Genomic DNA, 56,420 nt, shown 5'->3' on the forward strand with positions numbered 1-56,420 from the left:
AACCAGCCGGAAACAAACGCGGCTTTTTCGCCGAAGAACTCCCGGGCGTAGGAAACGAAGGAACCGGACGAGGGCCGGTGCAGCACGAGTTCGCCGAGGGCCCGGAGGATCAGGAACGCGAAGAAACCACACACCGCGTACGCGATCACCAGCGACGGGCCGGCCTCGGCCAAGCGGCCACCGGCGCCCAGGAACAGGCCGGTACCGATCGCACCGCCAATGGCGATCATCTGGATCTGCCGCGGCTTCAGGTTCTTGTGGTAACCCGTGTCCTCAGCGTGCAGGGACGACTCGGTCGCATGGGCATGGCCACCATCAATCAGGTGGTCGGGGACAGCGCTGCGCTCCTGAACAACCTCGTCTTTGGGGTTGATAGGCATGGGTGATCCTTTCGATGGGGTGATGGTGAAGCGTTGTGGGGGAAAAGTAGTTGCGGGGCTGCGCAGCCCGGCGTTTAGAACACAGACCAGCCGGTTCGGTCCGAAAGGTCGGCCAGGGCGGCGGTGCCGGCCAGCGAATTGCCCTTGGCGTCCAGCCGGGGGCTCCAGACGCAGATGGCACATTCGCCCGGCACGATCACCAGGATCCCGCCACCCACGCCGCTTTTTCCGGGCAGGCCAACCCGGTAGGCAAACTCCCCGGCGGCGTCATACATGCCGCACGTGAGCATGATGGAGCCGATGCGTTTCGCTTCGCTGGGAGACACCACGGGTCCGTGTGCACCGTGGCCGTCGCGGGCCAGGAAAAGCCCCGCTTTGGCGAGTTCCACGCAGCTCATCATGATGGAGCATTGCCGGACATAGTTCTCCACCACTGATTCCGCCGGCCGCGCCAGGTTGCCAAAATCCTTGAGGAAATGCGCCAGGGCCAGGTTGCGGCTGCTGCTGGAAAGCTCGCTGGCCGCAGCATCCTCATCGATGAACGGCCTCTCGCTGCCCGCCTCTGCGGTGAGGAACCGCAACAGCCGGGTGGCGGCGTCGGGCGTTTCCTTCATCAGGTGGTCCGTCACCACCAGGGCGCCGGCGTTGATAAAAGGATTCCGCGGGATGCCATGCTCAACTTCCAGCTGGACCAGGGAGTTGAACGGGGTACCGGACGGCTCCCGGAGCACGCGGGACCACAAGGTTCCCGGGCCGTCCCCCCGGAGGGCCATGGCCAGGGTAAACACCTTGGAGATGCTTTGGATGGAGAACGGAACGCGGGCATCGCCGGAACTGAACAGCTCACCGGAGGTGGTGGCAACCGCGATCCCGAACCTGTTGAACGGCACCGCTGCCAGGTGCGGGATGCTGGCCGGCACTGAACCGCTCTCCCGCTGCGGCGTGTGGCTGCGGACAATGTCATCCAGTAACGGGCCCAACGGAGGTGCCTCGAGTGCGGTGGTCATTTCCTGCCTAAAAGTTCTTTGTGTGTACCGGCCCAATCCTGGATGTGGAGCAGGGCCACCAACGCATCCCGGGGGTTGCCAAAATCCAGGCCGGTCAGGCGGGATGCCTTGCTGATCCGGTAATAGACGGTGTTTTTATGGAGCTTCATCCTGGCGGCGCACGCTGCCACGTCAAGGGCTGCCTCAAAATATGCGTGCAGGGTTTCGGCAAGTTCGCCGCCTTCACGCAGCAACGCGGAAAGGCTGCGGTGCCGGAACGTTGAGGACGTGAAATTGTGGACTGCTTCGCGGAAGAGGATTTCGGCTTCAAAGTCGTCCACGCTGGCAACATGCGCGTCCCGGGACGTGCCGACGCAGCCAAGCAGGGCCTCGGTGATACGGGTGGTTGAGTGCAGCGACAGCAGGTCCGGGACCACCGGACCCACGGCGGCGAACGGCCGGAGGCCAAGGTGCTTGCCCGCATCCCGGACGATCGACTCAGCCAGGCTGCGCAGCCCCGGTTCCGCGGCGGCGGACTGCAGGCCAGGGACAATCACCGCGGTGTCGCCCTTGAACTGGCCCACGATCGCGGAGGCTTTGTACGCGGCGGCATGAATGGATGCCAGGTTGGCCAGCTCGCCGTGCTTCAGCGCCGCGTCGTCGGCCTGCGCCTCGGCATCCGAGATCCCCAACAGGATCAAGGCCGCCGGACGGTCAGCGGGGATCTTCTCGCTGTGGGCGCTGGCCGCGGCTTCCGCCGGGCCGGACAGGATCCGCGCCACCCGGTCTTCGCGCATGTGCACGGACTGCTGGTTGCGGTAGCGGATCAGCTCGGCCGACGCCCTGGCCGCGGATCCGTTGAGGACATAGTCAACGTCCGCGCCGAACCCCGCCCCGGTTTCCTGGAGCCAGATGTACCCCATGATCCGGTCCCCGGCGAACAGCGTGATGGCCACGCGTTCCCGCAGCCCGTCCTGCGGCCGGGCCGGCACCCGCACCGGCAGCCGGGTCCGGTGCAGTTCCCGGTACGCGCCCAGGTCCTTGAGCAGCAGTTCATATTTCCGCGGACCGCGCCGGGTAAGGATGGAAGCCTTGCGCAGCTCATCGATGTCGTTGGAAACAGTGGAGTAGGCCAGCACCTTGTTGGCGGCGTCTTCGATGAGCACGTGGCTGGAGGTGAGCCGGGCCGTGGTCTGGGCGATTGCAAACAGATCCTCTTCCAGCAGGGTCAGCACTTCGCTCTGGTAGCTGCGGGGCTGGATCCGGTCCTTGGCGATGGACAGCAGGCGGTCCCAGTCAGCCGACGGATCCACCAGGAGCAGGCCGGTGCCCGCATCGCGGAGCAGCTCTTCGGCTTCGATCAGCTCGTCCCGGTTGCCCTTAACGGCAATCACCGGCGGAGGATTCTTCACCAGCCGCCGCAGCGCGGGCAGGGCCGACCGGCCGCGGACACCGATCAGCAGCACAAAGGCCGCGCCGCCGTCGGACGTCTCATCATCGGCGTCCACAATCAGGAACCGTTCAATGGCGGAGCCGGCCGGGACAGGCCTGAGGACCAGGGTGGCGAAACCCACGGGGAGATCCGAGAGGATGTCGTCCACCGTCACCGCTGCCATGGGTTTCCTTCTGCGTCGAACTGGCCGGACGGCTCTGTCCGGACACCTCATGCTACCGAGGCGAGGGCCCCCAAAATATGGGCGGGAGCCCAAAGGCGGTGGCAGCTTTTCGGTCTACGGACCAAGTTCGCGGGGTTCCCTGGGCGTCGGGTGCCTTGCGCCGGGCCACAGCCAGCCAGGATCCGCCGATGCCGGACATCGGCGCCGGGCTCAGACCGCCTCCTCCGCCGAGAGCTGGGAGGAAACAATCTCCCGGTACGTCTCCGAGGTCGCCAGCAGCTCACTGTGCGTTCCGCGCCCCACGATCGTGCCGTCGTCGAGCACTAGAATCTGGTCCGCGTCCACAATGCTGGAGACCCGCTGGGCGATGATTACCAGCGTGGCGCCGGCGGTGTTCCGGTGCAGCGCCTGCCGCAGCCGGGCGTCCGTGCCGGTGTCCAGCGAGGAAAACGAGTCATCAAAAATGAACAGCTCGGGCCGTTTCACCAGCGCCCGCGCAATGGCCAGCCGCTGCCGCTGCCCGCCGGAAACGTTGGTGCCGCCCTGGCTGATGGGCGCATCCAGCCCGCCCTCCATCCGTTCCACAAAGTCCCGCGCCTGCGCCGTTTCCAGCGCTGCCCAGCACTCCTCCTCGCTGGCGTCCGGCTTGCCGTACTGCAGGTTGCTGCGCACCGTGCCGCTGAACAGGTAGGGCCGCTGCGGCACCAGGCCGATGTGCCCCCACAACTGGTCCGGATGCAGTTCACGCACATCCACGCCGTCCATCCGCACGGACCCGGACGTGGCGTCAAAGAGCCGGGGCATCAGGTTCACCAGCGTGGTCTTCCCGGCCCCGGTGCTGCCGATGATCGCCGTGGTCTGCCCCGCCCGCGCGGTGAAGCTGATCCCGGACAGGACCGGCTGCTCGGCACCCGGGTAGGAGAAGCCGACGTCGGCCATTTCCAGTTCCGCGCCCCGCACACCATCCTGCCGTTCCCCGCGGTCCATGGGCCGGGCGGGCGGCCGGACGCTGGACGCGGTGCCCAGCACCTCGCCGATCCGGTCCGCGGACACCGCCGCCCGCGGAATCATCACGGCCATAAACGTGGCCATCATGACGGACATCAGGATCTGCATCAGGTAGCTCAGGAAGGCGATGAGGGTGCCCACCTGCATGGACCCGTCCTGGATCCGGAAGGACCCGAACCAGATCACCGCCACACTCGAGACGTTCAGCACCAGCATCACCACCGGGAATGCGAGCGCCATCAGCCGGCCGGCCCGCAACGCCGTGTCCGTCACGTCCTCGTTGGCGCGGGCAAACCGGGCCGTCTCGATGTCCTCCCGGACAAAGGAACGCACCACCCGGATACCTGTGAGCTGCTCGCGGAGCACCCGGTTCACGGTGTCGATCCGCTTCTGCATCTGCCGGAACAGCGGCACCATCCGCACGGTGATCAGGCCCACGGCGATCAGCAGCACCGGGACACTGACTGCAATCAGCCAGGACAGCTGGACGTCCTGCCGGACCGCCATGACCACCCCGCCGATACTCAGCATGGGCGCCGTCACCAGCATGGTGGCGCTCATCAGCACCAGCTGCTGGACCTGCTGGACGTCGTTGGTGGACCGGGTGATCAGGCTGGCAGCCCCGAATCTGGTGACTTCCTGCTCGGAGAATTCACCTACCCTGGTGAAGATGGCGCCGCGGAGGTCACGGCCCACACCCATGGCCGCTTTGGCCGCGAAGTACACGGCGACTATAGAGCAGGCAATCTGCGCCAGCGTGATCACCAGCATGACCGCGCCCAGTCCCAGGATGAACCCGGTATCGCCCTTCGCCACGCCTTCATCGATGATGTCCGCGTTCAGGGTGGGCAGGTACAGCGACGCGATGGACTGCGCCAGCTGGAAAACGACGACGGCGGCCAGCAGCCTGCGGTGCGGGCGCAGGTATTCAACAAGCAGTTTCCACAGCATCCAACGGTCCTCAAAAAGACTCAGGCTCGCAATGAACCGAAGGTCAGTTTACGACCGCAGGCCGGGTGTTGAGGCGGGGTGCGGCAGGAAAATTGGACCTGGTTCTTTCGCATGGTCCTGGCTGATGGACGTATCCACCGACCGGGTGGCGGCCAGCAGGCCGTGCAGAGCCGCAGCATCCGCGATGACGTTCTCCGGCGCATCCCCCGCCACAAACTCCAGCATGATCTCCAGGTCCCTGTTGGCTGACCTGAGGATGTCCACCGCGCCCTGCCACAGGTTGCTTCGCGCAACCAGCGAAAGCCGCTCGGTGGCGGGCCACCAGGAGAAAGCGTGAACCCCAACCACGTGGTCCAGGACCAGCCGGAGGGATGCCAGGGCCGCCTGGTCCGTCAGGCCGACCGCGGGCTGCCAGTAGGTACCCACGCCGGGCCGGTCCACGCGGTGGAGAAGGTCCAAGGTGGTTTCCGGGGAATCCGTCAGGGTGCCGCCGTGGTATTCGAAGGCCAGGCTGACGCCCCGCGCCGCAGCGAGCGCGGCGACCCGACGGGTATCCTCGACGACGCCGTCCCACTGTGCAGCTGAGGCATCAGCAGAGCCTGCGTCCCCGGCCCAGATCCGGATCCTGGGTGCGCCGAGTTCCGTGGCGAGGGCCAGAACGTCCGCAAAATTGCCGAACGACCCGGCCCGGTAGTAGGACCCCAGGGACATAACGCGCAGCCCTGCGGCCAGCGTTGCGCTGCGCGCACCGGCTGCCGAGCCGGCGTCGTGGACGTGGACATCCGATCCCCATTCAATCCCGGCCAGCCCGGCAGCGGCGGCGGTACGGGCCACGGCATCAATATCCACCGCGCGGAGGGTCACGGAACAGAGTCCCGGGCGCAGTAACGCCTCTGCCATGGTTCGTTCCTCCTGTTGAGCGGGCTGCTTGACTCCCCACCGTATGTTGGGTGTAGTTCATTGTGAACAATACGCACAGAAATAAACACAGAGGGGTGTGCACGTGCTGACTGATGACAGGCAGAACCAGATCCTGCGTGAGCTGGCGCTCCGGGGGTCAATCAACGCGGCCGAGTTTGCGCGGCGGATGGGGATCTCCGGGATGACAGTGCGGCGGGATCTGGCGTTACTCGACGCCCAGGGCCTGCTGCAGCGGGTCCACGGCGGGGCTGTTGCCTTGGCCGGACCGGCCCGGAGCCCTGCCGGCCAGGGTCAGGGAAACAACGCCCCCTCAAACCGCGAGGGAAGAACCATGGCTCCGGCCGGCCGCAACGCGCCGATCCCGGCGAAGCAGCGCCCGCTGGCCACCATCGGCATGATCGTACCCACCGCCCGGTATTACTTTCCGGGGATCATCAGGGGCGCCGAGGCCGCCGCCCAGGAGCTGGGCGTCCGGCTGGTTCTGGGCGTCTCGAACTACTCTGCCGCCGAGGAGCAGCGCCAAATCCAGCGGCTGCTCAAGAGCGGCGTGGACGGGCTCCTGGTGACCCCCAGCGGCGAGTCGCTGGCGGGCACCCCCACCCTGGACCTCCTGGCCTCAGCCGAAGTGCCCGTGGTGATCATCGAACGCTCCATTGACGGGGTGCTGGATGAGGGCCGGCTGGAGTCGGTCCGCAGCGACCACGCCCGCGGGGCCGAACTCGCCGTCAACCACCTGGTGTCGCTGGGGCACCGGAAAATAGCGCTCTGCGTCCGCGAAAGCAGCCCCACGTCCTCACCGGTCAGCGACGGGTATCGCAAGGCGATGCAGGCTGCGGGCCTGCCGCACGATCCTGCCATGACCCGCGCCATCACCCTCTCGGCCACCGATCCTGAGACGCTCCGCCACGAGCTGGACAGCATTGTTGGCAGTTTCACCGACGCCGGCGCCACGGCCGCGATCGTCCACAACGACGAGGACGCGCTGATGTTTGCTGACCTGTGCGAGGCGCGGGGGCTCCACGTTCCGGGGGACCTGGCGCTGGTGGCGTACGACGACGAGATCGCCTCTTTCGGCAGCGTCCCCATGAGCGCGGTGGCCCCGCCAAAATTCGACGTCGGGTACCACGGGGTGCAGATGTGCCTGAACCGGCTGGGCCCGAGGCGGGTTTCGAGCCTGGCCCTGCAGCGCGTCATTCTCTCCCCCACCCTGGTGGTCAGGGACTCCACGGCCAGCTGATCAGGACGCAGGATCCTGGTCGGCAAAGAAGCGAACATCCACCGATGTTCACTACTGTTCAGTTCGTTGGCTTTGTTCAACTTTGCGTGTTTCATTGAAATACACCATGTGGCACCGGCCACATCCCACCTTCGCATCGTGGATTTCAAAGGAGAACAATGAAGCGTCGCAATCTTCTCGTCGGGGCCGCCAGCCTGGCCAGCAGCGCACTGCTGCTGGCAGCCTGCGGAACCGGGCCCGGCACATCCACTGCCCCCACACCCGCTGCAGACCCGTCAGGCAGCATCACCTTCTGGTCATCACTGGCCGGCATGGACAAGGTGGCTGCAGCGTTCAACGCGAGCCAAAGCAAGATCAAAGTCACGTTTGAAACGATCCCCAACGCCGACAGCGGCGGCTATGCCAAGCTGTCCACCGCCATCACGGCAGGGAACGGCCCCGATGTCTCCACCATCGAATACCCCCAGCTGCCGCAGTTCGTCAGCAACGGGCAGGTGCAGCCCCTGGACGGCCTGATCGACAAGTCAGCCACCGTGGACAAGCTCGCCGGCGAGATCCGGAGCATGGTCCAGTTCGGCGACAAGACCTACGGTCTGCCGTATGACGCGGCTCCGATGGTGATGTACTACCGCCAGGACATGCTGGCTAAGGCCGGGGTGGAGGTTCCCAGGACCTGGCAGGAATTCGAGGATGCGGCAAAGAAGCTGAAAGCCGTTGCCCCGGACTCCTACCTGGCAAGCTTCAACCCCAACCAGGTCCCGGCAACAGCCGGTCTGGCCTGGCAGGCAGGTGCGAAGTGGTTCGGCACCTCTGACGACAGCTGGGAGGTGGGGGTGAACGACGAGGCCACCCGGAAGGTGGCCGGCTACTGGCAGAAGCTCATTGACAACAAACTGGTCAAGGTCAGCCAGGCCTTCAGCGACGAGTGGAGCCTGGACCTGGCCAACAGCACGGTTGTGGGCGTCATCGGTGCCAACTGGAGCGCCACCGGGATCCAGAAACGGACAGAGGCCAGCGGCCAAAAGGGGCAGTGGATCGCCGCCGAAATGCCCAACTGGGGCACCCCGGCAGGCGCCTTCTTTGGTGGATCCAGTTTCAATGTCACCAAAAGCAGCAAGAACCCGGCAGCTGCAGCCAAGTTCGTCGAGTTCCTCACCACCAACCGGGAAGCCATCAAGGCCCGGGGGAACACGGGTTCCGCTTTCCTGGCCTATCCCGGCCTGACACCGGTTGCGCAGCAGGCCTACGACGCCAGCTACTTCGGTAACGACATCTACGACGTGTTCGAAAAGGCCTACGCCACCGTCAGCCCGGGCTGGCAGTGGGGCCCCAGCTGGGACCTCACCAACACCGCGCTTAAAGACGCCTACGGCAACCTCGGCACCGGCGGCACGGTCCCCACAGCGCTTGATACCGCCCAGAAGGCCACCGTGGCCGGGCTGGAACAGGCCGGACTTTCCGTCAAACAGTAGCTTCGCCCCTGGGCTGCCTCTCCGGAGGCAGCCCAGCCAGTTTAGGAGATCATCATGGCCACACAGGCCCCTACTGCTGTTCCGCAGCCTGCTGCACCGCAGCGCAGGCGCAGTACCGCCTCCGGCACGGGCGGGCGGACAGCAGCCCTCTTCCTCGTCCCGTTTTTTGCCGTCTTTGCAATCGCCATGGTGGCCCCGGTCATCTACGCCATCGTGCTCAGTTTCTACGCACAGCAGAAGTCCGGACTTGGCTTCGGGGAATCCAAAACCTCTTTCGTTGGCTTCGAGAACTACCTGCAGGTCCTTGAATCCGAGTCCTTCGTCACCGGCATTGCCCGGCTTGGCCTGTACTGCGCGATCTACATTCCCTGCATGGTGGGCGGCGCCGTTGTGTTCGCGCTCCTCCTTGACGCCACCGTGGCGCGGGCACGGAAGCTGTTCCAGCTGCTCGTCTTCCTGCCCCACGCCGTACCCGGCGTAATCGCCGCCCTCATCTGGGCCTACCTGTACACGCCGGGCATCAGCCCTGTGGTCCAGGCGCTCCAGGGCGGCGGGATCCAGGTCAACTTCCTCGATGCCCACATGGTCCTGCCGGCGATCGTCAATATCGGTGTCTGGGAGTGGACGGGCTACAACGTCATCATCCTCTTCACCGCACTGCAGGCCGTCCCACGGGAAATCCTGGAAGCCGCCCGGGTGGACGGGGCAGGGGAAATCCGGGCCGCCGTGAGCATCAAGTTCCCGCTCATCCTGCCCGCGCTGAGCGTCATTATGCTCTTCACCATCATCGGCACCCTGCAGCTCTTCACCGAACCCTCCATCATCGCCAAGGCCACCCCGTCCATCACCAGCACCTGGGTGCCCAACATGTGGGCCTACGACGCGGCCTTCATCCGGCACAACCTCAACCAGGCTGCGGCTGCCTCGATCATCATCGCCGCACTCGCTGCGTTCCTTTCCCTGGTGGTCACCCGCTTCAGTTCCAGGATGAACAAATCATGAGCACAAAGACCCTTCCCGCCCTCCGGACCAAGACGCCCAGGACCATGCCAAGGAAACCCGCCCAGCGTCAGGACACCGTGGCAGGCCACGGAGGTTTTGCCAGCAAGCTGACGGTCAACGGGCTGCTGGTGGTGGGCTCCCTCTATATGGTGGTCCCGGTCCTCTGGCTCCTGTTCGCCTCCACCAAAAACGCTGCGGACCTGTACGGCACCAGCGCCTACGCCCTGGGCAACTTTGCCCTGTTCGAGAACATCGCCGCCGTGGCGGCCCAGGACGGCGGAGTGTTCTTCCGCTGGATGGCCAACTCCATCCTTTACGCCGGCGTCGGCGCCGTGCTGGGCAGCCTCATCTCCGTGATGGCCGGCTACGCGTTCGACAAGTTCAACTTCCGCTGGAAGGACTCGCTGTTCGGGTTTGTGCTGGTGGGTGTGCTGATCCCCAATACGGCGACAGTGCTCCCCATGTATCTGCTCGCCTCGGTGGTGGGCATGACCAACACCATCTGGGCGGTCCTGATCCCGGTCCTCTGCAACCCCTTCGGCGTGTACCTGGCCCGCGTCTACGCCGCATCCTATGTTCCGTCGGAAACGCTGGAGGCAGCGCGGGTGGACGGCGCCGGTCCCATCAGGTCCTTCTTCGCCCTTGGCCTGCCCATGATGATGCCGGGCTACATCACCATCGCCCTGTTCCAGTTCGTGGGTGTGTGGAACAACTTCATGCTTCCCCTGGTGATGCTGCAGGACCAGCAACTCCTCCCGGTCAGCGTGGGCATCTCCATCTGGCAGGGCTACGCCGTCCCCCAGCCCGAGTTTGTTCCCCTGGTGATCACCGGATCATTGCTCTCCATCATTCCGTTGCTGGTGGCTTTCATCATGCTGCAGCGTTTCTGGAAGTCCGGACTAACCACAGGAGCCGTCAAATGAGCAGGGAAACCCTGAACGTCGCCCTGGCCATGGGACCCGGCGTCGCGTCCCGGATCTTCTCGGCCGGGCACCTGGAATCCCTGCCGGCAGGCCTGCGGCTCCTGAACCATGAACCCATGGAGGAATTCAGCTCCCGGCGTTCGCTGGCGTTATTGGCCGAGACGGACATCCTCCTCACCGGCTGGAACTGCGCAAGGGTGGATGCAACCGTTTTGGATGCCGCACCGCGCCTGCGCCACATCCTGCATGCCGGCGGCACGGTCAAAAACCATGTTGACGGTGCCTGTTGGGCCCGCGGTGTCCAGGTCAGCACGGCAGCTGAAGCCAACGCCATCCCCGTAGCGGAATACACGCTGGCCATGATCCTGCTCGCCAATAAGCGGGTCCTGCAGATCGCCGGCACCTTGCACCGCGAGAAGGCACCGGTGGAACCGGATGGCCTGTTTCCGGACATGGGCAACTACGGCAAACGGGTGGGCATCATTGGCGCATCAAAAATCGGCAGGCATGTCATCCGTCTGCTCCAGCCGTTCGAACTGGACATTGTGGTGGCCGATCCGTTCCTGTCCGCTGATGAGGCCAAGGTCCTGGGCGTGAGGGCGGTAGGGCTCGAGGAACTGATGGAGACCAGCAACGTGGTGTCGCTGCATGCTCCCTCGCTGCCGTCCACGCTGGACCTGGTCAACGCCGGACTCATTGCGCGAATGCGCACCGGAACCACGTTCATTAACACCGCCCGCGGAGAGCTGGTGGACCAGGAAGCCCTTTTGGCCCGGTTGGAACGGCACGAACTTTTTGCCGTCCTGGACGTCACCACACCCTGGGTCCTGCCCCCGGACTCGCGTTTCTACGCCAACCCCAACGTCCTGCTCACCCCGCACCTCGCCGGGTCCCTCGGCACCGAGTTGGAACGGCTGGCGGCCACGGCCCTTGCCGAGGCCCAGCGCATTTCCCGGGGTGAGCCGCTGCGCTTCCCCGTCCAGGACGAAGACCTGGCCTTCACCGCCTGACCCACCCCGCCGCCGTCGTCCGCATCATGGCCGGTACCACCGGCCCTGTTTCCGGCGCGCAAAAAAGTACGACGGCGGCCCCCGCCTCTGCCCTTCACCTCCCCTTCAAAACAAAGGAAGTTCAATGCAGATCTCCCATCCCAGCAGGCGTTCCGTCCTCCAGGCGGGCGGCGCAGCCGGCCTGGCCGCAGCGTTGGGCCTGACCGCATCCGGGCCCGCCACCGCAGCACCGGCGAAGGCCGGCAGCACCGAAATCACCGACCTCGGACCGGCAGTGGTCCAGTTCTCGCTGATGAGTTCCCTCCTGGTGGGCGACATCGCCTACATCGGATCCCGCAATCTCGATCCCGTCCGGATCGTCGCCTTCCACGTGCCTACGGGCAAAGTAGTGGGTGAGACCGTGGTGGCCACGGGCTACAGCATCCAGACCCTGGCCGCCGATCCGGCCGGCCGCTACTTGTACGCCGGTGTCCTGCAGAAGTCCGGCGGCCCACAGCCGAACCTCTACCGCTGGGACCTGGCCACCCTGTCCGCGCCGGCAACACCGATCGGCCAGATCGGCGACCGCGACGTGCGCGACCTCAGCGTGTCACCCGACGGACGGCTCTACGCAGTGGGCGGTGGCAACCCGGGCGCGCCGGCGCTGTGGGAGTACAACCCCGCCACCGGCCAGGTCAGCAACCTGGGCATTCCCGACGCCGGCGCCACCCTGGCCCGCGCGGTTGCGGCAACGGACGCCACCGTGTTCTTCGGCGCCGGCAGTACCCTCAATGGCGGCGGCAGTGCGGGCCGCGCGTGCCTCTACGCCTACAGCCGCGCCACCCAAACCTTCGCGCAGGTCACCCCTGCGGAGATGCTGGCCGATCCCAGCATCCGTGAACTGGCCATCCTTGGAGACAAGCTCCTGGTCGGTTCCGCCGCGTCCACGCAGCAGTCCAAAATCGCGTTGCTGGACTTGGCCAACCCCTCCTCCTATGCCGTTGCGACGTCCATCGGCAAGACCGCCAAGAACTTCACGAACATCGGCGACCAGGTGTACTTCGCCAACGAAACCGGCCTGTGCACCTTTTCACCCGCCACGAATTCGATCGCCCAGCTGACACTCAACGGCCCGTCCCTCGGCGAGATCTGGGGTGTGGACGCACGGAACAACCGGATCCTGGCCACCTCGGGTTACGGCTTCGTGGCCGAGATCGATCCCGGCACGGGAACCATGGTCGTCACCGACCTTGGCGAAGCCGGGGCCTCCGCCACTCCCCAGACGGTCATGGGCATTGCCGCAGGCGCGGGTTACGCCTACGTCGGGGGGAACGGAGTGATCGCCCGTCACTCGCTCGCCACCGGCGGGGTGGCCAACCTGAACGCCCCGGGTGAGGCCAAGGACGCCGTCATTGTGGGCGGTGTCCTCTACACGGGCCAGTACAGCTCGCAGGGCATCTGGACGTACGATCCGCTCAGTGGCCAGCCGATCCACCAGGCCGCCGATTTCCCGGGCGCGCAGAACCGGCCGCTTGACGTCTGCTGGGACGAGGTCAACCGGCTTGTGCTGGTGGCGGCGCAGTCCGATACGGAGGGCGGGGGGTCCTTCTGGACGTACAACCCCGCCACCGGGGCAAAGCAGTGCTTCATCAACCCGATCGACAACCGCCAGCTCCTGCGCGCCGTGGCCACCAGGGACGGTGTCGCGTTCCTGGGTGGCGGGCTGCCAACCCTGGACGGAGCCGGCACCGTTGTCGCCTTCGACCCGGCGGCCGGCCGCGAACTGTGGCGCCTCGATGCCGGGTCCGGCGCGGGGCTGGCAGCCCTCGCCGTGCAGGGCCGCAACCTGTATGGGCTCACGCGCAAGGGCGGCCTCTTTGTCCTGGACATCCCCACCCGGAAGGTGGTGCACCGGGCAGACATCAGCTCCCTGTCCTACGGTTTTGGGGCCCTGGTGGCCAACAGGGGCGTCATCTATGGGGTCTCGGATACCAACGTGTTCCGCTTCGACCCCAAGTCCTTCGAGGTGTCCACCGTCCTCGCCGATACCGACGGCGGGTGGTACAGCGGGTCCCACATCACCAACGATGAAAACGGGTACCTGTACACGATGCGTGGCCGCAACCTGGTCCGCATTGACGACCACCCCCGGAAGCCGTGATGCCCCGGGGAACCGGGGCGGTGCAGCCGGCTGCGGGGTCCATGCGGATCGGGGTGGACATCGGCGGGACCAAAACCGAAGCGGTGGCACTCGACGAACACAACACCGTCCTTTGCTCGCTGCGGCGGCCAACCGACCAAGGCAACAGCGGTGTGCTTCGAACGCTCTTTGACGTGGTTGCGGAGCTGCGCGAAGCCCACGTCCTAGCCGGTTACCAGCTGGCTGCCGTGGGAATCGGGGTCCCGGGGGCCGTGGATCCGGCAACGGGGAAGGTATCAAACGCAGTGAACATCGGCGTGGCGGAACTGGAGCTGGGTGCATTGGCGGAAGCCGGGCTCGGGTTAAAGGTCCACGTGGAAAACGATGTGAATGCCGCTGCTCTGGGCGCCCACCACCTGCTCTCCGACCGGACCTGTGCGGACCAGGGGTCCAGCGCCTACCTGAACCTGGGGACTGGCCTTGCTGCAGGGTTGATCAGCAACGGTGGCCTGGTCCGGGGGGCGGCCGGGGCGGCCGGCGAGATTGGCCACCTCCCCCTGGGCACCACGCAGGAACCCTGCCCCTGCGGCCAGACCGGTTGCCTGGAACTGATCGCTTCCGGCTCGGGCATCGCCCGCCAGTGGACCGGTGCCGGCGAATTCCCCGCAGTGTCGCTCTTTGAGCACGCATTGCTTGGTGATCCGCTGGCGGTTGCGGTCCAGGACAGGTTTTTCCGGGGTTCAGCTGCTGCAATCCGTGTCCTGGGCCTCTCCGTCGATCCTGCCGTGATCTACATCGGCGGTGGTTTAAACGCGTTGGGCGAACCCCTGCTCGAGGGCATCCACAGGGAGTTGGCCCGCACTGCCGGCCTGTCCCCCTTTATCGCCGGCCTGGGCCTGGGCCGCCGCGTCCGGCTGGTCCCGCCCGGACTGCCTATCGGCTCGGCCGGAGCAGCGCTGGCAGCCACCGGTTAGGCAATGTCGCGCAGGGAAGTGGCCCTCACCGGCCACTTCCCTGCCGCCGCAGGCCCTGCACGGCTGCGCCGTCATCAATCCGGACGAGGTTGGGGCCGCGGAGCGTGTAGAGCGCCCCTTGCTCGTCGGCTGTGATGTGCGGTCCGCTGTACCAGCCGCCGTTGATCCCCGCCACCACCACGGAGACGGCGAAAGTCGCCGGGTCGATCCGGAACACGGTGGTGTCGGAGACTCCGTAAACCATCCCCCTGCTGACCGTTAGGGCGCCGAAATCGGTGCACACGCTGCGGAGGTCGCCGGTATGGACCAGCGCCCGGGTTTCCAGGTCGATGACAAACAAACCGGCTGCCCGGCGGGACATGCCGTAAAGGTAACGGCCCTGGATCGCCAGGGCTGCCACCCCTGACGTCTGGCCCGGGTCCAGGCGCCACAGCTCCTGGTTGGTGGTTGGGTCCCACGCCACTACTGTGCTGCGGGGACCGGTGCCGTAGATGTTGTCACCGCCGAGGTAGGCAACACCGTCCTTCGTCGCAACAGCGCGCACCATCTGGAGGGTGTCAATGGGATTGACCTTGGTGGTCACCTGGCCAGTGGCAGGGTTGTAGGCGGCGAAGCAGCCGCCGCCGCCGGTATCGTTCTGGGCGCCTGCAAGAACCAAACCGTTCGTGGCGTCCCAGCAGATGTCGAGCGGCCGGTTCTGGCCTGCCGGCAGCGCGGCAACCTGGTGCGGAAGCTGCCCGGTGGCGGGATCGTAGGCGTAGATTCCCCGTGAGTTGTATTGCCCGGTGTAAAGGATGCCACCCACAACAACAGCGTCCTTGGCCTCGCCGGTGGCGCGGAGATAGGACACCGCCGCCGGGCCTGCCTGGTGCCGCGCGATGGTGCCGGTGCCGCCAACGTAGACGTCGCCCGCACCCGCGGCCAGTCCCATGCACAGCTGCGGACCGCCCGGGGCTCCTGCTCCGGCGAGGTCGTATTTCAGCGCGGTGGCTGTGGCCGGGTTGATGCTGATGACGTCGTAGGACGAACCAGCCACCGCTTGGGATCCGAAGACATCCAGTCCCCAGATGGCTCCCACGTCCTCGGTGAGGATCTGGGTGATCTTCTTGGTTCCGGTGTTGTAGGCCCAGACACCGGGCTCCTTGACGAAGAACACCTGGTTTCCGAGTTGCCGGAACATCACTCCGGTTTTGGGTATAACGGTGTAGTCGGTGTGGTCTGACAGATTGATCAGCACGGACTTTCCCGGTCCCTTGACGCCAACGCCGAGCTGTCCATCGAGAACGTTCAAGGAGGTTACGGACACGCCGGTGGCGACGTCCGCCGGCAGGATGTTCGCTGACATCCTTGTGGCCCGGTCAAAAGCGAACAGCCGGGCGGGGCTCGAACCACTTCCACCGCCCAGGGTGCTGCCGGTTCCGAAATAGACGGTGCTTGCCGTGGCAGCGATGGCTTGGGCAATAGTGGCTCCCGGGTCCGGAACACCCCAGCTGGTGGTGGCGCCGGTGCCGGGATCGTACTCCCACAAGGCCGGCGGATTGGTGGTCTGGCCGCCGCCTGCGGCGTAGACCCTGCCATCCGGAGCGACTGCAAGGGCACGGATGTCACGGTCTCCGGTCTCGGCCACGCCTACCGCGGGCAGGTCCGGTGTGCCAAGGTCCCAGCGGTAGATGTTCGGTTTGCCGTCGATCCCATCACGGAGGACGCCCGCGTACAGGTACCGGCCTGTGGCGTCCGCCGCAAGCGCCTGGATGCTGTAACCCGAACCGAGGTCGGTCCGTGCGGTGATGGTCCCGGTGGGAAGGTGGAACCCTACGATCCGTGCCGGATTCAGGTTGCGGGAGCCGATGTAGACCGTGTCGCCTACCAGTAACGAACTCATCAGGGAGAACTGGACCACTGCGGGTCCCAAGTCGGCGACGGCAGGGCTGTCCGCGGCCAGCCGGCCGGGGTCAGCCATGGCAGTGCCGTCGGCCAGCGCGGCGAAGACAGCGGCGAGGCTCCCGGCGCCTGATGCCTGCAGTAGCCGGCGGCGGTTGAACGTGGCGTTGGCCATGGGAATCTCCTCGTTGAGTTACCTGCGCTGGATGGTCCAGATAGGGAACACTAGCTGCGGCCAGGTTCCGGGGACACCGGTCTGCACAGAACTGAACAGAGGTTGTTGTGGGGCCAGCTGCTGCACTGGCCACTTACTGGGACCTGGTTTCACCGTCCGGCCCGGAAAGGTGGTTCCGCAGTTTCCCGGTAATCCTGCCGAGGTCCGCCAGGTCGTCGGGGGTGAGGGCATCGACGAACAGCTGGCGGATCAGGCGCAGATGCGGGGCCGATGAGGCCCGGAAGAGGCGGGCACCCTCATCGGCAAGCTCCACCACGGCGCCGCGGCTGTCATTGCCGGATTTTGTGCGGTGGATGAGGCCGCGGCTTTCCATCCGGCCCAGGTGGTGGGACAGCCTGCTCCGCTCCCAGCCAATGGCCTCCGCCAGGACCGAGGACCGTAGCCTGCCCTCCTCCGCCTCGCTGAGAGCCAGCAGCACTCCGTAGTCGCCCGGGGAGATACCCGAAGTGGCCTGCAGCCCGGCCGCCATCATCTGGCGGACCACCTCACTGGTTTCCACGTACTCACGCCAAACTGCCAGCTCGCCTGCCGTGGGGCCCCGACGCCCCTGTATGCCGTTCTGATCCACGCGCCCTCCTCGTTGCTTGACATGTCAAGCATAGTGGGGTGATGATTGATGCGTCAATTAACTAATTGACGTATCAATTAAAAGGGCGCGTGACGTCATGATTTTTGGTTTGGACACCTTCGGCGACGTTCCCCTGGACGACGCCGGTAAGCCCGTCAGCCATGCCAGGTCCATCCGCCAGCTGGTGGATGAAGCGGTCCTCGCCGACCAGCTGGGCGTGGACGTTTTCACAGTGGGCGAGCACCACCGCCCGGAGTATTCGGTCTCGAGCCCGGAAACGGTCCTGGCCGGAATGGCCACCGTTACCAAGCGGATCCGTCTGGGCTCCGGGGTGACTGTGCTCAGCTCAGATGATCCGGTGCGCGTCTTCCAGCGTTTTGCCACCGTTGATGCGCTCTCCAACGGCCGTGCGGACGTGATTCTGGGCCGGGGTTCCTTCACCGAGTCCTTCCCGCTGTTTGGGTACGACCTGCAGGACTACAACGTCCTGTTTGAGGAGAAGATCGAGCTTTTCGCCCGGCTCCTCAAGGAAGCACCCGTCACCTGGAGCGGGAGCACGCGGGCCCCGCTGGTGGACGCCGATGTGTACCCCAAGACCGAAGGTGGCCTTAAGACCTGGGTGGGGGTGGGCGGCACGCCGGCCTCCGTGGTGCGGACCGCAAAGTACGGCTTCCCGCTGATGCTGGCCATTATTGGCGGCCAGCCGGAGCGGTTCAGCCCGTTCATCGACCTCTACAAGCGGTCGGCGGGAGAGTTCGGCACCACCGCCTGGCCGGTGGGGATGCACTCCCCCGGCTTCATCGCCGATACCGACAATGAAGCGAAGGAGATCTTCTGGCCCCACTACAAAGTGGTCCGGGACCGCATCGGAGCGCTCCGGGGCTGGCCGCCGGTGCGCCGCGAAGAGTTCGACGCAGAGATCGAACACGGCTCCATGTACATCGGTTCCCCGGACACTGTGGCCAGGAAAATCGCCCGGACCTCGGCAGCCATGGATGTGGGCCGGTTTGACCTGATCTTCACAGCCGGGACCCAACCCATCAGCGCCAGGCTGAAAGCCGTGGAGCTTTACGGCAGCAAAGTAGTCCCCCTGGTCCGCGAGATGCTCGCCGAAAACCCCCGCCCAACGGGGTCTTAACTCCCGCTTTTCCCAGCCCCGCTCACTCCCCCGAAGGACAAACCATGAACATCACCCTCTGGATCATCACCGCACTGCTCGCCCTGGCCTTCCTGGCCGCCGGAGCCATGAAAATTGCGCAGCCCCAAGCAAAGCTGGCCGCCGGCGGACAAGGCTGGGTGGAGGGCTTCTCCGCCGGAGCCGTCAAAGGGATTGGCGGCTTGGAGGTCCTCGCGGCGCTGGGGCTGGTCCTGCCTGCGCTGCTCAACGTCGCCCCCGTCCTGGTTCCCCTGGCCGCAACGGGGTTGTTCCTGCTGATGGTGGGGGCGGCCATCACCCACGCCCGCCGCGGCGAAAAGCCCAACGTTATGGTCAACGCAGTCCTAGGTGTCCTGGCGCTCCTGGTGGCCATCTTCCGGTTCGGGCCCTACGCCTTCTAATACTCCAGACGTGCCCCCGGACCTGGCCCCTGCGGTCCCGGCCCCGGGACGACGCGAAAAGCGGTCAGGGAATCAGCTTCGATCCAGGTCGGATTCGCTCAGGTGGTGCCGGCCGGCCAGTTCCCGCCATTGGTCCTCCCGGCCGGGCATTGACTGTTCGAGGAGCCGGGTGAACGAGTCGACCACTGGTGGGCATTGTTATAGTTGCAATATAATAATAGAATGAGCGTATGCTGATCCGTTTGACGCCAGATAACGCGTCGCCCCTCCATGAGCAGATTGCCGGCGCGATCCGTCAAGGAATCCTGGAGGGCTCACTCGTCGATGGGGAACGGCTGCCGGCAGCAAAGGCGCTCGGTGAATCGCTCGGCGTAAGCCTGCATACCGTTCTGCACGCCTACCAGGACCTGCGCGGGCAGGGCTTGATCGAGCTGCGCCGCGGACGGGGTGCTGTTGTGACCGCACCCGAAACGGCATCCCGCGAACACGCCACACGGATTCTCGACGAAGCAGCCCGACAACTCGCAGGCCTGGGTCTCTCGACCGAGACGACTCTTGCGCTGTTCCGGCAACGACTCGACAGGGGAAAAGCTTCATGACGACGGATACAACACACCGCTCGGTGACCGAACCAGATCCACGGTTTTGGCTCGGCGCGTTCCTACCCACAGCGGCAGTGCTTGTCGGCGCCCTCGCCCTTACCTTCAGTTGGAGCGGTCGGCTGCCGTCGCCCGTCGCCCAAAAATGGGACTGGTCCACTCAGGACGTCATTACCGTCGCACCACTCTGGCAAGGAGTGCTCTCCCTCGCTGTTCCGTCCGCGGGGGTGCTGATCTTCCTGGTGTTCTTGAAGTGGACAGGCAAACTCACCGGATGGGGGCGGCGCATCTCCATCGCCGCTCTCGCAGGAATCGCCGTCTTCACTGCCGCGTCGCTTCCGGTCATGCTCAATGGCCAGGTCGGGCTCACGGACCCACAGCTTGCCCCCGACCCACGCACCATCATGGGCGTCACCGCGGCGCTCAGCCTCGCCTACGGAATCCTCACAGCCCTCATCGCCGGCGGACGCCCGCTCGCGACCCCGGCCGCGGGCACCACACCCACTCCGGCCCTCGAGTTGGAACCCAACGAGCTCGCCGTGTGGACTACCACGACCACCGCCTGGGTGTGCCTGCTCGGCGGCGGCTTACCGGGGCTAACCCTGATCATCCTTGGCAGCACCACACCGGTCTGGGGCCTGGCCATCCCTGGTGGGATATTACTGGCGCTGGGGATTACCACCGGCCGATGGACCATCACCGTCGACCACAAGGGCCTGACCTGCACCACACTCCTCGGCTTAGGCCGCTTTGCCGTCCCGGCCAGCCCGGGAGCTGCCGCCGAGGTAGTCAACGTGCACGGATTGTCCGAGTTCCTCGGCTGGGGCATCCGCGTAGGAGGATCCAGCTCCATCGGCCTGATCTTCCGCAACGGGGAAGCTCTCCGCGTCCAGGGACCCAACGGCTACAGCCTCACCGTCACCACCTATGACGCCACAACAGCAGCAGCCCTCTTCAACGCCCAAACAGCCCGTCGCCACACCACTTAAACCGTTCTCCCGACGCAACCGGGAGCCCCCGGCCGGGGGCTGCACCGCCCCTCCCGGCCTGGCTTCCGTCAACAGCCGGCTGACGCCGTCAGGATTTCTCTGTGGCTTCCGGGTCCTCTTCGGGCTCAAAGCTGTTCGGCTCGCTGCCGGCACCCACGCCCACGCCGTCGTCCCCGCCGGGGATCCCGCCGTCGTCCGCGCCCCTGGCATCAGCAGCACGATCCTTGTCATTGTCCTTGTCCGGGTCCTGCGGCGGCAGCGATTCGGGTGAGTTGATGGACATGGCATCTCCTTTAATAGCCCGGGCTTTCACGCTAACAGCCCGGTGCGGCAAAAGAACCTGCTCCGCCGGGGAAATTCTGCCTACTGCGTCATTCGGTAGCCCACGCCGCGGACCGTCTCCAGCCACCGCGGCTGCCGCGAATCGTCACCCAGCCGCTGCCGCAGGGAGGCCACCTGCGCACCGAGGGACCGCTCCTCACCGGCGCTGACAAACGAGCGCGAATCGGCGCGTTCCTGCCGCAACTGCCGCACCAGCTGCGCCTTCGTGAGGACATTCCTGCCGTTTTCCATCAGGATCACCAGCAGGTCGAACTGGTTGGCGGACAGCTCCACCGGCTGTCCGTCCAACGCCGCCTGCCGCCCGGCAGGGTCCACGGTCAGTCCGCGGTGGGCAAGGTCCGCCGGGCCGTCCGCGACGGCGGCAGGCACCCCAGGCGCGGCAGGCACCGATGGAACCGGCGCGGCCCCCTCGCCTGCAGCTTCCGCCGGAACGGCAGCGATGCTCCGGGGCCTGCGCAGCAAGGCCGCAATCCTGGCGCGCAGCTCCCTCGGGCTGAAGGGCTTCACCAGGTAGTCGTCAGCTCCGGTTTCGAAGCCCATCAGGGCGTCGGCCTCGTCCGCCTGCCCGGAGATGATGATGAGGTAGGCGTCGCTGAAGGAACGGATCCGGCGCACGGCCTCAAGCCCGTCAAAGTCGGGCAGCCCCACGTCCATGGTGACCACGTCAGGGTGGAACTCGCGGACGGCCGCCACAGCTTCCTGGCCGGTACCCACGGCATGGACGGTGAACCCGGCCTGCTGGAGCACTTTTTCCAGCAGCCCCCTGGTTTCCTCGTCGTCCTCCACCACTAACGCCATGCCGCGTTGGGCCATGCTTTTCACGTCCTTTTGCCTTGGGTCCGGCCGCGGTAGTCCGGTGGGCCTGCGGTCCGGAATCCGGCCCTGGGCGTCCCGTGACGTGCGGACGGCGGAAATTTCAGCACTTATGTGCCGCGCATTTCCCTCAGCTGTTCGGAGCGCCTCGACAAAAAGATGGCTGTAATTCCCTTCATAACATGCAAATTTACCGCTATAAATCCGGGTGCGGAAACCATAATGGGCGGAAAGCGTACCAGCTGAAAATTGCGCTGAAATTGCGTTTATCCTGAGCGGAATACCGCTGCTTCTTGAAGGACTTCCCCTATTGCAAACTTCCATTGTTGTGCCCCATGATCTAGCTACGCCAAAAAGCGGCGTACTTGCTCGCTGGGAGCAACTGACAAAGGGGCCTGCATGTCTCGTTCTTCTTCTCCGGTCTCATCACGGCTCCGCCGGACCCGGACGGCTGCCATGATCTTCACCGCGGCCCTGGCCATGCTGACCACCATCCCTCCCGCCAATGCTGCAGACACAACCCCCATGGACCCGAATCCGGGTCCGGCCGGGAGTTTCAGCTGGAAGGGTTTTAACTGGGAAAAGCGCTTCTGGGGCGGCTCACCCCAATTCAACGGGCAATTTGCCGCTGCGAATGTTGTTAACCCGGATGCCAACGGCTACATCTCCATGAAATTGACCAACCCCACCGGCACCGCACCCGTGGCCTCGGAATTCCAGTCGACCCGCAAGGGATTCGGCTACGGGACCTACAGCACCACCGTGGAGAAGGACCTCAGCATCCTGCAGAAGGAAGTGGTGTGGGGCTGCCTCTTCACTTACGACCCGGATGCGGAGCCCGGCTACAACGAGATCGACCTGTGCGAGGCCTCGGCGTGGGGCGGCGGCGCAAGCTATGGCGAATCATGGCCGGTGACCCAGGGCCACGGCTACTGGTTTGATGCCACCAAGCCGCCGGGACAGGGCAATAACACTGTCGCGTTCGGCGTCACCTCAAGTTCCATCACCACCCACAGGATGGTGTGGGAACCCGGCAGGATCACCTTTGAGACCTTCGCGGGCACCGGCTACACCGGTGCCCTGTTGAAGCGGACGGTCCTGGAAGGGACCACGGTGCCGGTCCCGGCCCAGGAACAGGTGCACTTCAACCTGTGGGTCACCGGCGGCGGGGGCGGCAATCCGGCCGCTGTTAAGGCGGAGACCGTCAAGATCCGCGATTTTTCGTTTGTGGCAGCCCCGGCCCCTTCCATCAGCCTCCGGGCGGCCACCAGCACGTACACCGGCGGCTACACCACCAACAGCATGAAGTGGACGGGAGCCCAGGGAGACACTGTCACGCTTTGGATGAACAACATCCAGAAGGTGGTGCCCAACACCGGAAGCTTCCCCCACAGGTACAAGGGAACCGCCGACTACGCCTATAAGGTCTGCGACGCCAACGGCTGCTCCAACGTGGTCAACCCTTAGCCCGGCGTGCTGCGGGACTTACCCTGCCGGACAGGGCGAATCCGGTTTCCGGATGCGTGCCCTGCCCGGCAGGAGCTTCGTTAGGACTTCCTGATGCGGACCGGGACGATCCGCTGGATGGCCAGTCCCAGGGCCAGGAGGGCGAAGGCCGCCAGCGCGAACCAGAAGATGTCCCCTGCGCCGGTCATGGCCAGGGTTCCGGAACCGGCGCCTGCGGCAGCGGGAAGTGCGGGGTTGTTGTACATGGTGTTACCAGGCTTTCTTTTTGTTGAATGCTGCGTCGGCATAGGCCTTCGCATGGACCGCCTGCAGGAACAGGTCAATCACGATTTCGTACATGGTGGCGGCGGCAAGCATGTAGCGCCAGCCGCGGAGCCGGACGGTGATCACGCGCTCGAGGATGAACACGCCGGTCACGGCCAGCCAGAAGGGCTGGATGTTCATTCCCGCGCCGCTGATCAGCGCAAACGCGATGGTGCTGAAGTAGGCGATGGTGACAACCACACCCACCATGGCCAGGATCTGGCGGCCCCAGTAGGGCTTGGTGACCCAGGTCCAGCCGTACTGCACGCAGTTCTCCACGGCGCCGCGCTTCCAGCGGAGCCGCTGGGCCCACAGTTCCCGCCACGTGGGCATCACTTCGGTGACCAGCGTGCAGTCTGCCGGCGAAAGGATCCGGTACTTGAGTGTCAGCAGGGCGAAGGAGAGTTCGTTGTCCTCGGTGAGCACCGACGTGTCGTAAACGCCGCCGCTGCCGTTTCCGGGAGGCAGGGCGCCGGAAAGCCGGCCCGCCACCACGTCGCGCAGGGTCCGGACCCGGAACAGTGCCGCGGTGCCGGTCACCACCAGGCATTTGCCGTTCAGCCGGCGGACGTCGCGGGCGTACCGGGCGTATTCGTTGCGCTGCAGGTGGCCCACAAATCCGCCGCCGTGGCCGCCCTTGAAAACGCCGCCGACGGCGCCAAGCCGGGTATCGGAGAGCAGGTGGCCTACGGCGAGCTCAATGAAGTCGTGGGACAGCTGGGAGTCGGCGTCCTGGACCAGGATCATGTCTTCCGGTTTGCCGGTGGGCAGGAGCCCGGACAGGACGTAGTTGAGGGCGCCGGCCTTCTTGTCGGTGTTTCCCACGGTCCGGACCACCTCGGCGCCCGCGGCCACGGCGATGGCTTCGGTGGCGTCGGTGCAGTTGTCGGCCACAACGATGATGCGGTCCGGGACCAGCGTCTGGTTCTGCAGGGAGGTCAGGGTCTCAAGGATCCCGGCTTCTTCATTGTGCGCGGGAACCAGCACGGTGATCCGTGCCGGACCCCCTTGCGTGGTGGGTCCGGGGCGGAGTTCTTCGCCCTGCGGCCCCGTCTGTGTGTCTTCCATGATTCCCGTCGATCCTCCGCAGCAACATTTCCTTGCTGAGAGTGTTCCAACGGAAACGCAAGCATTTGGCACCGATCAGGCAGGAAAACCGCAAGCTTGGGTCAAGATCATGACGGGCCTAAAGGCGGCGGCGGCGTACACTTCTGAACCCCGAAGTCCCCGGGGTTTTACGGGATTCAGCGGCGCGGCACTTGGCTGCAGCGCCGCCGTCGTACGGTCCGTGGAAGCGTGCCGGCCGCCCGGGTCTACGAGCCGCCCAGGTGGTGGACCGTGAAGGCGGTGAGGAAGCCCAAGGAAGCCGTCAGGCCGGTGAGGTTGTGGTGCTCCTCGAACGCCTCGGGGATCATGGTGTCGGCCAGCATGGCCAGGATGCCGCCGGCGGCAACCGAGGTAATGAAGGCCACCAGCTCACCGGAAGCGTTCTCCAGCGCCACGTATCCCAGCAGCGACGCCAGCCCGGACAGCAGCGCGATGCCGCCCCACAGGCCAAAAACGTAGCCGGCGCTGCGGCCGGATTTTTTCATGCCGGCGGTCCCTGACAGCCCCTCGGGGACGTTGGAGATGAAAACGGCAGCCATCATGGCCGGGCTGACGGCGCCGCCCGCCAGCATGCCCACACCCAGGACCACGGACTCGGGCACGCCGTCCAGCAATGCGCCCACCGCGATGGCGGACCCGCTGCCGGGGCTGTCCTGCTCGGACGGCTGCTGGCCGCCGGAACGCTTGCGGTGTTTGGCGCCGGCCCGGGCCAGCAGCATGTTGGCGCCGACGTACACCACCGCGCCCGCCATGAACCCTGCCACCGTGGGCCACAGCCCGCCGCCGGCCACCGCTTCATCGACCAGTTCGAAGGCCAGGGCGGAGATCAGCACGCCCGCGCCGAACGCCATCACGGTGGAGACCACCTTGGGCGGCAGCTTCCAGCGCCAGGACACGGCCGCTCCCAGCACCAGCGCCGCCCCCGCGGCAGTACCCCACGCAAACGCCTGCAGCCACACCGGCATACGATCCCACTCTCCGGTTCCCGCAGGAACCACTCCGGCGGGGCTGTTCCCGTGGCGGGACGCCCCAAGGGCCACAGTAGTTCAGCGCACCCGCCGGGCAGAATTGATGGGATCTTGACCCAAACCTTGCAGGGCCCTGACATTGCGGGTTCACGCTGGTGCCATCAGACCAACCAGCTTATGGGGAGCAGGAAACGGCATGGCACAGAGGGCAGCTCTTGACGACGGCGTCATCGCAGTGGATGGCGTCCTCACGGACCAGCATCCGCTGGACTTCCACGCATTGGGGCTGGCCGGATGCATCGACCGCCTCACCGGGCCCCTGCGCCGGCGCGGCACCACCATCAACTGGGACACTCCGCACTGGGGCATCGAGATCCCGCCGGACTGCGCCACCCTTCTGTACCAGTCCGCCCGCGAAGCCCTCAGCAACGCGTTCAAGTACTCGGATGCGTCCCGGCTCACGGTGCAGCTTTCGGCGGTGCACCACGGTATCCGCCTGGTGGTGGCCGACGACGGCACAGGCTTTGACAGCCACAGCGCCACTTGCGGGCGGCACCACGGCTATGGGTTGCGTCTGATGGCAGTGGCAGTGCATGAGGCAGGCGGTTCCCTGGACATCAACTCAACCCCGGGCGCCGGCACCAGCGTGACCGTGACCCTGCCACTCGACTAGGTCACGGCCTGGCCGGCGCCGCGTGGTTCGTCAGCGGGAGAGTTTGCCCTCGTCAGGCTCTGCATCGCCGATATGGCCGGGCGCGTTGGCCGCCAGGACCCGTTCAACAAAAGCCCCGTATTCCTCCATGTAGTGGCTCAGGAACTTGCGGGTGGCCTCGTCCTTGACCTCGCCGTCGTCGCCGAAGGCACCGGCGTCGTACTTAACGTAGGCCTCCGGGGCGTTGAGCTGCGGTGCGTCCAGGAAGCTGAGCACGCTGCGCATCGAGGACTGCATCACCGCGGTGCCGATGCTGCCCGGTGAAGTGCCGATGATGCCCGTGGGCTTCCGGGCGAACGAGTTGGTGCCCCACGGCCGGGAACCCCAGTCGATGGCGTTCTTCAGGGCACCGGGGATGGACCTGTTGTATTCGGGTGAGACGAACAGGATCCCGTCAGAGGCTTCGATGGCCTCCTTCAGCGCACGGCCAGCGGGTGGAAAGTCCGCGTCGTAGTCGTAGCTGTACAGCGGCAGGTCCTTGATGGGGATTTCCGTGAACTCCAGGTCGTCCGGGGCCACCGAGATCAGGGCCTTGGCCAGGATCCTGTTGATGGAGCCCGCTGCCAGGCTCCCCACGAAATAGCCGATCTTGTACGGTGCCATGCGCGTTCCTTCCGTGGCCGGCTCAGGCCGGCCGTGCTTGGATCCTGCCAACAAGGTCCGCCGCAATTCTTCCGGCGGTGTGCTGCCGCGGTGCTGGTTTCCGGAGTGCTGACTGCCGGACCCTGCCGGTAGCGGGCACCGATTATGGGAGACCGGCCAGATGAGCTGCGACGGTGCTGCTCACTGCATCATCAGCCAAGCACAGTTGCCCCGCTGCGGCCAGAGCGGAAAGCGATCCAGCCCGAAAGAAGACACCTGACTGCGGCGGGCCCTTGCCTTGGCCGTCACGGCGGACTAAATTGAAACGAATCAGAAAGCGCTTTCCCGGACGATAGTGCGGTGTCTGCAGCGCACCACCTCCCTACGGATTTGGATCCCATGACGGTCAATACCCCCATCAGATGGCTCGACGGCGAAGCGCCGGCTGAGATCAGCGGCGGCACCACGTGGGGCATGCCCTTTGCCCGCGGTTCCGTGGCAGGCCCGGAACTCCTCAACGTGACGGACGATCTCGGCGCACCGGTGTCCAGCCAGGCCTGGACCCTCGCCACGTGGCCTGACGGATCCCTGAAATGGGCGGGCTTGGCCCTGCCGGCGAGCAGTACACCGGCGGCGGGGTACCGCGTCGGCGCGGGTGGAAGCGCCGCAGGCGCGGGTGGAAGCGCGGCAGGCACCGGCGGGGGCGCAGCAGGCACCGGCGAAGGTGGGCCAGGCGTCGGCGAGGGCGGGCCAGGCGTCGACCACACGAGCGGCCGTGATGCCGCCGCCGCGACACCCGGACCCGTCCTGCACATCACCGAAGCACCTGACGCCATCACCGTGGATACCGGAAAGCTCCGGATGGTCCTTCCGCGCAGCGGCACCACACTGTTCAACAGCCTCACCCGTGACGGCCGCACCGTGGCACGGGACGCCCGCCTGGTCAGCCTGCTGCAGGACGAAATCCCCGAGGGCGCCGGAACGGCCAGCCGGGAAGCCTTCACCGGCGAGGTCACCGCCGTCGTGCTGGAACAGGACGGCCCGGTCCGGGCGGTGGTCCGCGTTGAAGGCCGGCACCGTCCGGATGCCTCGGACAGCGGACGCAGCCACTGGCTGCCGTTTGTGGTGCGGTTCTACTTTTCAGCCAACGCGCGCAGCGTGCGGGTGGTGCACTCCTTTATCTGGGACGGCGATGCGGACCGGGACTTCCTGGCCGGGCTGGGGATCCGGTTCACGGTGCCGCTGGAGGCGGAACTGCACAACCGCCACATCAGGATCGCCGGAGCTGACGGCGGTTTCCTGGCCGAGGCCGTCCGCGGCCTGACGGGCCTTCGCCGGGATCCCGGCGAAGAAACCAGGGCTGCGCAGATTGCCGGCCGGCCCACCCCGCCCGCGGAGAGCTGGAACCCGGAGGTTTCCGGACGCCTGCACCTGATCCCGGCCTGGAACGACTACACCCTGACCCAGCTCAGCGCTGACGGTTTCGAACTCCGGAAACGCACGGCCGCCGGGCATGCCTGGGTGGGCATCTCCGGGGGAACCCGGTCCGCAGGGTTCTGCTCGCTGACGGACACCCGGGGCGGGCTGGGCGTGGGCATCAAGGATTTCTGGCAGTCCCACCCGGGCCAGCTGGACATCCGGGGCGCGGCAACCGGGGAAGCCTCGCTGACCGCCTGGCTCTACTCCCCCGAAGCCCAGCCCATGGACCTGCGGTTCTATCACGACGGGTTGGGGCAGGACACATTCGCCGAACAGCTCGAAGGCCTTGAAATCACCTACGAGGACTACGAGCCCGGCTTCGGCAACCCCACCGGCATTGCCCGCACCCATGAGTTAACTCTCTTCGCCTACGGTGCCACCCCGGAAACCGAAAGCCTCGCCGCGGACGCCGCGATGGCTGCCGCACCGGCACTGCTGCAGGCCGGCCCGGACTACCTGCATTCGGCGGGGGTGTTCGGCGACTGGGATCCCGTGGACCGCAGCACCGCAGCGCGCGCCAAGCTTGAGGACAGCCTGGACTTCCTGTTCGACTTCTACCAGGGCCAGGTGGAGCAGCGCCGCTGGTACGGCTTCTGGAACTACGGCGACGTGATGCACACCTACGACTTCGACCGGCACGTATGGCGGTACGACGTGGGCGGCTATGCGTGGGACAACTCCGAGCTCTCCCCGGACCTGTGGCTCTGGTATTCGTACCTGCGCTCGGGCCGGGCGGACATCTTCCGGTTCGCCGAAGCCATGACCCGGCACACCGGCGAGGTAGACGTCTACCACCTGGGTCCGTGGCGCGGCCTGGGGTCCCGGCACAACGTCCAGCACTGGGGCTGCAGCGCCAAGCAGCTGCGCATCAGCACCCCTGCCTACCGCCGGTTCTACTACTACCTCACGGCCGACGAACGCACCGGCGATTTGCTCACGGAGCTGGTGGACAGCGACACGAACTTCCTGGGGCTTGATCCCGTCCGCAAGGTCCGGCCCGACGCCGACACCTACCGCCCGGACCGCGCAGCGCTGGGCGTGGGCCTTGGCACGGACTGGGGCTCGTTGGCCGCCACCTGGCTCACCGACTGGGAGCGCACCGGCAACCCGCGGTCCCGCGACCGGCTGCTGGGCACCATGGCGGACATCGGCAAACTCAAGCACGGCTTCCTCACCGGCGAAGCGCTGTACAACCTGGACACCGGCCGGTTCGACACCAGCCGGGACCTGATCCAGGTGTCCCACCTCAGCGCGGTCTTCGGCCTGGTGGAAATCTGCAGCGAACTGGTGGACCTGGTGCAGGACCCGGACTTCGAACGGGCCTGGCTGCAGTACTGCCGGCTCTTCCTCGCCACGCCTGCGGAGCAGGAGGAAGCCGTTGGCCTGCCGCTGCCCGGGATCTACCTCACCCAGGCGCACAGCCGGCTGACTGCCTGGGCCGCCGCCCGGCTGGACGATCCGGACCTGGCCGCCCGCGCATGGGAAAGCTTCGCCGAGGGCGGCGAGCACCTCAACCACGAATCGGCGTTTACGCTGCGGAGCATTGAACCCCCGTACGTCCTGCTGCCGGTGGACGAGGCGCCAACGGTGTCCACCAACGACACCGCCCAGTTCGGCCTCGCCGTCATCCAGAACCTGGCGCTGGTGGGCAAGCACCTGCGCTGAACCACAAAGACGGACGACGCCGGCACTCGGCCGGGCCGGCAACGGAACCCGGGTGCCGCCGTCGTCCGCCCTGCAGAACCGCCGTGCCGAACCGCGGCCACCGGTACGCCCAAAGGGGCCCTTCGGGCGTTGGCGGAAGCGTCCCGAAGCCCATGATCATGGGCTCTGGTCCGGCCTATCCAGCGCCGGTATGGTGTGCCTGGCGGAGGGATGGGCATATCTGAACGCCGCCACGGCGCGCCAGTCATTTCGGGGATTGCATGCGTCGAAACGGGTCCCGTACAACTCTCCATTGTCACGGGTTCCGTGCCGGAGCAAACTTGAATGGACGGCACTATCCCGTGCCGCCCGCGGGGCCACCCGGCTGCGGGGCCTCACAGTTTCCTGTAGCGGCCTGGTGGATCGATGCGCCCCGTGACGCCCCCCGGAAGGACTGCCAGGCGTTTCCGTCATCTCGTGCCCTTGGTGGCAATCGCCCTGGTCGGATGTCTCGGCGCCTGCGAGTATGAGTCCAAGGACGCCTCCCGCCTGCCCTCCCCTGCTCCGGCCACCGAGGCTTGCGCGGTTCCGCCGGGGCCGGACGGCGGCGGCACCGCCACGATCCCGCCACTGCCTGACGGCGGCGAAATTGACGCCGGCGCCTACCTCGTCCTCGCCCCCGGCTACCCGGTGCCTTTTGAGATCACCGTCCCAGCCGGCTGGTCCAGTGAAGACGGCGATGGCCTGCGCAAAGACGACCCGGATCACCCGGATGACATGGCAGTCTTCGTGGGTTGGTGGTCCGCCGGCTATGTGCCGACGGACGCTTGCGCGTGGGAGGGCGCTCTCGTCCGGATCGATCCGTCGGCCAAGGCCTTCGTCGACGCGGTCACGGCGCAGGCGTCAACGGCGAGCACCCCTCCCGTGGAGGTCAAGGTTGGCAACTATTCCGGCTTCGAGTTCGACCACGCCATCGAGGGCAACATGGACGTCACAGCCTGCGACCGCGGCAAGTTCTGCATCCACTCAGAACTCTCCAACGAGTGCACACGCTGGTACTCAACCCGGGAAGAGCATGAAGCGTACCGGGTGGTCGACCTCTACGGGCAGCGCGCCGTGAGCTGGGTGGTCCAATTCCACGAAGCGATCAATCCGGAGCTGACCAATGAGGCGCGCACCGTCTTCGACTCGATCGTGTACAGGTCCGGCCAGTGACCGGCTCTGCCGGAGAAATCAGGCCCCGCCTTCACACCCAACCGGGACTGTCGCCAAACCTGATCCCCTCCGGCCCCTCTGGAATCCGGGTCTTCGACGCTATATGGTAAGCATACTGATGAATGTTCGAATGTTCCTCAGGTTCGTGTAGACAGCAAAGGAGTAGCGATGAGCACCAAGGTGGAAAAACGCATTCTGGTCAACGTTCCGGTCAGCACTGCTTACAACCAGTGGACCCAGTTCGAAGAGTTCCCGCACTTCATGGGCGGAGTCAAGAGTGTCCGGCAGCTCAGCGACGACCGGCTGGAATGGGTGGCCGAGATCGGTGGCATCCGCCGCCAGTGGGAGGCCCGCATCCTGGAGCAGGTGGTGGACCGCAGGGTTGCCTGGGCGGCAACCGAGGGTGCCACCAATGCTGGCGCCGTGGAGTTCGAGGATGTGGGCGGCGGTCAGACGTCCCTGCAGTTGACCCTCGAATACGAACCGGAAGGCCTGATCGAAAAAGTCGGTGACAAACTCAATGTCGTGGACCGCCAGGCCGAGGCCGACCTGCAGCGCTTCAAGGAGTTCATCGAGGACGAAGGCTACGCCAGCGGAGCCTGGCGTGGGACCGTGGACCAGGGCGGGACCGTGGGCACGCCCGGCGTCGAGGACGCCGCCGGTTCGCGTGGGGATTCCGGCAAGGCAGGCATCTCAGGAGCCGTAGCCGCAGGCTTGGGCGTCGCAGCCGCCGCCGGCGCCGTTGCCGCCGTGGGCGCCGCCACTTCAAAGCAGGACGACACAACACGGGGAACCGTTCCTCCCGTCACAGTGGAACCTGTGCCGGCCGCTGGGGCCGGCAGTCCGGCCGCCACCCCCGTGGTGGACGTTCCGGTGGAAAGCACAACGCCGGGCACTGGCTCGGCGGGTTCCGTCGCCGACCTGGGGGATGACAGGATCGGCCACACCTTTGACCAGACGAACGGTTTGGTGGACACGTCCGGAGAATCCGACGGTACGGCTGAGGGAGACCTTGCGAGCAAGGGCGAGCGCGAAGACGGCGGATTGCCGGCGGTCCCGTTGCCGCCCATCAACAACAACCTGCGCCAGCCCTGACCCTGCGCCGCGATCCCGCCTTCGGGTTGCCGGGGGCGGGTCCGGCGTCGGCCGTTCCCTAACAGCGGTTGTCGAACCGCCTCTTCCCTAACCTGCCGTTCCAAAACCGCCCGTACCTAACCGGCCGTCAGTGCCAGGGCTGCGACGGCCGCCAAGACGGTCAGCGGGCCCACCAGCAGGCCGAAGACGGCGAACCCCTTCCAGGAAATCAACACGTTCATTTTTTGCAACCGGTCGTGCCACAACAGCGTGGCCAGCGAGGCCCAGGGCGTGATCAGCGGGCCTGCATTAACGCCGATCAGCAGCGCCGCGAGCCGGAGCGGGGACCCTGCAACTGCTTCAAGGGCCAGGTAGGCCGGCAGGTTGTTCAGCAGGTTGGCGCCCACCATGCCGGTGGCGGCCAAGCGGAGCAGCTCCCCGGCGTCGTCCCCCTGGCCGGACAGGGCGGACAGCAGCGCGGGCGCCCCCAGGTGCTGGGCTGTTTCCATGACCAGGAACAGGCCTGAGGCGAACAACAGCAGCGACCACGGCACCAGCAACGGCGAGAGCACTGCCCGCCTCCGGACCGCGAAGATCACGGCGAGCATGAGGGCCGCGCCCGTCGAGGGAATCCACACCGGCACCCCGGAAACAAGCATGACCAGCAGGACGGCCAAAACGCCCGCACTGCCGTACAGCAGGACCCGGTCCGGCACGTTTTGCGGAGCGGCGTCCAGTGGTGGCTGGTACTTCCGGGCCAGGTCCTTGCGGAAAACAACTGCGATGAACGCCAGCGGAATGATGATGGCCACCAACGCCGGCGCAAGCATGAGCCGGGCAAACTGCAGCGGCGTGATCCCTCCCATCGCGTGCTGGGCCAGGAGGTTGGTCAGATTGGAGATGGGCAGCAGGAGGCTGGCCGTATTGGCCAGCCACACGGTGGTGAGGACAAAGGGCAGCGGCGGGAGCTTTGCCTGGCGTGCCAGGGTCACCACAACGGGTGTCAGCAGGACTGCCGTGGTGTCCAGGGACAGAAAGATGGTGGTCACACAGGCGGCAGCTGACACCAGCAGCCACAGCAGGACGCTGCTTCCCCGGCCCCACTTCCGCAGACGCCGGGCCAGGAGCTGGAACAGGCCGGCCTCGCTGACCAGCTCGGTCACCACCGTCATGGCCGCCACAAACACCAGGATGGGGGCGACGCGCTCAACGAGTGCCCCGAAATCAGCGGCCGGAACCACACCAAAAAGGGCTGCTGCGCCGCCGGCGGCCAGCAGGACGGCACCGATGATCGCCAGACGCATGACGGGAGCATATCCGACGAACCCGGGAATACCGGCGCCGGCCGCCCCTTTGGGGACGACCGGCGCCATGAGGTAAAAGCCGGTGCGGTTGGCCCGCAGGTTTCTGCTTGCTGCTACTCGCCGCTGCCGGAATAGGTCACGGCCGGCATGGCCGGGGTGGCCATGCCCTCGCCCAGGTAGAAGCTGGGGTGCGGGGGCTGGTTGTAGCCCACGGTCTCCCGCGCAACGCCGGTACGGTACATGGGATCGTGCATCAGGGTGCGGAGCCGGATTTCGGTGGGTGAGGTACTGGTGTAGATCCGCAGTTCGGTGCTGTCCGTCGACGGGAAGACCAGTTCCTCCCGCCAGTCGCCCAGGAGGTCAGCCTGGAGCGACGGGTTGCCCTTGGTGTGGTTGTTGGTGCGGGCGCCGGTGGCGGTCAGCAGGTTATCGCTGGTTTCGGTTTCCCAGTTCCATTTGGAGATGGTGGGAACGCCCACGCCCGCTACGGCATCAAAGTTGTGGTCGACAATTTCGCGGAGCAGGTCGCCGTCCCACCAGGCCATGAAGTTGGCGGCCGGAATTTTGTCGGAGATCCGTTCCCCCTTGGCTGACATAAGGAACCCCACGGGTGAGTTCCAGGCGGCGTCGCCACCCACGGCCCAGCTCTCGGAGCCGGCGAATCGCGGGTCGATATCGCCGGTGGCGCCGCGGCCGGTGTCCTTGATGGCGGGGATGCTCCACAGCACCTCACCGGTGGCGGCATCGCGGAAGGTGGCGCCCCGGTTGCCGCTCTGGCTCATGCTTTCGTGGACCGCGAACGTTTCCAGGCCGGGCCGGGCCGGGTCCAGGTCTCCGGTGTGGATGGCGTCGCCGTGGCCCAGCTTGGTGTTGTACAGCGGGGTTCCGTCGTCGTCGATGGTCATGGAGCCAAAGACAAACTCGTCCTTGCCGTCCTGGTCAACGTCGGCCACGGACAAGTTATGGTTGCCCTGGCCCTTGTACTGGTCGCCGGCGACGTCGGAATCGAAAGTCCAGCGCTTCACCAGCTTGCCGTCCACCAGGTCATAGGTGACCAGGACCGCCCGGGTGTAATAGCCGCGGCTGAACATCATGGACGGCTTCTCGCCGTCGAGGTAAGCGACGCCGGCCAGGAACCTGTCCACCCGGTTGCCGTAGTTGTCCCCCCAGGAGGCCACGGATCCGCGCGGCGGATCGTACGGAACGGTGTCCATGATGGTGCCGTCGGCCCCCTTGAAGACCGTGAGGAATTCCGGGCCGGACAGCACGTAGCCGGCGCTGGTTCGGTAATCGGCCGCGGCGTCCCCGATGACGGTGCCTGCCGCGTCCGTGGTACCGTCCGCCGTCTTGAAGGCCACTTCCGCCTTGCCATCGCCGTCAAAATCGTAGGCAAGCATCTGCGTATAGTGTGCCCCGGCCCGGATGTTCCGGCCCAGGTCGATCCGCCACAGCTTGGTGCCGTCCATCTTGTAGGCATCGACAAACACGTTGCCGGTGTACCCGGCCTTGGAATTGTCCTGGGCGTTGGACGGGTTCCAGAGCTGGATGATCTCGTAGCTGCCGTCGCCGTCCAGGTCCGCCACACTGGAGTCGTTGGCGGAGTAGGTGTACGCCTTGCCGTCAGGGGTGATGCCGTCCGCCGGTTTGTCCAGCGGGATGGCCAGATAGTCGTGGGCCAGCGGGGTGAATTCCGCACTGAGTTTGTCCTGGCCGTTGCCGTTGCCCACGGTTTTGATGACATATTTCGAGTCGGCCGTACCGGCGGGATCAACGAAGGTGGTGGTGTCCCGGATGGGCTGCTTGGTGATTTGCTTGCCGTCCCGGAGAACCTGGAAGCCGATGCTGTCCTTGTCCAGGCCCAGCATCCGCCAGCCCAAGGTGACACCCTGGTCTGTCAGCACCGCAACGGGCGCCCGGTCCAGGTTTTCAACCTGCCGCTTGAGCGCGGTGGCGCCGGCTGCCGGCTGGCCCGGATTTCCCGGGGCGGCCTGGGCCAGGGACACACCCGTGAAGGCCAGTGCTGCTGCCGTTATCGACGCGGCGGCCGCAAGCGGGACGGTTTTCCAGCCGCGACTGCGGCAGCCGGGGTCCTGCGGGGATTTGTTGTGCGAGGGATAAGTCAAAGAACATCTCCTTTGATGCTGCGGCACCTGAGGTGGCGCGCTAACGGGCTTGGAACGTTTCATTTCTCGGCCGAAAGGCGCCTGTCACTATTTTTGACAGGGGCTTTACAGCAGCAGTAAACGCTTTCTGCCTTTTTGTTTTATCAGGTGCTGCTTGACGAGGTCAATGGTTTGCCGTGAGGAAATGGGAGAAATTGTTCCGTTACGTACAGTTCCCACCCTGGCGCCCGGCAGGTCAAAGGCAACTGTCGCGACGACGACGCGCTCACTGATGGCCACCTTCTCGCACAAATTTGAATGGGTAATAGTTTACCCATAAGTGTGCTTTAGGGGTAAACTATTACCCATGGGACGTCGAGAACTTGGTCTAACCCGCACTGCCGAGGACGCGGTTGCCGTGCTCGGGCAGCAAATTCGGATGGCCCGCGTTGCGCGAGGGATGACCGCCGAGCACCTCGCTGGCACAGCTGGCATTACGCGGAAAACCCTGGCGGCCATCGAGCACGGAAGCGCCGCGGGCAGTATCGGCAACGTGTTCAATGTTGCGTCGATCGTTGGCGTCCCCCTGTTCGGGGTCGACGACCCCAGTGAACTCATCGCGCTCCGCCGACGAGGCGAGGAACGACTCGCACTGCTTCCCACACGCGTCGACAAAAAGCGGGACAACGACGATGGCCTCGACTTCTGACATATATGTTTGGGCGTGGCTGCCCGAGGCCACCGCACCGGTGCCCGCTGGCCGTCTTCGAGAAGGTGCGCCCGGCCAGTTCTCCTTCGACTACGGCCGGCGGTACCTGGAGCGCCGAAACGCCATCTCCCTGGCTCCAACCCTCCCGCTGTCCGAGCGAACGTTCGGGCCCACCGGGTCACTGGGGCTACCTGGGGCCCTGCGCGACGCTTCGCCAGATGCCTGGGGGCGGCGCGTAGTTCAGTACCAAGTCACCGGTGACCGCGGTGACGACGCCGACACCGGTAACCTTGATGAACGCACATATCTCTTGAACTCCGGCTCCAACCGCTTCGGCGCCATCGATTTCCAGAGGTCAGTCACCGACTACGTCCCGCGTGCTGCGGCCCCCGCCCCGCTGGAAACTCTCCTGGACGCCGCAGACCTCATTGAAGCCGGCGGCGATCTGCCGTTCGAACTCGAGCGGGCCCTCCTGAGCGGTACAGCGATGGGTGGGGCGCGCCCGAAGTCCGTCATCCACGACTCTGGTCGCGAGTACATAGCGAAGTTCACCGCGTCCAACGACCACTTCCCGGTGGTCGGGGCAGAGGCAGCGAGCATGTTTCTCGCCGGGAAGGCGGGGCTCAACGTCGCTCGAACCCGCGTCGAGAGCGTCCTCGGCCGGGTTGTCTTGCTGGTTGAGCGATTCGACCGAACGAACGACGGCGGGCGCATCCTTGCGACGAGCGCCCTGACCCTGACCGGCTTGGACGAGTTGCAGGCGCGCAGCGGCAGTTATGTCGAGTTTCTGGACGCTCTTCGCAGCAACGGTGCGCCCGAGGGTACTGCCGCCGAACTCTTCGGACGCATCGCGTTCAGCATGGCAATCTCCAACTCCGACGACCACCTTAGGAACCACGCGGCGCTCTGGGACGGATCCGTAGCCATACTCAGCCCCGCCTATGACCTTTCGCCCATGCGGCGTAGCGGAGAGACGGCTTCGCAGGCCATCGCATATGACCGGAAAGGGACAAGGCGGAACAACGTATCTGACCTCATCGCCGTCCGTAGTCTCTATGACCTGACCAGGGATGAGGCCAACACCATCGTTGCCCGAATCGAGGACGCTATTCGTGAGCACTGGGCGGAGGCTGCGGACTTTGGAATGCTGACCAGCGCCGACAGGCGCCTCCTGTGGGGGCGGCAGTTTCTCAACCCCGGAAGCCTCTACGGTTTCCGCGATCGGTGAGTCTCAGGGGTCTCCTACCCCCTGAGGCAGAAATACGCCATCCCGAGTACGCCCCGGTAGCCCTCTTCGTAGGCAGCGCGCTGTTCCTCGTATCGCCGACGGACCTGCTCCGCGGCGGGATGGTCCGCATCATGTGCTTCCAGCCAACGGGTAAACCTGTCGCGGAAGCCGGCCTCGAACACGTCCCACTCCTGAACGCTTGCCTGGTCGTTGTCCACCACCTCGAAACCAGCGGCGCGGATCTGCTGGCGCAACGCATCCGCTGACAGGTACTCGTCATCACGTCCAGCCAGAGGGGCGGTGGCAGCCGGATGAGGTGTTGCTGACCAGATCGCCTCGCCGTAGACGAGCCGGCCGCCGGGAAGCACCAAATCCCGAAGGGCACGCAGGGCCGCGCCGTAGTCGAGCGGCTGCGCGTCCTCGACCGGCCGCCCCCAGATCTGGCTCGCGCCGATGCAAATGACAGCGTCTGCGGGGCGAACCCGGGCTTCCCGCGCAGGCATCGAATCAAACGCCGCCCGGTCGAGCAGCCCGCGGGTCAACGCCTGTTGCCTCGCCCGGTCGATGGATGCGGAAGCACTGTCCACCCCGCGTCCCCGTGCCTGCGGGGCCGACGTCAAAACCCGAAGCAGCAGTTCACCCCATCCGCACCCCATGTCCAGCACCTCAGCCGGTGCCGGGTTGGACAAAAACGCCACAAGGCGTGCAGCGCGTTCCTCGGAGAGCGGGGTCAGCCAGGTCAGGGATTCGTAGAGGGGCGGCAGTTCAAGCGAAGTGTCGTCGGTCACTCAATGATGCTCTCACGATTCACGGCTGCGGCTGCTTGTCCATAACCCCGTGGCACTGCGGACAGCCCGGCCCCGGCACGCCTACTGGCGCAGGCGTGCGGCGTCGGGCCGTCCCGCCTCAGCGGATCCCGCGGAGCTTCACGCCGGAGGCCAACGCCACAAGGCTGATGACTGCCACCACTGCAAGGTAGTAGCCGGGGGCCACAGCCTGCCCGGTCTGCTGCACCAGGAACGCCGCAATCATCGGCGTGAACCCGCCGAAGGCCACCACTGCCGTGTTGTAACTGAAGGACAGGCCGGTGGCCCGGGTCCGCGGATCGAACGCATCGGACATCACTGACGGCAGCGCCCCGAAGTAGGCAGCCTTGAGCAGGCCGAGGATGGTCATCACCAGCGCCAGGACCAGGAACGAGCGGGCCGTGATCACCCAGAGGAAGAGCGGCACCACGCCGATCATCAGCACAATCACCGTGGGAACCATGATATTCAGGCGCCCGTACCGGTCCGACAGGTGGCCCACCAGCGGGGTCCCGAAGGTGAGGATCACGCCGGTGATGATCAGGGAGGTGAACGCGATGCCCGGCTCCATATCCAGTTCCTTGATGGCAAACGTGGGCATGTACTGCAGGATGAAGTTCAGGGCCGTGGAGACTGCCAGCGCACCACCGGCCAGCAGGATGCCGGTTTTCTGGGTGGCGAAGACTTCCTTGACCGGCGAGTGCTCACGCCCGTCCTTGGCGGGGTCCACGGCCACAGGAACCTCCCGCATGTTCCTGCGGATCAGGAAGCCCGCCGGTCCCACCAGCAGGCCGAACAGGAACGGAATCCGCCAGCCCCACGCCGTCATGTCCGCATCGGAAAGGACGGTTGTCAGCACGGCCACGAAGATGGCCGCCAGCAGGCTGCCCAACCCCTGGCTGGCGAACTGGAAACTGCCCAGGAAACCCTTGCGCTTGCCGTTCTGCGCGATCAGGTACGCCGTTGCGGCACCGAACTCGCCGCCGGCGGAGAACCCCTGGATCAGCCGCGCCAGGACAATTCCGACCGGCGCCAGGATGCCGATGCTCTGGTAGTTCGGCATAAAGGCGATCAGGGCGGTGCCCACCACCATCAGCCGGATGGTGACCGTGAGGCCTTTTTTCAGTCCGTGCTTGTCGGCAAACGCGCCCAGCACCAAGCCACCCACGGGTCGGATCAGGTACGAGACGCCGAACACCGCGAAGGCCTGGATCAGTTCCACCCCTGGATCGTCGCTGGGGAAGAAGTTCCGGCCGATGTAGATGGCCAGGAGGGCGTAGATGGCAATGTCGAACCATTCCAGGGCGTTGCCGATGGTGGCCGCGACGATGCCCCGGGTGGCTGACGGTCCGGAGTCGGCGGTTTCCTGGGGACCGGCCGGACGGGGCTGGTTCTTTTGCTTCGGGATGCTCATGGGGACTCCAGTGGTTTCAGGGTGCGGAGCGGGCGGATTCGGTGGCAGCCATCCCCAGCGGGGTGGCCGCGGCAGCAAGGTCGTGGAACAAGCCGCAGGCCAGCTGCAGGCCCTCACGCGCGACGGCGGCGAGCAGGTGTTCGTCCGGGGCGTGCTGTTGGCAGCCTGGATGGGAATGCGGGATCCAGATGGTGGGCAGGCCCAGGACGTCCGCAAAAACAAAGCTGGGCAGGGAACCGCCGATGTTCGGCAGCACCACCGGCCGGGACCCGGTGGTGGCCGCCAGGGAACCGGCCGCCCAGGCAACCCAGGGATTGTCCGGGTCCAGCCGGCTGGCTGGGAAGGACATGCCCATGGACACGTCCACCATGGTGAAGCCGGCGGCATCCAGGTGCCGCCGGACCGCCGCTTCAAGGCCCGCGGTGTCCGTCCCGGGAACAAAGCGGAGCTGCAGGGATGCCCGTGCGGAGCCCGGAATGGCGTTGACCGGTTTGTCCGGGTTGCCGGCGCCGAGGGCCAGCACCTCCAGCGTGTTCCAGGCGTACAGGCGCTCGGCCGGGCTCAGGCTGCCGTCCCCCCAACCGGGATCGGTGGCGGGATCGCCAGGGTTGGGGACCAGGTCAATCAATTCCAGGGCCCCGGCCACGGATTCCGGAATGCCGGTGGGCAGCAGCTCGGGCAACCTGATGATCCCGTGGCCGTCCACCAGCGATGCCACTGCGGCGGAGATGGTGGTGGCCGGGTTCCGGAGCAGACCGCCCCAGTTACCGGAGTGGTAGGAGCCGGCCCGCAGGTCCGCCACCAGATCGAAGCTGACGCCACCCCGGGCGCCCAGGAAAACCGTGGGGCTGCCGGCGGCCAGCCGTGGCCCGTCCGAGCCGATGAAGACATCCGCCTGCAGGTCGCTGCGGTGTTCGGCAGCAAACTCGGCAAGGTCCGGGGAGCCGATTTCCTCGGCGCCCTCCAGCAGGAAGACCAGGTTGAAACCGAGGCTGCCCCGGCGTTCCAGCAGAAGCCGCAGGGCCACGATATTGATCCAGTGCTGGCCCTTGTTGTCCGCCGAACCGCGGCCGTACCAGCGGTCCCCTTCGGCACTGAGTGTCCAGGGGCTGCGGCCCCCGGTCCAGCCGGCGTCCTGCCCGTCCACCACGTCCGCGTGGCCGTAGCAAAGGACGGTAGGGAGGTCGGCGCCCTCGTGCCGGGTGGCCACGAGGAAGGAGTTCAGCCCGCCGCGCCAGGAGTCATGACGGGCCACCGTGCACCCCAGGGCCAGGAATGCGGGTTCAATAATGTCGTCCAGGTATGACTTCAGCGCAACCCTGCCTTCCGGCGTGGAGCTTTCCGTGGGGTAAGCCACCAGCCGCGCCAGATCCGCCTCAAACGTGCCGGAATCCACGAAGTCGGCCGCTGCTGCCAAGAGATCATTGCGTTGCTGCATCATTTTCCGTTCATCGATTACGTTCCCGGGTCCAAAGCTAAATGGCCCCACGGCAAACAACCAGTATCATTTTGTCGACCAGCTTTGACTTCAACGCAAACCTCACGGTGAAAGAGCCGCCGCATGAACATGCTGACGCCAGGCCTGCTGTATTTCGATGCGGTGGCGCAGGAAGGCACGCTGACGCAAGCGGCGGAAAAACTGCACGTCTCCGCGTCCGCCATCAGCCGCCAGATCAACAAGCTGGAATCGTCCCTGGGCACCCCGCTGTTCACGCGGCACGCCCGCGGCGTGGAGCTCACGGAGGCCGGCCGGCTGCTTCAGGCGTACGTCCGGCGGGCAGAGGCCGAGGGCGCCGCAGTCCGCGAGGAGCTCCTGGTTTCCGTGCAGCGGAAAACCCGCACCCTGCGGGTGGTCTGTGCCGAAGGGTTCGCCAGGGTGTGGGTGCCGTCCGCGATTGCCAGCTTCAGCCGCCAGCACAACGACATCGAGTTCCACCTGGATGTGGTGGCCTCCTCCGAGGGCACGCGCCGGGTGTCCGAAGGCGAGGCGGACGTGGCGGCTGTTTTTTCGCTGGGCCCGCAGCCGCGCGTGACGGTGGAGCATTCCACTCCCATGCCGGTGGCTTATGCCCTGGTGGCCCCGGACCATCCGCTGGCCACGCAACCCAGCGCCAGCATGCAGGACCTGTGCCGCTACAAACTGGCGGTGACAGCGCCCGGCTCCAGCCAGCGGGAGCTGTTTGACCTGGCCATGCAGATCGAAGGGCTGGTCCCGGCCATCACCCTGCAGAGCGACCACATCAACCCGGTGATCGAGTTCGCCCGCGCAGGGGTGGGGGTGTCGCTGGTGGCCGGCCTGTCGCTGGACCGCCGGGACCGCGAGGACCTGGTGACCGTGCGGCTGGACCATCCGGTGCTGCGCCAGCGGCAGGGGCAGATCCAGACCATGACCGGACGCGCCCAGCCGGCCATCCTGACGGCGTTTGTGGATGCGCTGATCGATGCCTTGGATGACCTGGTGTGAGGTTTCCCCTGCAGTGCCGGCCGGTCAGCGCCGTTCCGGTCAGGCCCCGCCGGCCACCGCTTCCAGCAACGGCAGCGTCCGGACGGGCATAACCTCCACCAGCGACATGGCCGTGCTGGTGCGGACGACGCCGTCGATCGCCAGCATCCTGTTGGTGATCCGGTGCAGCCCGGCCGGGTCCGCCGCTGCCACTTTGGCGAGGAGGTCGGCATCGCCGGTGGTGGCGTGCATCTCGATAATCTCGGGGATGGTCTGCAGCGCCGCAACCGCAGCGTCGCTGGAGGACTGACTGATGGAGATCGAGATGAACCCGATCAGCGGCAGGCCCAGCGCTTCGGTGCGGACCCGCTGGCTGAAGGGGGCCAGGCTGCCATCGCCCAGCAGCCTCCGGAGCCTGGCATGCACGGTGTTCCGGGCAACGCCCAGCGTGCGGGAGAGGGACAGGACGGTGGCCTGCGGATCGGCATCGAGCGACAGCAGGATTTTGGCGTCCAGCGGGTCAAGAAGGTGCATACTGAGCATTTTGTCATATGAAGCGGACCAGAGAACCTGATCTGTCCTGCCACTTTGGCCTGTGTTGTGCACATCCGACGGAATGCCAGACGATGCTTGCATGACCAGCATCCTTCCCGAAGCTTCCGCACCCAAGGTGCGTCCCGACGTCGCACAGTTGCCCGCCTATGTTGCCGGCAGGAGCGCCCTAACAGCACTGACCGCGGCGCTGGCCTCGAATGAGAGCCACTTCGCGCCCCTGCCGTCCGTGCTGGACGTGTTGGCCGCGGAAGCAGGCAGGATCCACCGTTATCCCAGCATGGGGGCGGTGGAGGCCCGCGAAGCGATTGCCCAACACCACGGCGTCACACCGGACGAGGTGGCGGCCGGTCCGGGAAGCTCAGGGGTGCTGCAGCAGATCCTGTCCGCAATGTGCGGGCACGGCGACGAGGTAATCTTCGCGTGGCGGTCCTTTGAGGCCTATCCCATCCTGGTGACGGTGGCCGGCGCGGTATCGGTCCCGGTCCCGCTGCGGGCGGACGAGCACCACGACCTGCCCACCATGGCAGCGGCCATCACGGAGCGCACCCGCGTGGTGCTGCTTTGCTCCCCCAACAACCCCACTGGCGTTTCCATCGGCGCGGCTGACCTTGACGACTTCCTCGCCGCCGTTCCCCCGCATGTGCTGGTGGTTCTGGATGAGGCCTACATCGAGTTCCAGCGCGGGCCGGGCGTGGATTCACTGGACTTCTACCGCCGGCACCCGAACCTGTGCATCCTGCGCACCTTCTCCAAGGCGTACGGGCTGGCCGGCCTGCGGATTGGTTACGCGATCGCCCGGCCGGAGATAGCGGACGGACTGCGCCGCACCGCCGTGCCCTTCGGCGTGAACCGGATGGCCCAGGCGGCCGCGGTGGCGTCCCTCGCCGCCGACGCCGAAATCACCGAACGCACCGGGGCCGTGGCCGCGGAACGCAGCCGCGTGACGGCCGCCCTGCGGCTGGCAGGCTGGGACCTGCCGGACAGCCAGGCCAACTTCTTCTGGATCCGGGCCTCGGACGCGCTCCGGGAGGACATCGTTGCAGCGCTGGGCGCAGCGGACATCCTGGTGCGGGGATACGCGGGCGACGGCGTCCGCATCACTTTGGCGGACACCGCCACCAACAACCGGGTGCTGGCAGCCCTGGGCCACCGCGCGGGGTTCGCCGCCGCATGAGCACTCCCGCTGCCACACTTTCCGCTGCCGAAAAACCTGCCCCTGCGCAGGGCGGGCCTGCCACCTTCCGCCATACTGCCGCGGAAGACATCCTTGGCATCCTCACCGGGACCTTCGCCGCATCCCTGGGCCTTTACCTGCTTAAATCCAGCGAGGCGGTAACGGGTGGAACGGCCGGCCTGGCCCTGCTGTTCAGCTACTCCGTGACGGTACCCTTCGGCGTCATTTTTGTGGCCGTGAACCTGCCGTTCTTTATCCTGGCCGTGTGGAAGAAGGGCTGGGACTTCGCGCTGCGGACCGGTGCGGCCATCGCCCTGGTGTCTGTCATGTCCAGCCTGCACCCGCTGTTCCTGGGCGCCCTTGACATCCAGCCCGCCTACGGCGTGGTGGCCGGGAACCTGCTGGCCGGGGTTGGCCTGCTGATCCTGTTCCGGCACAGGTCGAGCCTCGGGGGCTTCAACATCCTGGCGCTGATTCTGCAGGATCGCCTGGGCTGGCGGGCGGGCTATGTGCAGATGGTCCTGGACGTGGCCATTGTGCTGGCATCGCTGGCGCTGGTTCCGGTGCCCATGGTGTTGCTGTCGGCGGCTGGTGCGACACTCCTGAACCTCATCCTGGCGCTCAACCACCGGCCAGGCCGCTATCTGGGACAGTAGCCGCCGGGGCGCTGGTTTATTCCCCGGGCCGGACTGAAATATCTGCGCCCGGTCCGCCGTTGGCCCCCATATGACGACTATTGGAATCATCGGAGCAGGACACATCGGCAGCCAGGTAGCCCGGAAGGCGGTGGCCACCGGTTATGACGTGGTCATCAGCAACTCCCGCGGGCCGGAAACCCTGGCGGACCTCGTGGCGGAACTCGGCCCCAGGGCGCGGGCGGCAACCGCGGCCGAGGCGGCAGAGGCGGGCGACTTCGCCGTGGTGACGGTGCCGCTGAAGAACTACCGGGACATTCCGGTGGCACCGCTGGCCGGCAAGATCGTGATCGACACCAACAACTATTACTGGGAGCGGGACGGCCGCGTCCCCGCCCTCGACAACGGCGAAGCCACCACGGCGGGGATGCTCCAGGAGCACCTGCCGGAGTCCAAGGTGGCCAAGGGCTTCAACCACATCATGGCCAAGGACATCTCCGGGGGCACCCCTGCAGGAACCGAAAACCGGCGGGCACTGGCCACGGCCAGCGACTTTCCGGAGGGCTCGGACCTGGTGGCAAAGCTGTATGACGAGTTCGGTTTCGACACGGTCAATATCGGCCCGCTGTCCGAATCCTGGCGCGTGGAGCGCGACCGCCCGGCCTACGTGGTCCGGCAGAACGCCGCCGAGCTTGAGGCAAACCTCGCCAAGGCACCCCGCACCGTTTAGCGGCGCACCAAGCGGGCAACCTTGAGCGGCGGCGGGCCGGGACTATCGTGCCTGCCGCCGCTTTGTTGCGCCGCCGCGACCTGCCCGGCAAGGCGCATCAGGCGCTGTTCTGCTTACAATCGAAACCTCAATCAACTACTGAGGGATCCATGAAGAAATTCACCATTGCCCTGTTTGCCGCCGGACTCGCCGTCTCAGCCACGGCCTGCACCGCTTCGAACCAGCTCACCACCCAGGAAACCTGCGAGCGGATCCAGGCAGTGGTGTCCAGCCCGGCCAACAATGCCGGCAAGACGGGCATGAACCGCCTGGCCAACCAGATCCGGCCCATCCACGCCGTTGCGTCCGACGACCTGAAGCCGGCACTGGAATCCATCCTCGAATTCACTGATGAGCAGGCCAAGGAGACCCCCGACGAGGACAAGCTCGCTGACTTGTCAGCTGATTACCAGGAAGCCGGCACCACGTTCAGCTCGCTCTGCGGCGGCCAGCAGTAGCTTCCGGACCGCACCCGGCAGCCCTACAGGGTTGCCGGGTCCGTGTTTGAGCCGCAGAGAATAACGGCCACCTTCTCGCCGGGTTGCGGCGCGTAGGAGCCGGCCGCCAGCGCCGCATAAGCCGCGGCGGCACCGTGTTCCACCACCATCCGGTAGCCGTTCCACAGGGCCGACCGCGCGGCGATGATGTCCGCATCCCTCACCAGGACGCTTTCGACGCCGGTGCGGACCGCCACGGAGTAGCCGATCTCCCCTATGCGGCGGGCACCCAGCGAGTCGGCCGCAACGCCGGAGACGGCCACGTCCACGGGTTTTCCGGCCGCGAGCGCGGCGTGGAGGGTGGGCGCGGTCGCCGGTTCCACTGCCACCACTTTGGCCGAACCTTCCACGGCTGCCGCGATGCCGGCCATCAGCCCGCCGCCGCCCACGGCCACCAGGATGGTGTCCACGCCCGGCAGCTGTGCCAGCAGTTCAGACCCCACGGTTCCGGCCCCGGCGGCAATTTCCGGATGGTCGTACGCGTGGCAGTACACGGCGCCGGTTTCAGCCGCGTACGCCACCGCAGCCTGGTACGCCACGGCATATTCCGCCCCTGCCTGGACCACCGTGGCGCCGATGGCCTTCAGTTTCTGCACCTTCACGGCGGGCGCAGTCTCCGGGACAAACACGGTTGCCGGCACCCCCACCTGGGCGGCGGCGTAGGCGTTGGCCAGCCCGGCGTTCCCGCCGGAGGCCACCACCACGCCCACGTCCGGCCGCAGTTCCCCGCGTTCCCGGCTCGCCAGGATCCGGTTCAGCGCGCCCCGCGCCTTGAAGGTGCCGGTGTGCTGCATAAACTCGCACTTGAACCAGACCTGCCCGGCAACTGTTCCTGGGTCGCCGGCCAGGATGGGGGTGGTCCGGGCGAGGCCCTTGGTTCGAGCGGCCGCCTGGGCAACGTCAACGCTGGTGATCACGGGCGGCTCAGACCTCGTCATCCCAGGTGCCCGGCTCTTCCAGGGCATCCTCGGGTTTGTCCTCCTGGCCAGGTTCGCCCTTGCCAACGAACGATGCGGGGACGGTTCCGGCAGCCTGCGTCTGCTGTTCCTCGCGGATGTTGGCGGCCTGCCCGGTGGGCTGCTCTTCGTTGGACGTGCTCATGATCATTCCTCTCGCTGGGAGTGGCGGCAGTTCCTGCCGGGTCCGGCCCGGCATGCCTCCAGCCTAGAGGTTCCGGCTGCTTCGCTGCGGACCCCGCCTGGTCGGTTGAGTCCGGCGACTCCGCCGAAAACTGCCCCTTGCGCCATCACTACCTAGTGCTACTATGTAGTGGTAGTCAGCATTACTAAGTAGTGACGGGAGGACCTGATGGGCAAGCAAATGACGGAGATGCTCAAAGGCACCCTCGAAGGCATCGTCCTGGCCATCCTGGCGGGCAGCCCCGCCTATGGCTACGACATCACGGCCCGCCTGCGGGACAAGGGGCTCACGGACATCGCCGAGGGAACGGTATACGCGCTCCTGGTGCGGATCGAGCAGCGCGGCCTGGTGGACGTTGAGAAGCGCCCCTCCGAAAAAGGGCCGCCGCGCAAGGTGTACTCGCTCAACGCCCAGGGCGGGGAATACCTCGAGGAATTCTGGAAAACATGGAGCTTCCTGTCCGGGCGGCTCGAACAGCTCCGCAACGAAGGGAGATGACGTTGTTCATCACAGACATGATCGACCAGAAGAGGCGGTTCCGCCGGTACAAGGCCCGCAAGGAGCAGCTCCCGGCGAACTACCGCAAGGTGCTGGACGCTGTGGAGCGCTACTTCTGGCACTTCGCCTCGGGCAAGGGCGAGAGCATCCTGCAGCTCCTGGACGACGTGGCGGACCTCTTTGAGCAGGCCGCCGCTGACGCCACCCCGGTCCGGGACATTGTGGGCGCGGACCCGGTGGAGTTTGCCGAGGAACTGATGCGCAACTATCCGGAGAGCCTGTGGATCAACAAGGAGCGCGAGCGGCTCGCCCAAACCATCAACAGCATTGCCGGGGACCACGGAACCTCCGGCGACGGGCGAAGCTAACCACCCGCCGTCGGCCGTTCCCCGGCGCAAGCCAGGAAGGAACTGCAACGACATGGCAACACAACAGGAACCGGCGCCGGCAATCCGGGTGCGCGGCATGGAGAAGTCCTTCAAGGACCTGCATGTCCTGCGCGGCGTGGACTTTGACGTGGCCCAGGGCTCCATTTACGCATTGCTCGGCTCCAACGGCGCGGGCAAAACCACCATCATCCGGATCCTGTCCACGCTGCTGCGGCAGGACGCCGGCACCGCCTCGGTCAACGGGTTCGACGTCGGCACCCATCCTTTGGCGGTCCGGCAATCCATCAGCCTGACGGGCCAGTTTGCCGCCGTGGACGAGATCCTCACCGGCCGGGAGAACCTGGTGCTGGTGGCACGGCTGCGGCACCTTGCCGGCCCGGGCGGGATCGCGGACGACGCCCTTGCGCAGTTCAACCTGGCCGACGCCGGGACCCGCAAGGTGGCCACCTACTCCGGCGGCATGCGGCGGCGCCTCGACATCGCCATGAGCCTGGTGGGTAATCCGCCGGTGATTTTCCTGGACGAGCCCACCACCGGACTGGACCCCGAAGCGCGCAAGGACGTGTGGCAGGTGGTCAGGACACTGGCGGGGCAGGGCACCACCGTGGTGCTCACCACGCAGTACCTGGACGAAGCCGAACAGCTGGCAGACCGGATCGGCATCCTCCATCAGGGCCGCATCATTGCGGACGATACCCTGGCCGGGCTGAAGCAGCTCCTCCCCCCGGCCAGGACCGAGTATGTGGAGAAGCAGCCAAGCCTTGAGGATATTTTCCTCGCCATCATCGGCAACAACGCACCGGGCAGGTAGGACACCATGGCCACACATTTTTTCAGCGACACCAAGGTCCTGCTGGGACGGTCCCTGCGCCACATCGCCCGCAGTCCGGACACCATCATCACTGTCACCATCACCCCGATCGCACTGATGCTGCTGTTTGTCTACGTCTTCGGCGGTGCCATCAGCACCGGGACCGGCAACTACGTCAACTATCTGCTGCCGGGCATCCTGCTGATCGCCATCGCTTCGGGCATCGCCTACACCGCATTCCGGTTGTTCACGGACCTGCAGGGCGGCATTTTCGATCGTTTCCACTCCATGCCCATCGCGCGGTCCTCTGTTCTTTGGGCGCACGTCATCACGTCCCTGGTGGCCAACGGCCTGTCGCTGGTGATCATTGTGCTGGTGGCGCTGCTGATGGGTTTCCGCACCCCGGCCGGGCCGCTGGCATGGCTGGGCGTTGCCGGCATCCTCGCCCTGTTTACGCTGGCGCTGACGTGGGTGGCCGTGATCGCAGGGCTGTCCGCCAAGTCCGTTGACGGCGCAGGCGGCTTTTCCTACCCGCTGATCTTCCTGCCGTTCATCAGCTCCGCCTTCGTTCCCACGGACACCATGCCCGGGCCGGTGCGCGCCTTCGCGGAAAACCAGCCGGTCACCGCGATCGTCAACACCATCCAGGACCTGTTTGCCGAACGGCCGGTGGGTTCCGGGATCTGGGTGGCCCTCGCCTGGTGCGTGGGCGCCCTGGTCGTGGCCTACGTACTGGCCATGGCGGCCTACCGCAAGCGGTTTCCTTGACCGGCACCGCCTTCGCGGGCGTCCCAACGACTGTGAGTTGGGACTCAGCCGGGACACACGGCCGCCCTCCGGCGTTAAGCAGACGGCGGAAGGAGGCCACATGATCATTGTCCTGACCGGAATCGACGGTTCGGGTAAGTCCACGGCCGCCCGCGCCCTGGTAGCAGCCGTGAAAGCAGGCGGCGGAGAGGCGCTGCTGCTCAACAACCACGCGGGCCGCCGCAGCATGTCAGTGCTGGGCGACCGGCTGGGGGTCCGGCTCCCGCCCCGGCCGGCCGACGCCATCGAAACAACGGTGCGCGTGTGGAACGTCCTGGTCTCGCACCTCCGGGCCAGCCGTCACCCGGGCCTGGTGGTGATGGACCGGCACCTGCACTGCCAGTTGGCGCTCCGGGACACCAAGGGGATCCCCCAGGGCCGACTCCTGCCCTGGCTCCTGGCGGCACTTCCCCAGCCGGCCGCCGTCGTCCATCTCGAGGTGGATCCCGCCACCGCCCACCAGCGCATCCTTGCGAGGGGCGCCGATAACGAGACCCTGGAGGACCTGGCCGCCTTCCACGAGGCCTACCGCAGGCTTCCGGGGTACGGCACGTTCGTGAAGCTGGATGCCGCAGTGACGCCGCAGGAACTGGCGCAGCAGCTGCTGGCCGTGGTGAACCGGCCCCTCCCTGCCACCGGCACCCTTAGCCCGGACCGGACCTAGCTGTATTGGCCTGGCAGCTGCTGCTGCCTGCAGCGGTCCCGCGGGCCGCCAAAAGGGCTCCGCCTGGAGCGGGCCCGACTAAAGCCGCCGGCATAACAAACCCGGAAAATCCTGCAACCAACAGGCTTTTACCTTCCTGAAACACAAAACACTGTTCGCAAACGCAATTGCAGGCTACATTTGATGCAATTGCACTTGCAGAGTGATCTGCGTTACAGAATGGTCCCGCCTTGAACCCCAGCGCTTCCCCCGAGCACCTTTCCGAAGAGAACGAGTTCGGTTCCGGCATCGACTCCAGCTCCGGCATCAGCTCGCACGAATGGCTGGGGGACGCACTGCCGGACGTTGCGCTGACCAAGGCGCAGAGCCGCGTGGTGGAAGTCATCCGCCGCAACCCGCAGCTGTCGTCGTACGCGGAACTGGCCGAAATCGCCCAGCGCGCCGACGTCAACAACTCCTCGGTGGTGCGCACAGCGCAGCACCTGGGCTACCGGGGCTGGCCGGACCTGCAACGCGAGCTCCGCTCCAGGTACCTGGTGATGATCTCCACCGAGGAAACCCTCACCGAACACGGCGTCACCCGCAGCCCGCTGTACGAAGCCATCACCCACGACATCGAAAACCTCCGCCTGACGCTGGACTCCAACACCCCGGAGGAAGCTGAGGCGGCCATTGCGGCAATGGCCGCGGCCAGGTCAATCACCGTTGTTGGCATTGGCTCGTTCGCCGGTCCCGCCGGCGTGATGGCCCACCTGGGCTCCACCATGGGCTACCCCATCACGCTGGAAAACCGCGCCGGTGTCCACCTGGCGTCGAGCACCAACAGCCTTGGCCCCGGGGACGTCCTGGTGGTCATCAACATGTGGCGCTCGGTAAAGCACATCATCATCGCCGCCGAAGCCGCCAAAGAGGCGGGCGCCACCGTCGTGGCCATCAGCGACCTGCGCCGCGGCCGCCTGGCCACCGCCGCCGACCACCTCCTGGTGGTGGCCTCGGAGGGCATCTCGTTCTTCCAATCCGTTACCGCCGCGAACTCCCTGGTCTACGGCCTGCTCGCCGGCATGGAGGCTGCGCATCCGGAACGCAGCCGGGCCACCATCCGGCGCACCCAGCAGCTCTGGAAAGACCTTGACGTCTACCTCGACTGACTGCGCCGAACAGCCAAACCACCACCACCTCCTGAGGAGTACCCCCTGTGAACCAGCCAACAAGCCGCCGCATCGCCGTGATCGGCCTCGGCGCCATGGGCGGAGCCATGGCCGCCACCCTGCACAAGGCAGGGTGGGACGTCACCGGTTTCGACCCGTCCGAAGCCGCCCGGAAATCCGCCGCAGATGCAGGCATCAGCACCACTGACAGCCTGCCCGGCATCGCCGGCACACCGTATGCAGTCCTGTCCCTGCCCGCGGCCAGCATCGTGGAAACCACCGTTCCCCAGCTGCTGGCAGCACCGGGCACCGTGGCCATCATCGACACCACCACGTCCGAACCCGCCACCAGCAAGCACATGGCCCAGCTTGCGGCGGCACAGGGTGCGGCCTTCATCGATGCCCCCGTCTCCGGCGGCCGGGACGGCGCCGCAACCGGCACCCTCAGCGCCTTCGTGGGCGCCACGGATGCCGCACTGGAGGCCGCCGGGCCGGTGCTGCAGGCCCTCACCGGCGGAAACTTCAGCCACATCGGCGGACCGGGTTCGGGCAACGTGGTCAAGTTGCTCAACAACGTCCTGGCCGCTGCGAACCTCGCGTCAGTGGGAGAGGCCCTCGGCGTCGCCAAGGCCTACGGCATCGATCCCGCCACAGCCGCGGCCAGCATCAGCGGAGCCTCCGGCGGCAGCAAAGTCTCCGCCAACATGTACCCCACCTGGGTCCTCACCGGCACCCACAACTCCGGCTTCTCCCTCGGCCTGATGGCACGCGACGCGGCCCTCGCCGTGGAGATCGCCACCCGGATCGGCGAAAACCCCACCCTGCTCACCGCCGTCGCCAACCAGTGGCAGGACGCCTTGGCCCTCCTCGGCCCGCGGGCCGACTTTACCGAAATCGCACGGACCGTCGCCCCGGCCATCACGCCCGCGGGCGCACCCACCACCACACCCACCGCCTGATTCCCAGCCTTTAAGGACCATTACCTTGCCTATCACCACAGCACCCACCTCCTCCTCGGCGGCCACCGCCCGGGCCGTCCTGGACGCCGCCTTCCCGGCCGGCCTCGGCGCCTTTGTTGACGGCAGGGTTGCCACCGGCAGCGGCGACAGCATCACCCTCACCGCCGCCGCCACCGGCGAACCCTTCGCCTCCTACGCCGACCCGGGCCCCGACGGCGCCAACGCCATCCTTGAAAGCTCGACGGCGGGCGCGGCTGCCTGGGGAGCGCTCAACGGTTTCGAGCGGGCAGCCATCCTCCGCAACGTCAGCCGCGTTGTCGAGGCGCACGGCGAGGAACTGGCCATCCTCGAATCCGCCACCACCGGCAAACCCATCCGCGATGCCCGCGTCGAAGCCGCCAAAGTCGCCGAAATGTTCGGCTACTACGCCGGCTGGGCGGATAAACTGACCGGCCACACCATCCCGGTCCCGGGCAACTGGCACACCTACACCGAGCGCGTCCCATGGGGCGTTGTTGTCGCCATCACGCCCTGGAACGCTCCGCTGTTCACGGCCGGCTGGAATTCCGCAGCACCCCTGGCCGCCGGCAACGCCGTGATCATCAAGCCCAGCGAATTCACCCCCGCCTCCTCGGTCCGGCTGGCCCAGTTGGCCCACGAGGCGGGACTTCCGGCCGGCGTCTTCAACGTGGCGGCCGGACTCGGCCAGACCGTGGGGGCCGCCCTCACCACCGACCGGCGCGTGGGGAAGGTCAGCTTCATCGGCTCCGTCCCCACCGGCCGCCGGGTGGCCGTCGCCGCCGCGCAGGCCGGCATCCCGGCGCTGCTGGAACTCGGCGGCAAAAGCGCCAACATCGTGTTTGCCGACGCCGACCTGGACCGCGCCGCGGACGGCGCCATCTCCGCGATCTTCTCCGGCGCCGGCCAGTCCTGCGTGGCAGGATCCCGGCTCCTGGTGGAGCGTAGCGTGCACGCGCAGTTCATCGACATGGTCGCTGCCAGAGCCGCCCGGCTCCGCGTCGGCGACCCGCTCAGCGCAGACACCGAGGTGGGCCCCATCATCACCGCCCAGCAGTTCGCCACGGTCACCACACTCATCGAGGAGGGAATGCACGACGGCGGCCGCCGGGTCACGGAGGCGGCGCTTCCGGAGGCACTGGCCGGGTCCGCCCTGGCCGGCGGGCACTGGGTGATGCCCACCCTGCTGGACGGCGTGACACCGGCCAACCGGCTCGAAACCACCGAGGTCTTCGGTCCTGTGGTGGGCGCTGACGCGTTCGACACCGAGGCAGAGGCCATCGCCCGGGCCAACAACACCAACTTCGGCCTGGCCGGAGCGGTGTGGACCTCCGACGTCTCCCGCGCCCACCACGTGGCCCGCGAGGTAAAGGCAGGCACGTTCTGGATCAACTCCTACAAAACCATCCACGTGGCAGTCCCGTTCGGCGGATTCGGCGACTCCGGCCATGGCCGCTCCTCCGGCCCGGGCGTCCTGGACGAGTACACCCAGACAAAAGCCATCTGGGTGCCCACCCGTGCCGCCGGGTCCCCCTTTCCTTCCCTGTCCTACTAGACCGGCCCACCCAGAACAGGCAGCTACCCATGGAACAGACAGAGCCAACCCCCGCGGCGCCGGACCTCCGCGCCGAACTCGCTGCCGGCGTCGAACGCTGGCGTCCGCAGGTGCAGGAACTGGCCCGCGACATCCACGCCCACCAGGAGGTTTCCTTCGAGGAGGTCCGCTCGGCGGAGGCCATCGCCGCGCTCCTGGAAGCGGGCGGCTTTTCGGTGGAACGCGGCACAGCCGGCCTGCCCACGGCCTTCACCGCCACCGCCGGCACGGGTGAACTGACCGTTGCCCTGTGCGTGGAATACGACGCGCTTCCGGACATCGGCCACGCCTGCGGGCACAACCTGATCGCCGGCGCTTCGGTGGCGGCGGCCCTGGCCCTCCAGCCGCTGGTGGACCAGCTGGGCATCACATTGAAGGCCATCGGCACCCCGGCCGAGGAGCACGGCGGCGGCAAGGTACTGATGCTCAAAGCCGGGGCGTTCGACGGCGTCGGGCTGGCACTGATGGTCCATCCGGTCCAGGACGGGGTGACCTACAACCCGGCGGGGACCAGCGCCCAGGCGGTGGGCAGGTACCAGGCAACGTTCACCGGCAAGGCCGCGCACGCCGCAGCGGCCCCGCACCTGGCCGTGAACGCAGCCGACGCCGCCGTGTTGAGCCAGGTTGCCGTTGGCCTGCTGCGCCAGCAGATCCCCGGCGACCACCGCATCGCGCTGTATGTGGCTGAGGCCGGGCATGTCACCAACATCATCCCGGAGAAGGCAGTGGTCCAGTTTGAATGCCGGGCCTTCACCCTGCCGGAGTACGAGGCCCTCCTGGAACGCGTCCGCCGCTGCTTTGAAGGGGCCGCCCTGGCCACCGGAACAACGCTGGCCATCGAACCGACCGAACCGTTGTATGAACCGCTGCGCCAGGACGACGAACTTGCCGCACACTGGACCGCGGCCATGGACACTTTCGGCAAGGACACCTCACCGTCGGCCGGCCTCAGCGGCGGTTCAACCGACATGGGCAACATCTCCCAGGTCATCCCGTCCCTTCATCCCTGGCTCAGCATCCCCGGAGCCAACGTCCCCATCCACTCGCACGCGTTCGCAGCGCTTGCCGACACCCCCGGGGCCTACGGCGTGATGTTCGAGGCAGCCACAGCGCTGGCCTGGACCGTCTCCGCCGCTGCCTCAACCCCCACCCAACGGGAACGCTTCACCAAAGCGGCATACCGCCGTCGTACTTTCACCCAGGAAGGCACCTCATGAGTACCAGCACCACAACCCCGCGGAAAGACACAGCTGGTGCCCGGCTGACGCTTCCGGTCGCCGCGCTGGCGTTTGTCATTGCGCTGGCCGTGCAGTTCATTGGCCAGGCCAAAATCGACCTCGGAATCGGCGCAATCGTCATCTTCCCCATGGTCTGGGGGCTGATCCTCGGGCTGCTTGTATCCATCCAGAAGTTCAAGCCCATGGGCATCGACCTGCAACGGGTCGCGGCAGCCCTGGTGGGGGTGGCCGTCCTGCTGCTGGTGGCCCGGCTGGCCTTCAACATCGGCCCCAGCCTGCCCACGCTGCTCCGGGCCGGACCCGCCCTGCTCCTCCAGGAGGTGGGGCACCTGCTGGGCACCATCATGCTGGCCCTCCCGCTGGCTGTCCTGCTCCGGATGGGCAAGGCAACGGTGGGCGCCACGTTCTCGCTGGACCGCGAACCGTCGTTCGCCATGGTCTCCGAAAAGTACGGTCCGGACTCGGACCAGTACCGCGGCGTGCTGGCCATGTACGTCTTCGGCACCCTGTTCGGCGCCGTGTTCATTACGCTGCTCACCTCGCTGGTTGCCAACTGGAAGATCTTCGATCCGCTGGCTCTCGCGATGGGCGCCGGCGTGGGCTCCGGCTCCATGATGGCGGCTTCCTCGGCCAGCATCATCGCCGCTTACCCGGCGGACCAGGAAGCCATCCTGGGCATGGCAGCGGTATCCAACCTGATCACCACCATCCTGGGCGTCTATGTGGGCATCTACATCGCACTGCCCTTGGCGGACAAGTTCTACAAGTTCCTCACCCGCAAGCAGACGGCCCGCGAAAAGGCTGCGGTGGCTGCCGACGGCGGCACTGTCCGCAGCCAGGCCGACGTTGACCGCGAAGCCGCCCAGGCCGAGGAGAACCGGGCGTTCCGCGAAAAGGTTGCGGAGTCCTCCGCCGCCATCAAGCTCCCGTTGTGGCTGTCCCTGTCGGTCCTGACGGTCCTCGGCATCGGCACCGCGTCGGTGGCTGCCAAGGGGTTCAGCCTGTCCATCGTGGGCGGCTACGGCATCATGCTGGCCCTGGTCCTGGTCAGCCTGGCACTGGCGAAGGCCACCCGGAAGATCTCGGCGATTGTCTACGTCACCACCATCGGCGCGTACATCTCCAGCCCCTGGTTCTTCGGGGCGGAGGCCCTGAATTCGGTGATGAAAACGGTCGACTTCCTGTCCATCGCCACCGTGATGCTCACCCTGGCCGGCCTCTCGCTGGGCAAGGACATTCCGTTGCTGAAGAACATCGGCTGGAAGATCATCCCGGTGGGCCTGGTGGCCATCACAGCATCGTTCCTGCTGTCCACGGTCATCGCGGAGTTCGCCCTCGGGTTCTGGCACTGAGCCGGCAGGGGCCCTGTCTCTTATACACATCT

The 56,420-nt window shown here is 66.3% G+C and carries 54 protein-coding genes; 33 read left to right on the forward strand and 21 right to left on the reverse strand.

Annotated elements, in window-relative coordinates; translation table 11 throughout:
* From ACU18_RS07890 to ACU18_RS07910, 5 genes are all read right to left on the reverse strand, one after another.
* Positions 1–380: amino acid permease (locus ACU18_RS07890; protein WP_231686026.1), on the reverse strand; the 380-nt coding region annotated here is incomplete at its 3' end.
* A 74-nt stretch (positions 381–454) separates the two neighbouring features.
* Positions 455–1,387 (reverse strand): glutaminase, encoded by a 933-nt coding sequence (locus ACU18_RS07895; protein ID WP_050684999.1) that lies wholly within the window; start codon positions 1,385–1,387, stop codon positions 455–457.
* Complete coding sequence (locus ACU18_RS07900; protein ID WP_050685000.1) at positions 1,384–2,982, reverse strand: PucR family transcriptional regulator; 1,599 nt, start codon at positions 2,980–2,982, stop codon at positions 1,384–1,386. Before ACU18_RS07900 ends, ACU18_RS07895 begins: the two co-directional genes overlap by 4 nt.
* A 210-nt stretch (positions 2,983–3,192) precedes the next feature.
* On the reverse strand, positions 3,193–4,941 hold the full coding sequence (locus ACU18_RS07905) for an ABC transporter ATP-binding protein (RefSeq protein WP_050685001.1): 1,749 nt from the start codon (positions 4,939–4,941) through the stop codon (positions 3,193–3,195).
* Positions 4,942–4,989: 48 nt separating this feature from the next.
* Entirely contained in the window at positions 4,990–5,841 is an 852-nt protein-coding gene (locus ACU18_RS07910; RefSeq protein ID WP_082178237.1) for a sugar phosphate isomerase/epimerase family protein, read from the reverse strand.
* Between the two features lie 103 nt (positions 5,842–5,944).
* Here ACU18_RS07910 and ACU18_RS07915 point away from each other — a divergent pair, with 103 nt between their 5' ends.
* The 7 genes from ACU18_RS07915 to ACU18_RS07945 all read left to right on the forward strand — a co-directional run bounded on the left by ACU18_RS07915 (position 5,945) and on the right by ACU18_RS07945 (position 14,599).
* Positions 5,945–7,099 carry a substrate-binding domain-containing protein gene (locus tag ACU18_RS07915; RefSeq protein ID WP_050685043.1) on the forward strand — a complete coding sequence of 385 codons (1,155 nt, stop codon included), beginning with the start codon at positions 5,945–5,947 and terminating at the stop codon, positions 7,097–7,099.
* A gap of 158 nt (positions 7,100–7,257) precedes the next feature.
* Positions 7,258–8,571 carry an ABC transporter substrate-binding protein gene (locus ACU18_RS07920; protein ID WP_050685002.1) on the forward strand — a complete coding sequence of 438 codons (1,314 nt, stop codon included), beginning with the start codon at positions 7,258–7,260 and terminating at the stop codon, positions 8,569–8,571.
* A 54-nt stretch (positions 8,572–8,625) separates the two neighbouring features.
* The gene (locus ACU18_RS07925) at positions 8,626–9,573 is read left to right on the forward strand and encodes a carbohydrate ABC transporter permease (RefSeq protein WP_050685003.1); all 948 of its coding nucleotides are present in this window, start codon (positions 8,626–8,628) and stop codon (positions 9,571–9,573) included.
* Positions 9,570–10,496, forward strand: coding sequence for a carbohydrate ABC transporter permease (locus ACU18_RS07930; RefSeq protein WP_082178238.1), 927 nt, complete (start codon positions 9,570–9,572; stop codon positions 10,494–10,496). The genes ACU18_RS07925 and ACU18_RS07930 overlap by 4 nt, the downstream gene beginning before the upstream one ends.
* Positions 10,493–11,506 (forward strand): hydroxyacid dehydrogenase, encoded by a 1,014-nt coding sequence (locus ACU18_RS07935; RefSeq protein ID WP_050685004.1) that lies wholly within the window; start codon positions 10,493–10,495, stop codon positions 11,504–11,506. The genes ACU18_RS07930 and ACU18_RS07935 overlap by 4 nt, the downstream gene beginning before the upstream one ends.
* A 124-nt stretch (positions 11,507–11,630) precedes the next feature.
* Positions 11,631–13,646 carry an outer membrane protein assembly factor BamB family protein gene (locus tag ACU18_RS07940; RefSeq protein WP_050685005.1) on the forward strand — a complete coding sequence of 672 codons (2,016 nt, stop codon included), beginning with the start codon at positions 11,631–11,633 and terminating at the stop codon, positions 13,644–13,646.
* The gene (locus ACU18_RS07945; protein ID WP_050685006.1) at positions 13,646–14,599 is read left to right on the forward strand and encodes an ROK family protein; all 954 of its coding nucleotides are present in this window, start codon (positions 13,646–13,648) and stop codon (positions 14,597–14,599) included. The genes ACU18_RS07940 and ACU18_RS07945 overlap by 1 nt, the downstream gene beginning before the upstream one ends.
* Positions 14,600–14,624: 25 nt before the next feature.
* On the opposite strand, the gene ACU18_RS07950 is transcribed toward ACU18_RS07945, so the two are convergent.
* Positions 14,625–16,655 (reverse strand): outer membrane protein assembly factor BamB family protein, encoded by a 2,031-nt coding sequence (locus ACU18_RS07950; RefSeq protein ID WP_050685007.1) that lies wholly within the window; start codon positions 16,653–16,655, stop codon positions 14,625–14,627.
* 133 nt (positions 16,656–16,788) lie between these two features.
* Positions 16,789–17,283, reverse strand: coding sequence for a MarR family winged helix-turn-helix transcriptional regulator (locus tag ACU18_RS07955; protein ID WP_231686027.1), 495 nt, complete (start codon positions 17,281–17,283; stop codon positions 16,789–16,791).
* 97 nt (positions 17,284–17,380) lie between these two features.
* Between ACU18_RS07955 and ACU18_RS07960 the strand changes: the two genes are divergently transcribed.
* The 4 genes from ACU18_RS07960 to ACU18_RS07975 all read left to right on the forward strand — a co-directional run bounded on the left by ACU18_RS07960 (position 17,381) and on the right by ACU18_RS07975 (position 20,428).
* Entirely contained in the window at positions 17,381–18,421 is a 1,041-nt protein-coding gene (locus ACU18_RS07960) for an LLM class flavin-dependent oxidoreductase (protein WP_050685008.1), read from the forward strand.
* A gap of 44 nt (positions 18,422–18,465) precedes the next feature.
* Positions 18,466–18,840, forward strand: a complete 375-nt coding sequence (locus tag ACU18_RS07965) for a DoxX family protein (RefSeq protein ID WP_050685009.1) — start codon at positions 18,466–18,468, stop codon at positions 18,838–18,840.
* 230 nt (positions 18,841–19,070) lie between these two features.
* Entirely contained in the window at positions 19,071–19,439 is a 369-nt protein-coding gene (locus tag ACU18_RS07970; protein WP_050685010.1) for a GntR family transcriptional regulator, read from the forward strand.
* Positions 19,436–20,428 carry a hypothetical protein gene (locus ACU18_RS07975; protein WP_157407634.1) on the forward strand — a complete coding sequence of 331 codons (993 nt, stop codon included), beginning with the start codon at positions 19,436–19,438 and terminating at the stop codon, positions 20,426–20,428. The genes ACU18_RS07970 and ACU18_RS07975 overlap by 4 nt, the downstream gene beginning before the upstream one ends.
* Before the next feature lie 88 nt (positions 20,429–20,516).
* On the opposite strand, the gene ACU18_RS07980 is transcribed toward ACU18_RS07975, so the two are convergent.
* Both ACU18_RS07980 and ACU18_RS07985 read right to left on the reverse strand, forming a co-directional pair.
* The gene (locus tag ACU18_RS07980; RefSeq protein ID WP_050685012.1) at positions 20,517–20,711 is read right to left on the reverse strand and encodes a hypothetical protein; all 195 of its coding nucleotides are present in this window, start codon (positions 20,709–20,711) and stop codon (positions 20,517–20,519) included.
* 80 nt (positions 20,712–20,791) lie between these two features.
* Positions 20,792–21,583, reverse strand: coding sequence for a response regulator transcription factor (locus tag ACU18_RS07985; RefSeq protein ID WP_050685013.1), 792 nt, complete (start codon positions 21,581–21,583; stop codon positions 20,792–20,794).
* Between the two features lie 399 nt (positions 21,584–21,982).
* Between ACU18_RS07985 and ACU18_RS07990 the strand changes: the two genes are divergently transcribed.
* Complete coding sequence (locus tag ACU18_RS07990) at positions 21,983–23,050, forward strand: glycoside hydrolase family 16 protein (RefSeq protein ID WP_231686028.1); 1,068 nt, start codon at positions 21,983–21,985, stop codon at positions 23,048–23,050.
* Positions 23,051–23,130: 80 nt separating this feature from the next.
* Here the strand turns inward: ACU18_RS07990 and ACU18_RS19890 are convergent, their stop codons facing one another.
* From ACU18_RS19890 to ACU18_RS08000, 3 genes are all read right to left on the reverse strand, one after another.
* Positions 23,131–23,295: a hypothetical protein gene (locus tag ACU18_RS19890; RefSeq protein ID WP_197273544.1), complete on the reverse strand. Its 165-nt coding sequence runs from the start codon at positions 23,293–23,295 to the stop codon at positions 23,131–23,133.
* Positions 23,296–23,299: 4 nt separating this feature from the next.
* Complete coding sequence (locus ACU18_RS07995; protein WP_082178239.1) at positions 23,300–24,421, reverse strand: glycosyltransferase; 1,122 nt, start codon at positions 24,419–24,421, stop codon at positions 23,300–23,302.
* Between the two features lie 245 nt (positions 24,422–24,666).
* Complete coding sequence (locus ACU18_RS08000; protein ID WP_050685014.1) at positions 24,667–25,425, reverse strand: ZIP family metal transporter; 759 nt, start codon at positions 25,423–25,425, stop codon at positions 24,667–24,669.
* 199 nt (positions 25,426–25,624) lie between these two features.
* On the opposite strand from ACU18_RS08000, the gene ACU18_RS08005 reads away from it, so the two are divergent.
* Positions 25,625–26,101 carry a sensor histidine kinase gene (locus ACU18_RS08005; RefSeq protein ID WP_050685015.1) on the forward strand — a complete coding sequence of 159 codons (477 nt, stop codon included), beginning with the start codon at positions 25,625–25,627 and terminating at the stop codon, positions 26,099–26,101.
* Between the two features lie 30 nt (positions 26,102–26,131).
* Here ACU18_RS08005 and ACU18_RS08010 read toward each other — a convergent pair whose 3' ends face one another.
* Entirely contained in the window at positions 26,132–26,743 is a 612-nt protein-coding gene (locus ACU18_RS08010; RefSeq protein ID WP_050685016.1) for an NADPH-dependent FMN reductase, read from the reverse strand.
* Positions 26,744–27,121: 378 nt separating this feature from the next.
* Here ACU18_RS08010 and ACU18_RS08015 point away from each other — a divergent pair, with 378 nt between their 5' ends.
* The 3 genes from ACU18_RS08015 to ACU18_RS08025 all read left to right on the forward strand — a co-directional run bounded on the left by ACU18_RS08015 (position 27,122) and on the right by ACU18_RS08025 (position 32,155).
* Complete coding sequence (locus ACU18_RS08015; protein ID WP_050685017.1) at positions 27,122–29,866, forward strand: exo-rhamnogalacturonan lyase family protein; 2,745 nt, start codon at positions 27,122–27,124, stop codon at positions 29,864–29,866.
* A 456-nt stretch (positions 29,867–30,322) separates the two neighbouring features.
* A complete protein-coding gene (locus ACU18_RS08020; RefSeq protein ID WP_331456831.1) occupies positions 30,323–31,060 on the forward strand; it encodes a hypothetical protein in 738 nt (245 codons plus the stop codon).
* Between the two features lie 168 nt (positions 31,061–31,228).
* Positions 31,229–32,155, forward strand: a complete 927-nt coding sequence (locus ACU18_RS08025) for an SRPBCC family protein (protein ID WP_050685019.1) — start codon at positions 31,229–31,231, stop codon at positions 32,153–32,155.
* Positions 32,156–32,271: 116 nt separating this feature from the next.
* On the opposite strand, the gene ACU18_RS08030 is transcribed toward ACU18_RS08025, so the two are convergent.
* Together ACU18_RS08030 and ACU18_RS08035 are read right to left on the reverse strand one after the other, a co-directional pair.
* Positions 32,272–33,438, reverse strand: coding sequence for an SLC13 family permease (locus ACU18_RS08030; RefSeq protein WP_050685047.1), 1,167 nt, complete (start codon positions 33,436–33,438; stop codon positions 32,272–32,274).
* A gap of 113 nt (positions 33,439–33,551) precedes the next feature.
* Positions 33,552–35,624, reverse strand: a complete 2,073-nt coding sequence (locus ACU18_RS08035) for a rhamnogalacturonan lyase (RefSeq protein ID WP_231686029.1) — start codon at positions 35,622–35,624, stop codon at positions 33,552–33,554.
* Between the two features lie 376 nt (positions 35,625–36,000).
* Here ACU18_RS08035 and ACU18_RS20415 point away from each other — a divergent pair, with 376 nt between their 5' ends.
* On the forward strand, positions 36,001–36,249 hold the full coding sequence (locus ACU18_RS20415) for a helix-turn-helix transcriptional regulator (protein WP_350224305.1): 249 nt from the start codon (positions 36,001–36,003) through the stop codon (positions 36,247–36,249).
* Positions 36,250–36,289: 40 nt separating this feature from the next.
* Entirely contained in the window at positions 36,290–37,477 is a 1,188-nt protein-coding gene (locus tag ACU18_RS08045) for a type II toxin-antitoxin system HipA family toxin (protein WP_231686031.1), read from the forward strand.
* 14 nt (positions 37,478–37,491) lie between these two features.
* On the opposite strand, the gene ACU18_RS08050 is transcribed toward ACU18_RS08045, so the two are convergent.
* The 3 genes from ACU18_RS08050 to ACU18_RS08060 form a co-directional block, all read right to left on the reverse strand.
* Positions 37,492–38,265 carry an SAM-dependent methyltransferase gene (locus tag ACU18_RS08050; RefSeq protein ID WP_050685023.1) on the reverse strand — a complete coding sequence of 258 codons (774 nt, stop codon included), beginning with the start codon at positions 38,263–38,265 and terminating at the stop codon, positions 37,492–37,494.
* 118 nt (positions 38,266–38,383) lie between these two features.
* On the reverse strand, positions 38,384–39,697 hold the full coding sequence (locus ACU18_RS08055; RefSeq protein ID WP_050685024.1) for an MFS transporter: 1,314 nt from the start codon (positions 39,695–39,697) through the stop codon (positions 38,384–38,386).
* Positions 39,698–39,713: 16 nt separating this feature from the next.
* Positions 39,714–41,138 (reverse strand): M20 family metallopeptidase, encoded by a 1,425-nt coding sequence (locus ACU18_RS08060; protein WP_050685025.1) that lies wholly within the window; start codon positions 41,136–41,138, stop codon positions 39,714–39,716.
* 120 nt (positions 41,139–41,258) lie between these two features.
* Here ACU18_RS08060 and ACU18_RS08065 point away from each other — a divergent pair, with 120 nt between their 5' ends.
* Positions 41,259–42,161, forward strand: coding sequence for a LysR family transcriptional regulator (locus ACU18_RS08065; protein ID WP_050685026.1), 903 nt, complete (start codon positions 41,259–41,261; stop codon positions 42,159–42,161).
* A gap of 39 nt (positions 42,162–42,200) precedes the next feature.
* Here the strand turns inward: ACU18_RS08065 and ACU18_RS08070 are convergent, their stop codons facing one another.
* Positions 42,201–42,683: an Lrp/AsnC family transcriptional regulator gene (locus ACU18_RS08070; RefSeq protein WP_050685027.1), complete on the reverse strand. Its 483-nt coding sequence runs from the start codon at positions 42,681–42,683 to the stop codon at positions 42,201–42,203.
* Between the two features lie 91 nt (positions 42,684–42,774).
* Between ACU18_RS08070 and hisC the strand changes: the two genes are divergently transcribed.
* The 4 genes from hisC (at position 42,775) to ACU18_RS08090 (ending at position 45,731) form a co-directional block, all read left to right on the forward strand.
* A complete protein-coding gene (gene hisC, locus ACU18_RS08075) occupies positions 42,775–43,869 on the forward strand; it encodes a histidinol-phosphate transaminase (protein ID WP_050685028.1) in 1,095 nt (364 codons plus the stop codon).
* Positions 43,866–44,525, forward strand: coding sequence for a YitT family protein (locus tag ACU18_RS08080; protein WP_050685029.1), 660 nt, complete (start codon positions 43,866–43,868; stop codon positions 44,523–44,525). The genes hisC and ACU18_RS08080 overlap by 4 nt, the downstream gene beginning before the upstream one ends.
* Positions 44,526–44,595: 70 nt before the next feature.
* Complete coding sequence (locus tag ACU18_RS08085; protein ID WP_050685030.1) at positions 44,596–45,234, forward strand: NADPH-dependent F420 reductase; 639 nt, start codon at positions 44,596–44,598, stop codon at positions 45,232–45,234.
* Between the two features lie 149 nt (positions 45,235–45,383).
* Positions 45,384–45,731 carry a hypothetical protein gene (locus tag ACU18_RS08090; RefSeq protein ID WP_050685031.1) on the forward strand — a complete coding sequence of 116 codons (348 nt, stop codon included), beginning with the start codon at positions 45,384–45,386 and terminating at the stop codon, positions 45,729–45,731.
* Positions 45,732–45,754: 23 nt separating this feature from the next.
* Here ACU18_RS08090 and ACU18_RS08095 read toward each other — a convergent pair whose 3' ends face one another.
* Positions 45,755–46,687, reverse strand: coding sequence for a threonine/serine dehydratase (locus tag ACU18_RS08095; protein ID WP_050685032.1), 933 nt, complete (start codon positions 46,685–46,687; stop codon positions 45,755–45,757).
* Positions 46,688–46,694: 7 nt separating this feature from the next.
* Positions 46,695–46,871, reverse strand: a complete 177-nt coding sequence (locus tag ACU18_RS08100) for a hypothetical protein (protein ID WP_157370959.1) — start codon at positions 46,869–46,871, stop codon at positions 46,695–46,697.
* 207 nt (positions 46,872–47,078) lie between these two features.
* Between ACU18_RS08100 and ACU18_RS08105 the strand changes: the two genes are divergently transcribed.
* From ACU18_RS08105 to ACU18_RS08150, 10 genes are all read left to right on the forward strand, one after another.
* A complete protein-coding gene (locus tag ACU18_RS08105; protein WP_050685034.1) occupies positions 47,079–47,408 on the forward strand; it encodes a PadR family transcriptional regulator in 330 nt (109 codons plus the stop codon).
* Positions 47,405–47,776, forward strand: coding sequence for a DUF1048 domain-containing protein (locus ACU18_RS08110; RefSeq protein ID WP_050685035.1), 372 nt, complete (start codon positions 47,405–47,407; stop codon positions 47,774–47,776). Before ACU18_RS08105 ends, ACU18_RS08110 begins: the two co-directional genes overlap by 4 nt.
* A gap of 52 nt (positions 47,777–47,828) precedes the next feature.
* Positions 47,829–48,608 (forward strand): ABC transporter ATP-binding protein, encoded by a 780-nt coding sequence (locus ACU18_RS08115; protein WP_050685036.1) that lies wholly within the window; start codon positions 47,829–47,831, stop codon positions 48,606–48,608.
* A gap of 6 nt (positions 48,609–48,614) precedes the next feature.
* Positions 48,615–49,376 (forward strand): ABC transporter permease, encoded by a 762-nt coding sequence (locus tag ACU18_RS08120; protein WP_050685037.1) that lies wholly within the window; start codon positions 48,615–48,617, stop codon positions 49,374–49,376.
* A gap of 100 nt (positions 49,377–49,476) precedes the next feature.
* Complete coding sequence (locus tag ACU18_RS08125; RefSeq protein WP_050685038.1) at positions 49,477–50,079, forward strand: AAA family ATPase; 603 nt, start codon at positions 49,477–49,479, stop codon at positions 50,077–50,079.
* Positions 50,080–50,366: 287 nt separating this feature from the next.
* Positions 50,367–51,227: a MurR/RpiR family transcriptional regulator gene (locus ACU18_RS08130; protein WP_050685048.1), complete on the forward strand. Its 861-nt coding sequence runs from the start codon at positions 50,367–50,369 to the stop codon at positions 51,225–51,227.
* A gap of 47 nt (positions 51,228–51,274) precedes the next feature.
* Positions 51,275–52,186, forward strand: coding sequence for an NAD(P)-dependent oxidoreductase (locus tag ACU18_RS08135; RefSeq protein WP_050685039.1), 912 nt, complete (start codon positions 51,275–51,277; stop codon positions 52,184–52,186).
* A gap of 25 nt (positions 52,187–52,211) precedes the next feature.
* Positions 52,212–53,759, forward strand: a complete 1,548-nt coding sequence (locus ACU18_RS08140; RefSeq protein ID WP_050685040.1) for an aldehyde dehydrogenase family protein — start codon at positions 52,212–52,214, stop codon at positions 53,757–53,759.
* 29 nt (positions 53,760–53,788) lie between these two features.
* Positions 53,789–55,015 carry an amidohydrolase gene (locus tag ACU18_RS08145; protein WP_050685041.1) on the forward strand — a complete coding sequence of 409 codons (1,227 nt, stop codon included), beginning with the start codon at positions 53,789–53,791 and terminating at the stop codon, positions 55,013–55,015.
* Positions 55,012–56,388 (forward strand): DUF3100 domain-containing protein, encoded by a 1,377-nt coding sequence (locus tag ACU18_RS08150; protein ID WP_050685042.1) that lies wholly within the window; start codon positions 55,012–55,014, stop codon positions 56,386–56,388. Before ACU18_RS08145 ends, ACU18_RS08150 begins: the two co-directional genes overlap by 4 nt.
* Positions 56,389–56,420: the final 32 nt, after the last annotated feature.

The organism is Arthrobacter sp. ZBG10 (assembly GCF_001238605.1).
Taxonomy (GTDB): domain Bacteria; phylum Actinomycetota; class Actinomycetes; order Actinomycetales; family Micrococcaceae; genus Arthrobacter.

Bases quoted from the DNA above. Each gene is read 5' to 3' on its own strand.
- ACU18_RS08000 (WP_050685014.1), bottom strand. From the start codon at position 25,425: ATGCCGGTGTGGCTGCAGGCGTTTGCGTGGGGTACTGCCGCGGGGGCG.
- ACU18_RS07930 (WP_082178238.1), top strand. From the start codon at position 9,570: ATGAGCACAAAGACCCTTCCCGCCCTCCGGACCAAGACGCCCAGGACC.
- ACU18_RS08090 (WP_050685031.1), top strand. From the start codon at position 45,384: ATGAAGAAATTCACCATTGCCCTGTTTGCCGCCGGACTCGCCGTCTCA.
- ACU18_RS08015 (WP_050685017.1), top strand. From the start codon at position 27,122: ATGACGGTCAATACCCCCATCAGATGGCTCGACGGCGAAGCGCCGGCT.
- ACU18_RS07940 (WP_050685005.1), top strand. From the start codon at position 11,631: ATGCAGATCTCCCATCCCAGCAGGCGTTCCGTCCTCCAGGCGGGCGGC.
- ACU18_RS08005 (WP_050685015.1), top strand. From the start codon at position 25,625: ATGGCACAGAGGGCAGCTCTTGACGACGGCGTCATCGCAGTGGATGGC.
- ACU18_RS07970 (WP_050685010.1), top strand. From the start codon at position 19,071: ATGCTGATCCGTTTGACGCCAGATAACGCGTCGCCCCTCCATGAGCAG.
- ACU18_RS07895 (WP_050684999.1), bottom strand. From the start codon at position 1,387: ATGACCACCGCACTCGAGGCACCTCCGTTGGGCCCGTTACTGGATGAC.
- ACU18_RS08120 (WP_050685037.1), top strand. From the start codon at position 48,615: ATGGCCACACATTTTTTCAGCGACACCAAGGTCCTGCTGGGACGGTCC.
- ACU18_RS07935 (WP_050685004.1), top strand. From the start codon at position 10,493: ATGAGCAGGGAAACCCTGAACGTCGCCCTGGCCATGGGACCCGGCGTC.
- ACU18_RS07905 (WP_050685001.1), bottom strand. From the start codon at position 4,941: ATGCTGTGGAAACTGCTTGTTGAATACCTGCGCCCGCACCGCAGGCTG.
- ACU18_RS08125 (WP_050685038.1), top strand. From the start codon at position 49,477: ATGATCATTGTCCTGACCGGAATCGACGGTTCGGGTAAGTCCACGGCC.
- ACU18_RS08085 (WP_050685030.1), top strand. From the start codon at position 44,596: ATGACGACTATTGGAATCATCGGAGCAGGACACATCGGCAGCCAGGTA.
- ACU18_RS07990 (WP_231686028.1), top strand. From the start codon at position 21,983: ATGTCTCGTTCTTCTTCTCCGGTCTCATCACGGCTCCGCCGGACCCGG.
- ACU18_RS07950 (WP_050685007.1), bottom strand. From the start codon at position 16,655: ATGGCCAACGCCACGTTCAACCGCCGCCGGCTACTGCAGGCATCAGGC.
- ACU18_RS07900 (WP_050685000.1), bottom strand. From the start codon at position 2,982: ATGGCAGCGGTGACGGTGGACGACATCCTCTCGGATCTCCCCGTGGGT.
- ACU18_RS07910 (WP_082178237.1), bottom strand. From the start codon at position 5,841: ATGGCAGAGGCGTTACTGCGCCCGGGACTCTGTTCCGTGACCCTCCGC.
- ACU18_RS07985 (WP_050685013.1), bottom strand. From the start codon at position 21,583: ATGGCCCAACGCGGCATGGCGTTAGTGGTGGAGGACGACGAGGAAACC.
- hisC (WP_050685028.1), top strand. From the start codon at position 42,775: ATGACCAGCATCCTTCCCGAAGCTTCCGCACCCAAGGTGCGTCCCGAC.
- ACU18_RS08105 (WP_050685034.1), top strand. From the start codon at position 47,079: ATGGGCAAGCAAATGACGGAGATGCTCAAAGGCACCCTCGAAGGCATC.
- ACU18_RS08145 (WP_050685041.1), top strand. From the start codon at position 53,789: ATGGAACAGACAGAGCCAACCCCCGCGGCGCCGGACCTCCGCGCCGAA.
- ACU18_RS07945 (WP_050685006.1), top strand. From the start codon at position 13,646: ATGCCCCGGGGAACCGGGGCGGTGCAGCCGGCTGCGGGGTCCATGCGG.
- ACU18_RS07975 (WP_157407634.1), top strand. From the start codon at position 19,436: ATGACGACGGATACAACACACCGCTCGGTGACCGAACCAGATCCACGG.
- ACU18_RS07925 (WP_050685003.1), top strand. From the start codon at position 8,626: ATGGCCACACAGGCCCCTACTGCTGTTCCGCAGCCTGCTGCACCGCAG.
- ACU18_RS08035 (WP_231686029.1), bottom strand. From the start codon at position 35,624: ATGAAACGTTCCAAGCCCGTTAGCGCGCCACCTCAGGTGCCGCAGCAT.
- ACU18_RS08150 (WP_050685042.1), top strand. From the start codon at position 55,012: ATGAGTACCAGCACCACAACCCCGCGGAAAGACACAGCTGGTGCCCGG.
- ACU18_RS08110 (WP_050685035.1), top strand. From the start codon at position 47,405: ATGACGTTGTTCATCACAGACATGATCGACCAGAAGAGGCGGTTCCGC.
- ACU18_RS07995 (WP_082178239.1), bottom strand. From the start codon at position 24,421: ATGGAAGACACACAGACGGGGCCGCAGGGCGAAGAACTCCGCCCCGGA.
- ACU18_RS08065 (WP_050685026.1), top strand. From the start codon at position 41,259: ATGAACATGCTGACGCCAGGCCTGCTGTATTTCGATGCGGTGGCGCAG.
- ACU18_RS08010 (WP_050685016.1), bottom strand. From the start codon at position 26,743: ATGGCACCGTACAAGATCGGCTATTTCGTGGGGAGCCTGGCAGCGGGC.
- ACU18_RS08055 (WP_050685024.1), bottom strand. From the start codon at position 39,697: ATGAGCATCCCGAAGCAAAAGAACCAGCCCCGTCCGGCCGGTCCCCAG.
- ACU18_RS07965 (WP_050685009.1), top strand. From the start codon at position 18,466: ATGAACATCACCCTCTGGATCATCACCGCACTGCTCGCCCTGGCCTTC.
- ACU18_RS08080 (WP_050685029.1), top strand. From the start codon at position 43,866: ATGAGCACTCCCGCTGCCACACTTTCCGCTGCCGAAAAACCTGCCCCT.
- ACU18_RS08070 (WP_050685027.1), bottom strand. From the start codon at position 42,683: ATGCTCAGTATGCACCTTCTTGACCCGCTGGACGCCAAAATCCTGCTG.
- ACU18_RS08030 (WP_050685047.1), bottom strand. From the start codon at position 33,438: ATGCGTCTGGCGATCATCGGTGCCGTCCTGCTGGCCGCCGGCGGCGCA.
- ACU18_RS08060 (WP_050685025.1), bottom strand. From the start codon at position 41,138: ATGATGCAGCAACGCAATGATCTCTTGGCAGCAGCGGCCGACTTCGTG.
- ACU18_RS19890 (WP_197273544.1), bottom strand. From the start codon at position 23,295: ATGTACAACAACCCCGCACTTCCCGCTGCCGCAGGCGCCGGTTCCGGA.
- ACU18_RS07920 (WP_050685002.1), top strand. From the start codon at position 7,258: ATGAAGCGTCGCAATCTTCTCGTCGGGGCCGCCAGCCTGGCCAGCAGC.
- ACU18_RS20415 (WP_350224305.1), top strand. From the start codon at position 36,001: ATGACCGCCGAGCACCTCGCTGGCACAGCTGGCATTACGCGGAAAACC.
- ACU18_RS08025 (WP_050685019.1), top strand. From the start codon at position 31,229: ATGAGCACCAAGGTGGAAAAACGCATTCTGGTCAACGTTCCGGTCAGC.
- ACU18_RS07980 (WP_050685012.1), bottom strand. From the start codon at position 20,711: ATGTCCATCAACTCACCCGAATCGCTGCCGCCGCAGGACCCGGACAAG.
- ACU18_RS08100 (WP_157370959.1), bottom strand. From the start codon at position 46,871: ATGAGCACGTCCAACGAAGAGCAGCCCACCGGGCAGGCCGCCAACATC.
- ACU18_RS07960 (WP_050685008.1), top strand. From the start codon at position 17,381: ATGATTTTTGGTTTGGACACCTTCGGCGACGTTCCCCTGGACGACGCC.
- ACU18_RS08115 (WP_050685036.1), top strand. From the start codon at position 47,829: ATGGCAACACAACAGGAACCGGCGCCGGCAATCCGGGTGCGCGGCATG.